This is a genomic window from Citrobacter sp. CK181, assembly GCF_030333595.1.
Classification (GTDB): domain Bacteria; phylum Pseudomonadota; class Gammaproteobacteria; order Enterobacterales; family Enterobacteriaceae; genus Citrobacter_B; species Citrobacter_B koseri.
Genome location: NZ_JAOWFN010000013.1, coordinates 286578 through 343418 on the forward strand (window position 1 = coordinate 286578; position 56841 = coordinate 343418).

Genomic DNA, 56841 nt, shown 5'->3' on the forward strand with positions numbered 1-56841 from the left:
AGAGCTGGGCGAGCGCGGCATTAGCGTGAACATTATTGCGCCGGGAGCCATTGAAACTGATTTTGGCGGCGGCAATGTGCGGGACAATGAACAACTGAATGCGTATATCGCGTCACAAACCGCCCTGGGACGGGTCGGTTTGCCGGACGATATTGGTGATGCCATCGCCGCGTTGCTCAGCGATGAACTGGGCTGGATGACCGCGCAGCGTATCGAAGTGTCGGGCGGCATGTTCTTATAATCAGGATGATAATATTAAGCGGGTGGTTTACACCCGCAACATTAATTTAGATTAAGGATAAACTTATTTCAGGAACGCTGTTTTATTCCTGACGTTAATTTTAATATTCCGCGATGACTGTTCATCGACTTCTCTTTATTTCCCTCGCCGCCCAAAATAAATTTCTCAACCTTTGCGTTGTAGTCACTGTAATGCCAAAAAAATCTGTTATATCTATCAAAACAGATAATTAAAATAATATTAAAAGCCTTCTTTATGGAGGGGCTTTTTTAGGGAAGATCATGACGAATAACGCTTCGCAGGCGATGCATTCGCCTTTTGAACACTGTCTGGGCATCATCCGTCAGGCGTCAGTGGAGATCCTGCTGCTGCTAGGCGTACATGTTGCGGAAGGAAAAGAACCGCGCTGGTTTATGGAACAACTGGATCAAGCCCGCCTTAATTTAGGCGGCTGGAGCGTGGTGGCAAAAAAATTACATATAAACGATGCGCAACTGAGCCAGTTTATGCTGCATTTGCGACATCTCCAGCAGTATGTTCCGCAATATGACAGCGGGAAGGATGTCAGTGAAAACCAACTGCTTGCCGCCCTGCGTTTTGTGGCGTCGCTGGAACAACTGCGCCAGCGGCAGCCGCTTCTCACTTATCAGACTGATATTGATGCAGGCAATCAGGACGCGCAAATACAGGCCCGGCGTCAGCTGCGGGCGATTGAACTCACGCTGAAAGCGCTTATTTCGCAGGTGTGGCCGGATCGTCATCAGTTGAATAGCTACCTGAAGCTGCATTTTGGCGCCGATCGTCTGCGACGCTGGTTAAAACTCAGCGAAGGACAGGATGCGCTCAGCGCGATGCTGTTCAGCGAGCTGGCATTGATGGTGGTCGATAAAAAGTCGTTCGCCCGTCACTATTCCGCATTTTTCAAAGACGCGTCTGCGCTGACGCTGTTTGTTGAGCCGCGTACGACCCTGCGTATGTTCCTTGAGGATTGCCGTCAGGCGCGTAACGGCATCATCGCCGGGCAGCCGCTCAGTTCCGTACAGTTGTCGCTACTGGATTGTCAGTTCCGCCAGATCACCCGCTCGGTACAGCGGGCGTTTAATGAAAAACGCACCCGCATAAATCCGGCTTCGTTTATGGCGTCCGATGAGGGCGTGGTGGAGAAATTCTGGGAGGAGGCGCGAGAAAAAGACGCGCTGGCGGGGGGAGATAACCAGGAAATTGGCGAGAGTATTGAACCGCCTCACAAGCGACAGCAGCGGACGGCTGAAGAGCGTGAGCAGCTGATTTCCGGGGCGTTGTGGGGCGGGGTTGGCGCAATGGTGTTGGCGATTCTGGTGGGGGCGTTTTGGTTGTTCAGCTCGCCGCCTCCTTCTGCCGCGCCCGTACAACGCGACGAGGTCATGCAGGATGACGCCCGGCTTGAGGCGCCCTCCGCGCGGGAAACCATGAGCCGCATGGGGATCACCTGGGATCCGTTTAATATGCGCTCGGCGATCGACCGTAATGATACACGCGTTACGGCGTTGTTCTTACAGGGCGGGATGAACTGGCAGCTGGCCTGGACCGAACAGGCGTTTTCGGCGGGCAATGCCGATGTGCTGCAACTGCTGCTGCGCTACCCTTCGCTGATGGATGAGGTAAAACCCTGCCGACGCTTCCTGACGTCGCTGAGCCACGCCATGCTGAACGGAGCGTCGCTGACGTCGCTGCATAAAAAGTATCTGCAAAGTTTTTGTACCGTTCCGGCGGTGGTGATGCGCCAGCAGCATGATATGGAGCAGGCCCGGCTGCGTGTTCAGGCCGAGCCCAGCGTGGAAAACAAAAAATGGTTAAAGATTCAGACCGCCATTTATAACGTGATTCGGTAACGCCGCTATGGTTCGCCGTATAAACCAATCAAACGGCGAACCACGCCATTGGTCCAGCCAAACCCATCCTGCAACGGATATTCCCCGCCGCCCCCTTCACGCGGCGTGCCGCAGGCAATATGGTACTTTTCGATCAGTTTATGGTGCTGCTGGTAAAAAATATTGACGGTTTTTAACCAGTTGCGGGCAATTTCATCCCCCAGCATATCGTCGCCGTACAGCTTGAAGCCCTGGATTGCCATCCACTGTAGCGGCGCCCAGCCGTTAGGCTTATCCCATTGCTCGCCGGTTTCATACTCTGTCGCCATGATCCCGCCAGGTGTCAGCAGACGGCTGCGAACGGCGTTAGCGAGGCGGTCTGCCTGCTCGTGAGTCGCCATGCCGACATACAGCGGCACGATACTGGCGGCGGAAAAGAGCGCCATTTGCTCGCGCCGCCAGTCGTAATCCCGATAGCAGCCATTCTCGTCATCCCACAGATAGCGGTTTACGGCGGCGCGGCGATCGCTGGCTTTCTGGCGAAATGCCGCTTCGGTTTCACGGTCGCCTTTCAGGGCGGAAATGTTGGCAATCGCGCTCTCCAGTTTGTAGAGGAAAGCGTTCAGGTCGATGGGGATGAACTGGGTTGTGCGGATGCTGGCCAGTCGGCTTGCATCGCGCAGCCAGCGTGATGAGTAATCCCAACCGGAGGCCGCGCCGGCACGGAGATCCCGGTATACCTCATTGGCCGGGCGACCCGAATGTTTGGCGGTTTCCACATCCTCCAGCCACGATTCGTCGCGGGGGGTGTCGCGATCGTCCCAGTAGCGGTTGAGCAGGGAACCGTCCGGCATTCTGATGACATGGCGATAGGCCTGGTTGAGCACCAGAGATTCCGCGCCGTCCATCCAGAAGGCGTACTCCATTTTCAGATGATCCAGATAACGCCGCGCCCCGCGCACGCCATCCTCTTCGAACAGTTCGACCATCAGTGCAAAGACCGGCGGCTGCGAGCGGCTCAAATAATATGTGCGGTTTCCGTTGGGGATGTGGCCGTAATTCTCAATCATCCACGCGAAGTTGTCCGCCATACATTTCAGCAGGTCTTCCCGGCCGCTTTCCGCCAGGCCCAGCATGGTGAAATAGGAGTCCCAGTAGTAGGTTTCGCTAAAACGTCCGCCCGGCACGATATAGGATTGCGGCAGCGCCAGCAGCGAGGACCAGGGAATGTGATCCTGCGGCTCACGCGTCAGCACCGGCCAGAGCTGATCGATATGCTCTTTCAGTGAGTTTTCCGGGTTGGAGACATATTCACTGGACCGGGTTTCCGGTAGCCAGAAGTGATTTTCAACAAAGCGCAGCAGGTCAAAGTCGCGGTGTCGTCTGACCTTACGGTATCGGATCAGAATATCCAGCGGGTCCATTTTTGGCGCGCAGTCGGGGAAAGTTTTACTGTCGGCAAAAAGCCGGGATGATTGCACATGCTCGAACAGCTCAAGATAGCGATCGGCTGGGGTAAGGGCGTCGGAGGCGGGTAGCCCCTCAATCATCTCAGGTTCCGGTTCTGCCTCGATCATTTCATCCAGCTTTAACTCGCACGGGTCCGTTTCATAAAGCAGATCGATTTCGATCGTTAATTCGTCGGATGGGGCGGGGTGTAATTTCTGGTTGAGCATAATGAGAAGGACCTCCGGATTGCGTCGTAAATGATACGGGTGTTGCCCGGCTGTCTATTAAGCGTAGACATTCGCTTCGGTATATGAGGTGCAAACTGTGCGATAGATCACGCTTTGTTAATGCGTGAAAAAGAGTCTTTAAATATAGATTACTGATAATAATATAAAAAATATGGAATAGCCGTAACAGGAAGATTTTCACTTTCAGAACATTCGATTGCAACGAGTTATGAATACCGACGCCGAAAGACCCTGCTTATAATAGGGGAAAGCTATCTTATCGATAGTTTATCCCCATGTAATTGCTTGATACTTATCAAAAACCCTTCGCCTGTATTTCCTATGATGGCTATGTCTAATAAAGACATACGCCTGATTTATGTTCATCTTCTGGGCCATAATATCTCACTATAGTGAGGGTAAAATAATGAAAATCATTACCCGTCTTACCGCGATAGCCATAGCAGGCATTGCGATTTGTTATTTAGGATTATCTGGTTACGTCTGGTATCACGATAATCAACGTAGTAAAGAAGCTGATGTGCAAGCCTCAACGCTGGAAGACAATAATAAAATCCTGGGTTTTTTGCGGGAAAAGGGATGCGATTATTGTCATACCCCCTCTGCTGAACTGCCTTTTTATTCCTCTTTTCCCGTTGCTAAGCAGTTGATGAATTATGACATTCAACTGGGCTATAAATCTTTCAACCTTGAAGCAGTACGCGCCGCGTTGGTCGCGGATAAACCCGTCACGCAAAGCGATCTGAATAAGATTGAATGGGTGATGCAGTACGAAACAATGCCGCCAACGCGCTATACCGCGCTGCACTGGGCCGGTAAGGTCAGTGATACGGAGCGGGAGGAGATTCTCGGCTGGATCGCTAAACAGCGCGAACGTTACTACGCCAGCGCGGATACGGCGGCGGCGCACCGTAATGAGCCGGTTCAGCCTGTCCCCGAAAAACTGCCGGTTGACGATCAAAAAGTCGCACTGGGTTTTACCCTCTACCACGATGCCCGTTTATCGGGTGACAGCACCATCTCCTGCGCGCATTGCCATGCGCTGAACGCGGGCGGCGTGGACGGCAGGAAAACCTCCATCGGCGTGGGCGGCGCGGTAGGGCCAATCAACGCGCCAACGGTGTTCAACTCGATCTTTAACGTTGAGCAATTCTGGGATGGTCGCGCGCCGACGTTGCAGGCGCAGGCTGGTGGGCCGCCGTTAAACCCGATTGAAATGGCCTCTAAATCCTGGGATGAAATCATTGGGAAACTCGATAAAGATCCGGTGCTAAAACAGCAGTTCACGGCGATATATCCGCAGGGCTTCAGCGGAGAAACGATTACGGATGCCATTGCCGAGTTTGAGAAGACGCTGATTACGCCAAATTCGCCTTTCGATAAGTGGTTACGAGGGGATGAAAATGCGCTGACGGCGCAGCAGAAACATGGCTATGAGCTGTTCAAAGAGAATAAATGCGCGACCTGTCACGGCGGTATTATTCTCGGTGGGCGTTCCTTCGAGCCGTTGGGTCTGAAGAAAGACTTTAATTTCGGCGAAATTACCGCTGCGGACATTGGACGTATGAACGTCACCAATGAAGTTCGCGATAAATTGCGTCAGAAAGTGCCCGGATTACGTAACGTTGCGCTGACCGCGCCGTATTTCCACCGTGGAGATGTGCCAACCCTCGACGGAGCGGTGAAACTGATGTTGCGTTATCAGGTGGGGAAAGAGATTCCGCAGAAAGACATTGATGATATCGTCGCGTTCCTGGAAAGCCTGAACGGGGTGTATACGCCGTATATGCAAGGAAAATAAAAGAATGCCGGATGACGGCTGAGGTTTTATCGGGCCTACGAAAACCGCACGCGTAGGCCCGATAAGCATAGCGCCATCGGGCATGGCGACGTAAACGCCTTAATCGGCCGACAGGATCATCACACCATCCGGCGCTTATCGACGATTAACGCATTGTCACGAACTCTTCCGCCGCCGTTGGGTGAATCGCCACGGTGTTGTCGAAGTCTTTCTTGGTGGCGCCCATTTTCAGTGCGACCGCGAAGCCCTGCAACATTTCATCCATCCCGAAGCCGATGCCGTGAATACCGACAATCTTCTCGTCTTCGCCGACGCATACCAGCTTCATGCGGCAGGGCTGACGGTGAGACGTCACCGCAGTGTACATGGCTGTGAACGATGATTTGTACACTTTCACCTGGTCGTCGCCGTACTGTTCGCGCGCCTGTGGTTCGGTCAGGCCCACGGTGCCAATCGGCGGGTGGCTAAAGACCACGGTCGGAATATTGCTGTAGTCCAGATGCTCGTTCGGCTTGTTGTTGAACAAACGTTCGGAGAGACGACGACCCGCCGCCACGGCGACTGGCGTCAGCTCAACCGCTCCGGTGTTATCGCCCACCGCATAAATACCTTCCACGCTGGTATTCTGGAATTTATCGACGACGATGTACCCTTTTTCGTTGGTTTTCACGCCGGTGGCGGCAAGGTTAACGTTGTCGGTTGCCGGTTCGCGGCCAATCGCCCAAATCAGGCAATCCACCGTTTCGCTGCGACCGTCTTCCAGTTGCAGGGTCAGGCTGCCGTCGGCGTTTTTCACCACCGCTTTCGGGATCGCGTGGGTGTGAAGCGTCGGGCCTTCCGTGTTCATCACTTCAACCAGCGTTTCGGTGATCATCGGGTCAAAGCTGCGCAGCGGCGCGTGTTTACGCACGAACAGGTGCGTTTGGGCGCCCAGGCCGTTAATCACGCCAGCCAGTTCTACGGCGATGTAACCCGCGCCGACCACCGCAACGCGCTCCGGCAGCGCAGGCAGCGCAAAGAAACCGTCGGAGTCGATACCGTATTCCGTACCCGGAATGGACGGATGGCTCGGGCGACCGCCGGTGGCGATCAGAATGTGATCGGCGGTGATCGTTTCCCCATTCACTTCAAGGGTTCTGGCATCCACGAAGCGGGCGAAGCCTTTGATCACATCCACGTTATTTTTACCCAGCACGTTGTCGTACGAGGTGTGAATACGGTCGATATAGGCCGTGCGGCTGGCAATCAGCGTGTCCCAGTTGAACGCGTTGATGGTGGTGTCAAAGCCGTAGTCCGGGCCGTACATATGGATCGCTTCGCGAATCTGCGCGGCATGCCACATCACTTTTTTAGGGACGCAACCGACGTTGACGCAGGTGCCGCCCAGCTCTTTGGCTTCAATCAATGCACATTTCTGACCGTACATAGCGGCACGGTTAATCGAGGCAATACCGCCGCTTCCGCCGCCGATCGCGATGTAATCATAGTGTTTGGTCATGACCGCTCCTTCATGTTCATTGTAGGGCGAATGAGCGCAATGCCATTCGCCAAAATATTCGCGATTGTATACCTGGAATTAAAAGGTTCCACCGATGGCTGTGATTACTCCGGCACGATCCAGCTGACGGAAGCGTGCCCGGTGCCCGCTGGAACCAGCTTGCTGTGCAGCCACGGCAGCACGTTGTTCATCTGCTTTTCCAGCTTCCACGGCGGGTTAATGACGATCATGCCAGAGGCGGTCATGCCGCGCTGGTCGCTGTCCGGGCGTACTGCCAGCTCAATTTGCAGGATTTTGCGGATTCCGGTGTCTTCCAGGTCGTGAATCATGCGTTTAATTTGCTGGCGTAACACCACCGGATACCACAGCGCATAGGTGCCGGTGGCAAAGCGCTTATACCCTTCGCTGATGCCGCTGACGACCGCCTGATAATCGGTTTTCATTTCGTAAGGCGGGTCGATGAGGATCAGGCCGCGACGCGAAACCGGCGGCAGTTTGGACTTCAACTGCATATAGCCGTCGGCACGCTCCACGCGGGCACGGCTGTCTTTTTGAAACTCAGAACGCAGCAGCGGAAAATCGCTTGAATGCAGCTCCGTCAGTTGCAGGCTGTCCTGCTCACGCAGCAGCTGGCGGGCGATGAGCGGGGAACCCGGGTAGTAACGCAGTTGCCCGTTACGGTTAAAGTGTTCTACCACGCCGATATAAGGCTCCAGCTCGGCCGGTAAATCGTCCTGCTGCCAGATGCGGGCGATCCCTTCCATATATTCACCGGTGCGTTCGGCGTGTTCGCCGCTCAGCTGATAACGGCCAGCGCCAGCGTGCGTGTCCAGATAAAGAAACGGTTTCTCTTTCTCTTTGAGCGACTCGATAATCAGGCTCTGAACAGTGTGTTTGAGGACGTCGGCGTGGTTGCCAGCGTGAAAGCTGTGGCGATAACTGAGCATGGGTAATTAAATTCCGCTGAAATAGACGATTTGTCACAGTTTACAGCAGAAAAGGGCAGATTACCCGTAGGCCGGTAAGCGCAGCGCTACCGGGTATTTTTCCGCTACGCTCGCCATTGAAATTCACTACACTTACCCCCATCTGAAACAAATATGCACAGCGCCGGATGCGCGCTTCATTCACCTCATTCAACAGGACAGCGCTTATGACCAATCCATTACTGACGCCTTTCTCGCTACCGCCGTTTTCCCAAATCCAGCCTGAGCATGTGGTGCCTGCCGTGACAAAGGCGCTGAATGACTGCCGTGAAAACGTGGAGCGGGTAGTGGCGCAGGGCGCGCCGTACACCTGGGAAAATCTCTGCCAGCCGCTGGCGGAAGTGGACGACGTGCTGGGGCGCATTTTCTCTCCGGTCAGCCACCTGAATTCCGTTAAAAACAGCCCGGAACTGCGCGAAGCCTATGAGCAGACGCTGCCGCTGCTGTCTGAATACAGCACCTGGGTTGGTCAGCACGAGGGTCTGTACAATGCGTACCGCGACCTGCGCGATGGCGACCATTACGCGACCCTGAACCTCGCGCAGAAAAAAGCGGTTGATAACGCGCTGCGCGATTTTGAGCTTTCCGGTATTGGTCTGCCGAAGGAAAAACAGCAGCGCTATGGTGAAATCGCCACTCGCCTGTCCGAGCTGGGTAACCAGTACAGCAACAACGTGCTCGACGCTACGATGGGCTGGACGAAGTTAGTGACTGACGACGCGGAACTGGCGGGTATGCCGGAAAGCGCTCTGGCCGCCGCGAAAGCGCAGGCGGAAGCGAAAGAACAGGAAGGCTGGCTGCTGACGCTGGATATTCCAAGCTATCTGCCGGTGATGACCTACTGCGACAACCCGGCATTGCGTGAAGAGATGTACCGCGCCTATGTGACGCGCGCCTCCGATCAGGGGCCGAATGCGGGTAAATGGGACAACAGCCCGGTGATGGAAGAGATCCTCGCGCTGCGTCATGAACTGGCGCAACTGCTGGGTTTCGACAGCTATGCCTTTAAATCGCTCGCCACCAAAATGGCGGAAAACCCGCAGCAGGTGCTGGATTTCTTAACCGATCTGGCGAAACGCGCGCGTCCGCAGGGCGAAAAAGAGCTGGCGCAACTGCGCGCCTTCGCGAAAGCGACGTTCGGCGTCGATGAACTGCAACCGTGGGATATCGCGTACTACAGCGAGAAACAGAAGCAGCACCTTTACAGCATCAGCGATGAGCAACTGCGCCCGTACTTCCCGGAAAACAAAGCCGTGAACGGCCTGTTTGAAGTGGTACAACGCATTTACGGCATTACGGCCAGAGAGCGTAACGATGTGGATGTCTGGCATCCCGACGTGCGCTTCTTCGAGCTGTATGACGAAAATAACGAACTGCGCGGCAGCTTCTACCTCGATCTGTATGCGCGTGAGCACAAGCGTGGCGGGGCGTGGATGGATGACTGCGTCGGCCAGATGCGCAAAGCCGATGGCTCGCTGCAAAAACCGGTCGCCTACCTGACCTGTAACTTTAACCGTCCGGTTAACGGTAAGCCGGCGCTGTTCACGCATGATGAAGTGATCACCCTGTTCCACGAGTTCGGCCACGGTCTGCACCACATGCTGACCCGCATCGAAACGGCGGGCGTTTCCGGCATCAGCGGCGTGCCGTGGGATGCGGTCGAACTGCCGAGCCAGTTTATGGAAAACTGGTGCTGGGAGCCGGACGCGCTGGCGTTTATCTCCGGTCACTACGAGACCGGCGAACCACTGCCGAAGGAACTGCTGGATAAAATGCTGGCGGCGAAGAACTACCAGGCGGCGCTGTTTATTCTGCGTCAGCTGGAGTTTGGCCTGTTCGACTTCCGTCTGCATGCGGAATTTAACCCGGAACAAGGGGCGAAAATTCTGGAAACGCTTTCTGAAATCAAAAAACAGGTCGCCGTGGTGCCGGGGCCGTCATGGGGTCGCTTCCCGCACGCCTTCAGCCATATTTTCGCCGGGGGATATGCGGCAGGTTACTACAGCTATCTGTGGGCCGATGTACTGGCGGCGGATGCCTTCTCGCGCTTTGAGGAAGAAGGCATTTTCAACCGCGATACCGGGCAGTCGTTCCTCGACAACATCCTGACTCGCGGCGGTTCGGAAGAGCCGATGGAGCTGTTCAAGCGCTTCCGTGGTCGTGAACCGCAGCTGGACGCGATGCTGACGCACTACGGCATTAAAGGCTGATAGCGTACGTGAAGATCTGCTTAGTTGATGAAACAGGCGCCAGAGACGGCGCCTTATCTGTTATTGCCGCCCGCTGGGGGTTAGAGCATGACGAAAACAACCCGATGGCGCTGGTGCTGACGACTGCGCATCTGGAGCTGCGTAAGCGCGATGAGCCGAAGCTTGGCGGCATCTTTGTCGATTTTGTCGGCGGGGCGATGGCCCATCGCCGCAAGTTCGGCGGCGGTCGTGGCGAAGCGGTCGCGAAAGCGGTCGGCATTAAAGGCGATTACCTGCCGGATGTGGTCGATGCGACGGCGGGACTGGGGCGCGATGCTTTTGTGCTGGCTTCCGTGGGGTGTCGAGTGCGCATGCTGGAGCGCAACCCGGTGGTCGCGGCGTTGCTGGATGACGGTCTGGCGCGCGGGTATGCTGACCCGGAAATCGGCCCGTGGTTGCAGGAGCGCTTGCAGTTGATCCATGCCTCCAGCCTGACGGCGCTGACGGATATCACGCCGCGCCCGCAGGTGGTTTATCTCGATCCGATGTTCCCGCATAAGCAGAAAAGCGCATTGGTGAAAAAAGAGATGCGGGTGTTTCAGTCGCTGGTCGGGCCGGATCTTGATGCCGATGGTTTGCTGGCGCCAGCGCGCCAGCTGGCGACCAAACGGGTCGTGGTGAAGCGCCCGGATTACGCGCCACCGTTAGCGGATGTCGCCACGCCGAACGCGGTTGTCACCAAAGGCCACCGGTTTGATATTTATGCCGGTACGGCGTTGGTGGAGTAACGAATTGCCCGATGGCGCTTCGCTTATCGGGCCTACGGTTCAGTGCAGGGTACGCCGCCATCCGGCAAGGCTGACTAAACAAACGGCGCCAGCGGATCGGCAATCTCAAACGCCACGGCTCTGTCGGCCTTCGGTGGATAGATCAGCTCGCTGACAATCGACAGCTTGAGTTTTTTCGCTTCCGCACGCGTCAGTTTTACCTGCTGATCCCAGCCTTCGGTGTAGACCGCGCCCCATGCGCCAAGATCCAGACAGGTGACATAGTTTTCCTGACGATACGGCAGAGGAGCGACCTCCAGCAGGTCAGCGGCCGCGTTATTCCCGGCAAACTTGCCCAGCAGAATCGCGTGCTGGCAGGTCATTAACGCATGATTGCCTTTGTCATCGGTTGCGGCGTACGCCACATCGCCAGTGGCATAAATGTCATCGTGACCCACCACCTGAAGCTGAGCGTTCACATGTAAACGCCCCTGACGGTCGCGCGGAGCGTCAATCTGCCCGGTCAGATCGTTCGCCTGAACGCCGACGGTCCAAATGACGGTTTGCGACGCGATGGTTTGCCCGTCTTTCAGCGTGATGCCCGTTGCGTCCACGCTTTCCACTTCCGTATTCACCAGCCACTCCACGCCCAGCTCTGCCGACGCTTCGATAATCACGTTGCGCAGTTCTTCGCTGTAGCGAGCGCCAGGCTGGGGGCCGCGTTCAACTACGACTACTCTGGTCTTAGCATCAGCGCCGAGAATATCACGCAAACGGCCAGGCAACTCCAGCGCCATCTCGATCCCGGTAAAGCCGCCGCCGCAAACAACAACGGTATTGCGCGCGGCGCTTTCTTCTTTGTTCGCCAGATCCTTCAGGTGCTGCTCCAGTACGGCGGCGCTTTCCAGTTGATCCAGATCGAACGCATGCGCATCTGCGCCCGTTACGAGTGAACGGTTAACGTGGCTGCCGCTTGCCAGAATCAAACGGTCGTAGCGATGCAAGTGCGTTTTGCCGGAGGCATCCGCCCAGCTCACCTCTTTTGAGTCGGGAAGGATCTGCGCAACCGTCCCGCGCAGGAAGTTGACGCCGGTTTCGTCGAACAGCGGTTGCAGGGGAGCGACCAGCGTCTGGACGGCATTTTCATAAAAGCGAGGGCGTACGCGAAGTTCGGGTTGTGGGGCGATAACGGTGATATCAATTGTGTCATTCTGGTGTTTATCTGCCAGACGGGCGGCGCTCAGCGCGGCCCACATCCCGGAAAAACCTGCACCAACGATCAGAATTTGTTTACGCATTTAGGTTGCACTCAATGTTAACGATGAAGTTATTTACTAGGATTTTATTAGTCGTAGTTAATGAATGCAATGTCATTTGTGCGATCCGGTGGAAAATGATCCAGATATGGTAGTTATCATTATGATAAATAATGAATTAAATTTTAATTTCTAATGTGCTGTGGTTCTCTGTCTGGCAAGCGCCTGTCGAAAAAGCTACAATAACTCAGAATTATTTTGGCTGAGATAAGAGCATGGCATTCTACAGTTCCGGGGTTGAGTACGGCATCCATAGCCTGATGTGTATGGTGGACAGCAAAGGCGACGCCCGCGATATGAGCGTTCGCGAAATTGCTGACCTGCAAAGCGTGCCCTACGACTATCTGGCCAAGATTTTTACCCGTCTGTCGAAAGCGGGCCTGGTGCGCAGCATCGAAGGCAAAGGCGGTGGTTTTCAGCTCGCCAGGCCTGCTGAACACATCACGGTGCTGGATGTGGTCAACGCCATTGACGGTGACAAGCGCATCTTTGAATGCCGTGAAATTCGCCAGCGTCTGGCTGTTTTTGATGAGCAACCTCCGGCGTGGGCCTGCGAAGGTATCTGCGGCGTGCGCTCGGTAATGGACATGGCGCAGCAGCGTATGGAAGAAGCGTTAGGGCAGCATACCATTCTCGATCTGGCGCGTAAGATGTACCGCAAAGCGCCAGAGACCTTTGTGGTTGAAGTGCAGGAATGGATTGACGCGCGTAAAGGGTAAATGCCCGAACGCAGGCCGGATGCGGCTATGTCCGATAGCGCTGTGCTTATCGGACTATGTTGCGATTAGACTGTTTTGAAAAGATTAACCATCTCTGGATTACGCTCTATCACCCGAAGAACCTTAAGATAAGTTCCGGTAGGGATACGCCTCTTCTGCTCCCAGGCCTGAATCAGGGAAGATGAGACGCCTATTGCCTGTGCAAACTCATTCTGCTTCATATTGGCTTTCTTCCTGATAGCTTTGACATCTGGAAGTTCATATCGGGTGATTCGGGCAGCAGGTTTGCGACCCTGGCTGATTTCAACGGCCTCGCTTGCAGATTCCATCAGATCTTTAAAGAAATCGTTCATAACGAGCCCTCTTTTAGTTGGTGAATGATGGATTTGAGGGCGTTTTTTTCTTCGCCGCTCAGACTATCCTTTTTGTTCTTAGGGTAAGCCATGAAAAGCCAGATACGCCCTTCGCTATTTTGAAAATAGTAAATACTACGAATCCCGCCGCTTTTTCCCTTACAGTGGCTTGCTGGAGCAAAACGAACTTTCCTGCAACCACCTGTACCCTGAATTAAATCACCTTCCAGCGGGTTTATAATGAGCATTTCCTGAAATGCGCGATATTCATCCTCGGTGAGCAGAGCTTCCCGCTGGCGGGCAAAGACAGAAGTCTCAATAAATTCAATGTAGTTCATGGTCATGTCCGTCCATGATGACCTGTTTGTTTAAATTATACTCTTACATAGTAAGAGTTAACAGATAAAAAAAACCGCGATGTTACTCGCGGTCAGAACTAAAAGTTGACGCTTATTTACTGCTATCCGGCGTATTAATCATCCGGTTCAACCACGGCACCATAATCGCCATCACAACGGTGACCGCCAGTGTGACGAGGCCTATTTTGCTGAACACGCCGGTGTAGATAGGCAGCGTCTGGAGCGGGTCGGTGATATTTTCCGGTACGGCGGTGAAGGTTGCGACATAGCCGCCCAGCAGGAAAGCCGCCGCCTGCGTCAGGAACCACATCCCGAGAATAAAGCCCATCAGGTGCTGAGGCACCAGCGCGGCAACCATCGCCAGCCCCAGGGCGCTAATCAGCAACTCACCCAGACTCTGGAACAGGTACACCAGCACGATAAACCACGGTGAAGTCAGCCCCTGCGCATCGGCGAACCACATGCCTGCGGCGGCGGCGGTCAGAAAGCCCAGCGAACAGAGGAACATGCCCAGCGTAAACTTCATCGGCATGGTCAGATCTTTGCCTTTGCTCCCCAGACGCGTGTAAATCGCCGCCAGTACCGGACTGGCAACCACCACCCAGAATGGGTTCAGCGCCTGGAAGCTGACCGGGTTAATGGTAAAACCGAGAATATCGTGATGTACGTTATTGATTGCGAAGAAATTCAGCGATGTAGGCATCTGTGCGTACAGAATATAAAACAGCACCGCTTCAAGCATCAGGATAAAAGCGACGAACATTTTGTTGCGTCCGGTTTTATCCAGACGAAACGCTTCACGGAAGAAGAAAATGATGACCACAATCGACAGGACGATCAGCACCAGGTTGGCGATTTTTACGTTATGCATCAGCCAGGCGCAGAGGAAAATCATGGCGACGGTGCCGATCAGTACGGCGAGCAGATTACGGAAGCTCAGCGGCTTATGGTCTGGCTCTGAACCGATATCTTTCACCATGCCGCGACAGGCGAAGTAGACCAGCAGCGCGACAATCAGCCCTGCGCCGCACAGGTTATAGGTAACGGCATAGCCGAATTTGTCGGCGATGACCGGGGCGAGGGAGAGCGACAGCAGCGACCCGATGTTAATCGACATATAAAACAGGGTGAACGCGCCGTCCAGACGGGGGTCTTTGGGCAGGTAACACTTGGACAGCAGGCTCGCAGGGTTGGCTTTAAATAGCCCGTTACCGACGGCAATCGTCCCCAGCGCGATAAAAATCAGGTTCGGTTTCAGTAACGATAACCCGGTCATGAAGTAGCCGATCGCCAGGACAATCGCCCCCAGTACCAGGGTACGCTTAGTTCCCAGCAGGTGATCGCCAACGTAGCCGCCAATGGATATCAGGCCGTACACCAGTGCGGCAAATGCGCCAAAGGTGATAAATGCCTGTTCCTGAGAGAAGCCAAGCTGTTTAACAAAGAAAACCGCCAGGATGCCCTGGACGCCGTAATAGCCGAATCGCTCCCATAATTCTACAAAAAAGATCATGAAGAACGGACGGGGTTGCTGTAGCAAGCCCGTAGGTGCAGTTGTATTCATATTCCTTCGCCTTTCAATGCCATCCCGAAAAGTATGAACGCGTATGCCAAAACGCGCCGAAAAAGTCTGACTCTGTTATAGACTGCGGTCATTAACCGAATGAATAGATTATTATAGAGATGGTTTTCGATCTAATTAGTTGATCACACTAATTATGATTTGTGGTCTGGAATGTTGTACTGGAATGTGTTCGAGGGAAGGCATAAACAAAAACGCCCGCATTGGCGGGCGCTGTGTATATCGGGCTGATGAATGCCAGGCCGGATAAGGCGTCAGCCGCCATCCGGCACAACAGGAACTTACTCTTCTTCGTCGCGCAGCGGAACAATCAGCATGTCGACATGCACGGTATTAATCAGCTGGCGTGCTGAAGACATCAGTTTGCTCCAGAAGTCCTGATGATGACCACAAACGACCAGATCCATATCGTATTTTTTGATCGCGTCAACCAGTACCTGACCCAGATCGCCGCTGCCGCTCAGGGTTTCGGTGATAGGGTAACCGGCATTGGTGGAAAGTTCGGTCAGCGCATGGTGTGTTTCTTCAGAGATGCGTTTTTGCATATCGCCCAGATTCACGTCGATCAGGCCGGTGTACAGGTCAGAGTAATTGACATCAACGTGGATAAGAGAGACTTTCGCGTTGTAAGGACGCGCCATTGAAACCGCTTTTTCTACCAGAACTTTACTTTCCGGGGAAAGGTCAACCGCGATGAGAATGTGTTTGTAAGCCATAGTGTTACTCCTTCCATAAGTTGTCGATGACTAGCCAGCTAGCGTTTCTTGTGCCGCCGCGTCACCCGCGTCCTGCGAACTACAGCGCGGGGCTAGCCCAGCCGAGAAGTGAATGTAAAGACTATCCTTACATTATAGCGACCTGGATAATCCGTCAATCCGCCTTGCTTGCCAATCAGTTAAACAAAATTTTCAGTTAATTGCATTGATAGCGGTTAACCTTCTGGCAAAAAAATTAACTGATCTCCTACACTATTTAATAGAGCCGTTCGGATGCAGGGCACTGGCGTGAACGGTTTAGCAGGACTCTTTCACTGAACTGTCTGGCTGAGTATCGGGGGAGCGGTAGTCCCGGAGAGGAGCTCCGTGGGCGGGTCGCCGGGGAGGAGGTATGATAAGCACCGTCGCATTATTCTGGGCTTTATGTGTCGTTTGCATTGTTAATATGGCGCGCTATTTCTCATCGTTACGCGCGCTGTTAGTGGTACTGCGTGGTTGCGATCCATTGCTCTACCAATATGTGGATGGAGGTGGCTTCTTTACCTCGCATGGTCAACCCAACAAACAGATGCGTCTGGTGTGGTATATCTACGCGCAACGTTATCGCGATCACCACGATGATGAATTCATCCGCCGTTGTGAACGCGTTCGCGGCCAGTTCATCCTCACCAGCGCATTATGCGGTCTGGTGCTGATCAGTATGGTTGCGCTGTTGATTTGGCACTGAGCAAAAATAAAAAAGGCGAGGATATCCTCGCCTTTTTATCATCCGGCTCAGGGCGCAACTGTGAACCGGAGGTCTGAGATATTGTCCTGAATCGAGATAACTTTACCGCTATAAGAAATGCTCACCGCCCCGTTTTTATCTGGGCTGGCATTCGTAATAGTGCCAGTACCCTCAATGACGGGAGATTTCGTAGAGAGTTGCTGGATAATGTCTGTGTCTTTGCCCTCTAGCTTATTCGACAGATAATATCGGTAAATGGTAGGTACGGTTGCGCCACCCTGATGATTCACAGTCATGTACAGCCAGACGCAATCTGAAACTTGATAAACGCGCTGCAACTCGTCGTCACTGCGAGGGGCGGGCTGATGATTTAACCAGGCAAAACCTGTAACCACGATGAGAAGTACAAGCGTGACAAGCCGATGGAGCCATCTAATAGCCGTTCTGAATGGCATAGTCTATTCCTTCTCTGATATTGCGCTGATCCGTTGGGTCATCACCGTAAGGTGGTTTATCGTACCATTTACCCCATTCAGGTTTTGAAGTACCTGCGCGGTTCTGAGCCCAACCCCCGCCAATAAGGAGGATCTTTGCAGGAATGCCTGCAGCAGTCCCTGCGGCATCGAAGTTGAAATTGCCAAATGCTGCGAAATACGGATCGAATTTTTTATAATCCCATGGGCCGCCATTTCTGACTTTTTGATAGAACCAGTAGTAAGTAGAAGCCGTGGCCATATTACGAGACATTCCATTTTGGCGTGCTTCACGCATGTTGTTAGCTATAACAATTGAACCAGGGCCAGGGGTTGGAACGGAAGCCATACATCCTCCAGTGTTCGGTTTTAATCCTGCCCGGCATGATAGTTTCTCGTGTATCGATAATCTGAACAAAAAGTGTTCAGATTTTCCTAATGAAAGTAGAGAGTTAATAGAAAAACGGCGCATATAAAAAAAGCGGGTCAGTTTCCTGACCCGCTCAATACGGTTGATTCTGCATTCCTTTGCCTGATGGCGCGTCGCTTTAAGGCCTACGTGCTGCGTTTTTGTAGGCCGGATAAGGCATCGCCGCCATCCGGCACGGTCGCGCTTAGATAATCTTCAGCGAGATCCAGTACAGCACGCCGGACAGAATAATCGCCGCTGGCAGGGTAAACACCCAGGCCATCAGAATGCTGGTGACCGTTTTGCGCTGTAGACCGCCACCGTCCACAACCATTGTCCCCGCGACGGAGGAAGAAAGGACGTGCGTGGTGGATACCGGCATACCGGTGTAGCTGGCGAGACCGATAGAGACTGCGGCCGTCATCTGCGCCGACATCCCTTGCGCATAGGTCATGCCTTTCTTACCAATCTTCTCACCGATGGTGGTCGCCACGCGGCGCCAGCCGATCATGGTGCCAATACCCAGCGCCAGCGCGACGGCCATGATGATCCAGATCGGCGCGTACTCAATGGTGCTCAGCATATCGGTTTTCAGTTTTTTCAGCAGACGCTGGTCGTCATTGCTTACGCCAGGCAGCTTCACGACTTTATCGGTCGTGTCGGAGATGCACAGCATAATGCGACGCAGCTGGCTACGCTGGTCAACGCTTAACGTGTCGTAGCTTTCCAGATTCGCCAGCATACCTTTCGCGCGATCAAGCGCATTGATGGTATTCGCCGGGTGGCAATGGAACTCTGCGGGTTCTGTCGCGCCCGGTTCCGGTGCGGGAATCAGCTGATCCACGCCGGTGACTTTTTTCAGCAGATCAGGGTGCTGCTGGAAGTACGTTTCGACGTTGTTGATGGCGTCGCGGGTACGGGTAATTTCATAGCCGGATGCGTTCATATTGACGACGAAGCCCGCAGGCGCCACGCCAATCAGAACCAGCATGACCAGACCAATGCCTTTCTGACCATCGTTAGCGCCATGAGAGAACGCCACGCCGATAGCCGAGAGGATAAGTGCGATACGCGTCCAGAATGGCGGCTTTTTCTTACCGTCTTTCTTTTCACGTTCAGCAGGGGTCAGGTGGATACGTGCGCGCTTTTTAGTGCCGCTCCAGTAGCGACGCAGCAAAAAGATCAGACCGCCAGCAAACACCAGGCCTACGATAGGGGAGACAATCAATGACCCAAAGATATTGATAACTTTAGGTATATTTAGCGCATCCACCACTGAAGTGCCGGTCATCATTGCATTGGTTAAACCGATACCAATGATGGCGCCAATCAGCGTATGGGAACTGGAGGCAGGCAGACCAAAGTACCATGTACCGAGGTTCCAGATAATGGCCGCCAGCAACATAGAGAACACCATAGCGAGGCCATGTGCGGAACCCATGTTAAGCAGCAAATCCGTAGGCAACATATGCACGATGGCATAGGCTACACTCAGACCGCCCAGTAGAACGCCAAAGAAGTTAAAGACCGCAGCCATAACAACCGCCAGTTGCGAACGCATCGCACGGGTATAAATCACGGTTGCCACTGCGTTGGCTGTATCATGGAAGCCGTTAATCGCTTCGTAGAACAGCACAAAAGCCAGAGCAAGCAATAATAAAAGCCCGGTATGTAAATCCAGGCCAGCAAACAAATGTAGCATAGGACGTTACGCCATTTTGAGGACATGAACGCGGCGCATTATCAGTGACTTTCGCGGCGCGGGCAAAGTGAAATATAGACTTTTTTTGATATAACGCCTGCTTAATGTCATGCCACTAAAGAATTATCTTATAGAATTCAATTAAATACTCATATCCATCGATTTTGGCGCTGGTGCGACCACTGAGGAATCTTTACAATTCACGCCCTGTTTTCAGAGAGGATCGCAAAGTGGAAAGGTTTGATGCCGTTATTATAGGCGCTGGCGCGGCGGGTATGTTCTGTGCGGCGCAGGCCGGTCAGGCGGGGCGCCGCGTGCTGCTCATCGATAATGGTAAAAAACCGGGGCGTAAGATCCTGATGTCCGGCGGCGGGCGCTGCAACTTCACGAATCTGTATGTCGAACCTGCTGCCTATCTGAGCCAGAACCCCCATTTCTGCAAATCGGCGCTGGCGCGTTACACCCAGTGGGACTTTATCGATCTGGTGGGCAAACACGGCATCGCCTGGCATGAAAAGACGCTCGGCCAGCTGTTCTGCGACGACTCTGCGCAGCAAATTGTCGATATGCTGGTGGCGGAATGCGCAAAGGGCAACGTGACGATGCGTCTGCGCAGCGAAGTGCTCAGCATTGCGCGTGATGACGAAGGGTTTACCCTGGAACTGAACGGCATGACGGTCGCGGCGAAAAAAGTGGTGATCGCCACGGGCGGTCTCTCCATGCCGGGTCTGGGCGCGTCGCCGTTGGGTTATAAAATTGCTGAACAGTTTGGTCTGGATGTCCTGCCGACCCGCGCCGGGCTGGTGCCCTTCACGTTGCATAAACCGCTGCTGGAGCAGCTTCAGGTGTTATCCGGCGTTTCGGTGCCTGCGGTGATCGCGGCGCAGGACGGTACGGTATTCCGTGAAAATCTGCTCTTTACCCACCGTGGGCTGTCAGGCCCGGCGGTTTTACAGATTTCGAGTTTCTGGCAGCCCGGCGAATTTGTCAGCATCAATTTGCTGCCGGAGGTCGATCCTGATGATTTCCTCAATGAACAACGTTGCGCGCACCCGAATCAAAGCCTGAAAAATACGCTGGCGATGCAGTTGCCGAAGCGCCTGGTGGAATGTTTACAGCAGCTTGGGCAGATCCCGGATGTTTCCCTGAAACAGTTGAACGCACGCGAGCAGCAAGCGCTGATTGAAACGCTGACCGAATGGCGCGTACAGCCTAACGGTACGGAAGGCTATCGCACGGCGGAAGTGACGCTTGGCGGCGTGAACACCGATGAACTTTCTTCGCGCACGATGGAGGCCCGAAAAGTGCCGGGACTTTATTTTATCGGCGAGGTGATGGATGTCACCGGTTGGCTGGGGGGCTATAACTTCCAGTGGGCCTGGTCGAGCGCGTGGGCATGCGCGCAGGCGCTGAGCGAAGGATAACGGGTTTGCCCGACCAGAGAGCGGTCGGGCGCAGTTGTCAGTTCAGGCCAAGAAAATACTGGGCGATTTTAAAGTAGATAATCAGTCCGGTGCCGTCGATCAGCGTGGCGATAAACGGCGCAGAGACCACCGCAGGGTCGATGCCGATGCGCTTGAGCACCATCGGGATCACCGATGACACCACCGCGCTCCACAGCGTAATGCATACCAGCGTCAGGCTGACGATCAGCGTGATTTCCACGCCGATACCCATCATCCAGGCGCGCAGACAACCCGCCAGGCCTAGCGTTATGGCGATCAGCAGCGAGGTCGATGCCTCTTTGCGAATGACCCGCCCCATGTCGCGCAGCCGCACTTCGCCCAGCGCCATTGCGCGCACCAGCGTAGAGGTTATTTGCGTGCCGCTGTTGCCGCCGGTGCCAATCAGCAGGGGGATGAAGAAGGCCAGCGCAATCGCTGACTCCAGCGCCTCTTCGAAATGTTGCAGTACGCTACTGGTATAGGCTTCCGCCACAAACAGCAACAGCAGCCACACAGAACGTTTCTTCCACAGCGTCCACGGGCTGATGTCCAGATACGGTTTCTCCAGCGGCAGCGTCGCCCCCTGGCGCTGCACGTCTTCAGTGACGTCATCTTCCAGAAGATGGGCAATCTCTTTTTCCATCAGGCAGCCGACCAGCTCGCCTTTATCGACGACCGGCACCAGATCGAGCTGGCGTTCGGTCAGCTCGGCAATGATGTGTGGACGTTCGTCGTCGGGTTTGACGCGAAACAGGCAACTGTCCATTAAGGCGCGGATAGATTGCGCCGTGTCGCTTGCCTGCAAAAGTTTCTTGATGGATAAAACCCCGCGCAGCTGTTTTTCCGCAACCACAAACACCTGGCCGGGAATATCATCTGAGATGAGTTGCGACACAAAGAATTCACGCGCCTCATGAACGCTGAGATGATCCGGCAGCGTAATAAAATCGGTACGCATATATTGCGCGATAGCATCGCCGTCAAAAGCCGGAGCCGGGTGATGTGCGTTGCAAACGTGGATGGATGACATTGATGTAATTCCCTATAAAAAGCTCTCATAGGGGCGAACAAGACAGGATGAGCACAGGCAGATCCCTACGTCCTGGTTTTAGCACTGCACAACGTATCTGCCCGATAGTGATATCGTCAGAAGTTACCTTGGCAACACCTTGATTCGATGGATGCCTGTATTTCCCTGAGTGGTCTCTCTCGATACCAGCAGGGCGGTAACTTATATTTGTGCAGGAGCCTCGCCATAACGAGATCGATAAAATGAGCCGCCAGTATAGAGAATGTTAACCATTCACAATGTTTATAATTTAGATGGTTTATCAACGGTTGATATACCACATTGTCTCTCTGCCAATAAAAGCCAGCGAAACCCATTAAAGAATGAAGTGAATAGACATCACGGGTATTGGTGTTAGTATTTCATTGATAGTACATATGAGTATGCGTGTTTCATTTACGGCCAGGAACGCTGATGATGACAACATTAGTACCCGTTTTTCGAGCATTTCCGTCATTCACTTTCCTTTACGGCGAGCGCCGCGCTGACGCCTGCATGCCGTCTGGCCATTTTCTTTTTTTCCTTCTTATCCCGGATGGAATATCCCGCTGAACATGTGTTCGGGGGTGTTGTGACACGCATTGTTGGCTAACAGGGATCACGGCGGGTCGGATATGGACAAAATAAAGCGTCATCTGGTGTGGTGGAGTGTTGGCATCCTGGTGGCAATAGCAGCCGTAGCGTGGTGGATGCTACGTCCTGCTGGCGTACCGGATGGCTTTGCCGCCAGCAACGGCAGAATTGAGGCAACAGAAGTCGATATTGCCACCAAAATCGCCGGTCGAATTGACACCATTCTGGTGTCGGAAGGGCAGTTTGTGCGCCAGGGCGAGGTGCTGGCGAAGATGGACACCCGCGTGTTGCAGGAACAGCGGCTGGAAGCCATCGCGCAAATCAAAGAGGCTGAAAGCGCGGTTGCCGCCGCGCGCGCCCTGCTGGAGCAACGCCAGAGCGAAACGCGCGCCGCCCAGTCGGTGGTGAAGCAGCGTGAAGCCGAGCTGGATTCGGTCTCCAAACGTCATGTGCGTTCCCGCTCGCTGTCGCAGCGCGGTGCGGTTTCCGCTCAACAGCTGGATGACGATCGCGCCGCTGCCGAAAGCGCTCGCGCCGCGCTGGAATCCGCCAAAGCCCAGGTCTCTGCGACGAAAGCGGCGATTGAAGCGGCCCGCACCAGCATTATTCAGGCGCAGACCCGCGTAGACGCGGCGCAGGCTACCGAACGACGCATTGTGGCGGACATCGATGACAGTGAATTAAAAGCGCCGCGAGATGGCCGCGTCCAGTACCGCGTTGCCGAACCGGGAGAGGTGCTGTCTGCGGGCGGCCGGGTGCTGAATATGGTCGATCTCAGCGATGTCTACATGACCTTCTTCCTGCCGACCGAGCAGGCCGGCCTGCTGAAAATTGGCGGAGAAGCGCGCCTGGTGCTGGATGCCGCGCCCAGCCTGCGCATTCCGGCCACCATCAGTTTTGTCGCCAGCGTCGCGCAGTTCACGCCGAAAACCGTCGAAACCAGCGATGAACGGCTGAAGCTGATGTTCCGCGTGAAGGCGCGTATCCCGCCAGCGCTGTTACAGCAGCATCTGGAATACGTGAAAACCGGTTTGCCGGGTATGGCATGGGTGCGGCTGGATGAACAGCGCCCCTGGCCTGACGATCTGGCGGTGAGGCTACCGCAATGACGAACCTGGCGCGTCTTCCCATTCCTCCCGTGGCGCACCTTGACGGCGTGAGTCAGCATTACGGGGCAACGGTGGCGCTGAACAACATCACGCTGGATATCCCCGCTCGCTGTATGGTGGGGCTGATTGGCCCGGATGGCGTCGGTAAGTCGAGCCTGCTGTCGCTTATCTCCGGCGCGCGCGTTATCGAGCAGGGCAATGTGCGGGTGCTGGGCGGCGACATGCGCGACGCGACGCACCGCCGCGATGTCTGCCCACGGATAGCCTGGATGCCGCAGGGGCTGGGAAAGAACCTCTACCATACGCTGTCGGTGTATGAGAACGTCGATTTCTTCGCGCGTCTCTTCGGGCATGATAAAGCGGAGCGTGAAGCGCGAATTACCGATCTGCTGAACAGCACCGGGCTGGCGCCGTTTCGCGATCGCCCGGCGGGGAAGCTTTCGGGCGGCATGAAACAAAAACTGGGGCTGTGCTGCGCGCTGATCCATGACCCGGAACTGCTGATTCTTGATGAGCCTACCACCGGGGTCGACCCGCTTTCCCGCGCCCAGTTCTGGGCGTTGATCGACAGCATTCGTCAGCGACAGACTAACATGAGCGTGCTGGTCGCCACGGCCTATATGGAAGAAGCCGAGCGTTTCGACTGGCTGGTGGCAATGAACGCAGGTGAAGTGATGGCGACGGGCAGTGCGCAAGAACTGCGGGACAAAACCGGCAGCGCCACGCTGGAGCAGGCGTTTATCGCCCTGTTGCCAGAGGCGCAGCGCCAGGCGCACAAACCCGTTGTTATCCCGCCTTATGATGCGACGCAGGAAGAGATCGCCATTGAGGCGAAAGATCTGACCATGCGGTTTGGCAATTTCGTCGCCGTCGATCACGTCAATTTCCGCATCCCGCGCGGAGAGATTTTTGGTTTTCTGGGATCGAACGGCTGCGGCAAGTCCACCACCATGAAAATGCTCACCGGGCTGCTGCCTGCCAGTGAAGGGGAAGCCTGGCTGTTCGGACAATCTGTTGACCCGAAGGATATCGAAACCCGCCGCCGGGTGGGTTACATGTCGCAGGCGTTTTCACTCTACAGCGAGCTGACCGTGCGGCAAAACCTGGAGCTACATGCCCGCCTGTTCCACATCCCGGACGCAGAGATTCCGCAGCGCGTAGCGCAGATGAGCGAGCGTTTTATGCTCTCTGACGTCGAAGATATGCTGCCGGAGGCGCTGCCGCTCGGTATTCGACAGCGCTTGTCGCTGGCGGTGGCGGTGATCCATCGCCCGGAAATGCTGATTCTGGATGAGCCGACCTCCGGCGTGGACCCGGTTGCCAGGGATATGTTCTGGCAGTTGATGGTGGATCTGTCGCGCCAGGATAAGGTGACCATTTTTATCTCCACCCACTTTATGAACGAAGCGGAACGCTGTGACCGCATGTCGCTGATGCACGCCGGAAAGGTGCTTGCCAGCGGCACGCCGCAGGAACTGGTAGAGCGGCGGGGCGCTGCCAGTCTTGAAGAGGCGTTTATCTCCTGGTTACAGGAAGCCGCAGGGCCAGCGCCAGTATCACCGCTGCCGCCAGCGGACGCGCCAGACGTGCATAAAACGAGTAAACCGCCGCGCCAGGGCTTTAGTCTGCGACGCCTGTTTAGCTACAGCCGTCGTGAAGCGCTGGAGCTGCGCCGCGATCCGGTGCGGTCAACGCTGGCCTTGCTGGGGACGGTCATTTTGATGCTGATCATGGGCTACGGTATTAGCATGGATGTGGAAAACCTGCGCTTTGCCGTGCTCGATCGCGATCGGACCGTCAGCAGCCAGGCCTGGTCGTTGAACCTGGCGGGGTCTCGCTATTTTATCGAGCAGCCGCCGCTCACCAGCTATGACGATCTTGACCGGCGTATGCGCTCGGGCGAGGTGGCGGTCGCGATAGAACTTCCGCCCAATTTTGGACGGGATATCGCCCGCGGCACGCCGGTGCAGATTGGCGTGTGGGTGGATGGCGCAATGCCCAGTCGCGCGGAAACGGTAAGGGGATACGTACAGGCGATGCACCAGAGCTGGCTACAGGATGTGGCGAGCCGTCAGCCGAATGCCAGCAGCCAGGGCGGGCTGATGACTATTGAAACACGCTATCGCTACAACCCGGATGTGAAAAGCCTGCCAGCGATTGTGCCGGCGGTGATTCCGCTGCTGTTGATGATGATCCCGTCGATGCTCAGCGCCCTGAGCGTGGTGCGTGAAAAAGAGCTGGGATCGATTATCAACTTGTATGTGACGCCGACCACCCGCAGCGAATTTTTACTCGGTAAACAGTTGCCGTACATCGCGCTGGGGATGCTGAACTTCCTGTTGCTCTGTGCGCTGTCGGTGTTTGTTTTTGGCGTGCCGCATAAGGGCAGCTTCCTGACGCTCACCCTGGCGGCGCTGCTTTACGTCACCATCGCCACCGGGATGGGGCTGCTGATTTCGACGTTTATGAAAAGCCAGATCGCCGCGATTTTCGGCACCTCGATCATTACGCTGATCCCGGCGACGCAGTTCTCCGGGATGATCGACCCGGTGGCGTCGCTGGAAGGGCCGGGGAGATGGATCGGCGAGATCTACCCGACCAGCCATTTTCTGACGATCGCGCGCGGTACGTTCTCGAAAGCACTGGATCTGATGGATCTCTGGCCGCTGTTCGTGCCGTTGGCGATCGCCATTCCGCTGGTGATTGGCCTGAGCGTATTGCTGCTGAAAAAACAGGAGGGGTGATGCGCCGATTACGCAATATTTATAACCTCGGCATCAAAGAGTTACGCAGCCTGCTGGGGGATAAGGCAATGCTGACGCTGATTGTCTTTGCCTTCACGATTTCGGTGTACTCCTCTGCCACCGTTCTGCCGGGTTCGCTGCACCTTGCGCCAATCGCGATTGCCGATATGGACCAGTCTCAGCTGTCGAATCGCATTGTGAACAGCTTCTATCGCCCGTGGTTCCTGCCGCCGGAGATGATCACCGCCGATGAGATGGACGCCGGACTGGATGCCGGACGTTACACCTTTGCTGTCAATATTCCGCCCAATTTCCAACGGGATGTGCTGGCGGGGCGGCAGCCGGATATTCAGGTGAACGTCGATGCGACGCGCATGAGTCAGGCGTTTACCGGCAACAGCTATATCCAGAACATCATCAGCGGCGAGGTGAACAGCTTTGTGGCGCGTTACCGCGACAATAGCGAGCCGCTGGTCTCGCTGGAAACCCGGATGCGCTTCAACCCGAATCTGGACCCGGCATGGTTCGGCGGCGTAATGGCGATTATTAATAACATCACCATGCTGGCGATTGTGCTGACCGGCTCGGCGCTGATCCGCGAGCGGGAGCACGGGACGATTGAACACCTGCTGGTGATGCCGATCACCCCGTTTGAGATCATGATGGCGAAGGTCTGGTCGATGGGGCTGGTGGTGCTGGTGGTTTCCGGGCTGTCGCTGATGCTGATGGTGAAGGGGGTACTCGGCGTGCCGATTGAGGGCTCCATTCCGCTGTTTATGCTGGGGGTCGCGTTAAGCCTGTTCGCCACCACGTCTATCGGGATTTTTATGGGCACTCTGGCGCGTTCGATGCCGCAACTGGGGCTGCTGATGATTCTGGTGCTGCTGCCGTTGCAGATGCTCTCCGGCGGTTCCACGCCGCGTGAAAGTATGCCGCAGATGGTGCAGGACATCATGCTGACGATGCCGACCACTCACTTTGTCAGCCTCGCGCAGGCGATACTTTATCGCGGCGCCGGGTTTGGCATCGTCTGGCCGCAGTTTCTGACGCTGCTGGCGATCGGCAGCGCTTTCTTCCTGATAGCACTGCTGCGTTTCAGAAAGACGATTGGCACGATGGCGTAAACATTATTGCCGGATGGCGGCTGCGCCTTATCCGGCCTGTGAACTACCAACGGAAACGGACGTAGGCCGGGCAAGCGAAGCGCCCCCGGCAACGAAACGGGCAATCACTCTTCCTTCGGCAAACACTGCAAATGACCGTGGCGCACGCCGCGCTGGGCGATGACGTCATCGGCAAAATGCTGAACGTCGCCCATATCGCCTTTCAGTACGGCGATCTCCAGACAGTCGTCGTGATTAATGTGTACATGCAGCGTCGCCACCGACAAATCATGGTGATGATGCTGAGTGGAAACGATGCGGCTGGCTAAATCGCGTTTCTCATGCTCATAAACATACGAGAGCACCGCGAAGCCCTGGGTGCCGTGCTCCTGCGTGGCCTCCTGCGCCAGCGCGCCGCGCAGAATGTCACGAATCGCTTCGGAGCGGTTGTTGTAGCCCCGGCGCTGGCTCAGGCTATCCAGCGTTTCGAGTAAATCGTCATCGAGAGTAATAGTGACACGTTGCATCTGAATTAAACCTTTTCTGTCGCGCGACGGCGCACGGGAAATGCGGGAAGTACCGCATTTTGTAACACACGCCCGGCGTCAGAGGAAAAGGTTAATGTGTCACCTACGGTTCGCGTCTCAACAATCTGCCCTTCATCCATCACCATTACCCGGTGGCAAAAACGTTCCACCAGACGTAAATCGTGGGTGATAAACAGACAGGCGGTGCCGAACTGCTGTTGCAGCTTTTTGAGCAGACGAATGACGCCCGCCTGCAATACCAGATCGAGGTTGGAGACCGCTTCATCCAGAATCAGTAATTTGGGTTCGACCGCCAGCGCCCGCGCCAGGCAGACGCGCTGTAATTGCCCGCCGCTCAGCTGTGGCGGACGTTTATCCAGAAGCGTGTCGTCCAGATCCACCGCCCGCAGCATCTCGCTGGCGCGCGCGATTTGCTCGGCTCTGGAAAGCGACAGCAAATGGCGCATCGGTTCACGCAGGATCTCGCGTACGGTTTTACGCGGGTTTACCGCGCTGATTGAGTCCTGAAACACCATCTGGATATCACGGCGAAACGCTTTTTGTCTGGCCCGGTTAAGCGTGGAGAGCGGCTCGTCCTGCCAGCAGACGCGGCCCTGCGTCGGCGATTCCAGCCCGACCAGCAGGCGGGCAAGCGTGCTTTTCCCGCATCCGCTACGCCCCAATAACGCCACGGTTTCGCCGCTTTTCAGGCTTAATGACACCTCTTTCAGCACCGTGTGATGCTGATGTTTGCCGCTGAGGTTAGCGTGCGCGTATTGATGGGAAATACCGCTTACCGTCAGTAACGTCATGAGGCTAACTCCATACCGTACAGCGCGAGATGCGCCGAAACCAGATTACGCGTCACGCTATGCTGCGGGGTGCGGAATAACGTTTCAACGTCACCCAGTTCTACGATCTTGCCGTTGTCCATTACTGCCACATCGTCCGCCAGTCGCGCGACGACGCCCATATCATGAGTGACCAGCAGCATACCGGGCGCGCGGCTGCGCATAATGCTTTCCAGGAGATCGAGGATTCGTGCCTGGGCGACCACATCCAGGTCGGTTGTTGGTTCGTCCGCGATGATGAACGGCGCGTCACACAGCAGCGCCATCGCAATCATCATGCGTTGCAGCATGCCGCCGCTCATCTCGAACGGGTAAAGCTTCAGTACCCGCGCGGCATTTTCCAGACCTACCGCCTCCAGTGCCGCGATAAGCGTGGCGTCATCCGCCGGTTTACCTGCCGCCAGGCAGGTTTCTTTTGCGTGGGCCGCCATCGTGTGCAGCGGATTAAAGGCGCTGCGCGGGTTCTGCATGATGGTCGCGACCTTAATTCCACGCAGCTTGCAGGGGGAAATCGGCTGACCATCGGCCAGAATGGCGCCCGCTGTCTGACGCACGCCTGCGGGCAGGATGCCCAGCGTCGCTGCGCAGGTCAGCGATTTACCGCTGCCGCTGCCGCCTACCAGCGCCAGTACGCGCCCACGCCTGAGCGCTAACGACACGCCGTGCACCAACGGTCTGTCTGCTTGCAACACAATGTTTTGTAATTCAATTTGTTGTGGCATCAGTGGGCATGCTCCGTCACCAGATGAGGGTCGAGGTGATCGCGCAGGGCGTCACCCACCATGTTAAAGGCCATCACGCTGATAAACAGCGCCAGTCCCGGCCAGAACATCTGTAGCGGCTGAGTCCAGATATACTGGCGCGCATCGTTAATCATTACGCCCCATTCCGGCGTTGGCGCAGTGACGCCGAGGCCGAGGAATGACATCCCGGCGACGTGCAGCATCATATGGCCGATATCCAGCGTCGCCAGCACGAGCAGGGAGGGGATCACCGCCCCGGCCAGGTGGTCGATAAACACGCGCACATGCCCGGCGCCGGAAAGGCGCGAGGCGAGCACAAATTCACGCTGGCGCAGGGAGATCACCAGGCTGCGCACCATCCGCGCATACCAGGCCCAGTGCGACAGGGCGATTGCGATGATGACGTTGGTCAACCCCGTCCCCAACACGCCCACGAGGAAAAAAGAGAGGATGGAGGTCGGGAACGTCATAAAGATATCCGCGACGCGCATGGTGAACTGATCGACGCGACCGCCCATCAGCCCGGCGCTGCCGCCGACGATCAGCCCCAGCGCTAACACCAGCAACAAACAGGCGATTACGGAACCGAGCGAGACGCGGGTTGCCGCCAGCAGGCGGGAGAAAATATCGCGCCCCAGATGGTCGGTGCCCAGCCAGTGCTGGCTGTCCGGCGACAGTAAACGTGACGGTAAATCAATCGCCTGCGGATCGTACGGCAACCACCACTGGCTGGTGAGCGCGATGATCGCCAGCAAAGCGATAATGAGGAGCGCCAGGCGCACCGGCCAGCGTGCAGAGAGAAAAAAATTCACGAATGCGCTCCTTCATGGCGACGAATGCGCGGGTCCAGCGCGGCGTTCAGCAGGTCAACAATCAGGTTACAGACCACGAAAACCACCACCATAATGAGCGTAAAGCACTGAATGACCGGGTAGTCGCGGTTAAAAATGGCTGACACCGCATAGCGCCCGACGCCCGGCCAGGCGAAGATGTTTTCGATAATCATCGTGCCGCCAATCAGTTCGCCAATGTGCATCCCGACGGCGGTAATCATGGGTAGCGACGCGTTACGCAGAATATGGCGGCGCTCGGTTTGTTTCGCGTTCAGGCCGCGCAGACGCGCCCATGTGACGTGGCGCTGACCGGCGACTTCCAGCATGCTGGCGCGCAGCAGGCGGGCGTTAATCGCCAGCGACATAAACGCAATCGACACCGCAGGCAGAATGATGTGCTGCCAGCCGCCGTAGCCCATTGCCGGTAGCCACTTTAAATACACCGAGAAGAACATCACCAGCAGGAAGGCGAGCCAGAAGTTGGGCATTGATACGCCGAGAAACGCGATCAGCCGCACGATGAAGTCCGGCAGACGGTCACGATGGCGCGCCGCCCAGATCCCCAGCGGTACAGACGTGAGCAGGATCAGCACCAGCGCCGCGCCCGCCAGCTGTAGCGTGGCGGGCAGAAAGTTCAGTACGTCCTCCAGCACCGGGCGCTGAGTGGCGAAAGAGATGCCAAAATCCAGATGCAGCGCTTTCCACAGCCAGGAGCCGTACTGTACGACCAGCGGTTGATCCAGCCCCAGCATAACCCGTGTGGAGGCGACCATCTCTGGCGTTGGCGGTAAGTTAGAGAGCCGCAGATAGTCGAGCGCCGGGTCGCCGGTGCCCATGCGCAGCATCAAAAAGATAATCACCGACGCGGCGAAAATCATCGGGATCAGCAGCAAAATGCGCCGCACAATATAACGCAGCATCAGGGTTTCACCGGGTTGATCTGTTCAAATGGGATCTCGGAGGTGATGGGCGCATAAGGAATTTTCCCCAGCTCGGGTTTCGCCACCACCATCATCGACATATAGCTGATGGGCAGATACACCGCATCGTTATGCAGACGCGTCAGGATGTCGCGATACAGAGACTTACGCTGCGCCTCATCGGTGGTGGTGAGCACCTCGCCAATTTCTTTATCAATTTGCGCTTTGTCCGGCAGCCCAAGCTGCGCCTGATAATCGGCGTGGGACGGTACGCGCATTGAGCTCATAAACGCATGCGGATCGTATGGCGCGCCCCAGGTGCGGGAGAAAATCATCCCGAAACGGCCATCGCGCATACGGGCATAAATACTGCTCTCTTCCTCGCCTACCAGCGACACATCGACGCCCACTTTGCGCATATCGGCCTGGATGATTTCCGCCATTGATTTGCTCAGCGCGTCGGTGCCGATATAGGCCAGCTCAACGTGCAGCGGCTGACTGGCTTTTTCACGAATGGTTTTCCCGGCAGGCAATGTCCAGCCCGCTTTTTCCAGCAGCGCATTAGCCTGTTGGGGATCGTACTGGCGTGGTTTCAGGCCAATGTCGGCGTAAGGCACGGAGGGGGCAAACAGCGTATCGGCGATCTGCTGGGTGCCGTACAGGGCATTATCGATCAGCGATTTTTTATTTACCGCATAGTTCAGCGCTTCACGCACCGCCAGCTCGTTGGTTGGCGCTTTGGCGGAGTTCAGCGCCAGCATGACGGTCTCAACCGGCGCGGAAAGCTGGGTACGGTATTCCGGCGTCTGGCTGAAACGGGCGAAGGTATCGAGCGGCAGTAGTCCTTCATTGCCATACAGCAGGTCAATATCGCCGGTCTCAAAGGCTACCGCGCGGGTCGTCGGGTCCGGGATCACTTTAATCGTTATCTGGCGGATCGCAGGTTTTTCGCCCCAGTAGTGGTCATTGCGTACCAGCACGTCGTACTGGTTGAGCTTCGACGCTTTCAGAACCCACGGCCCGGTTCCGACAGGCGCTTTAATGCCGTTCATCGTTTCGTTGTTTTTAAACTGGGACGGGGCGATAAAGCGGAAAGGACGCGGCAGGGCGAGTTCTTGCAGGAAAGGATAATAGGCGCTTTTCAGGGTGATTTGCAGTTCGGTTTTACTCAGCGCTTTGACGTCGGTGATTTGGTTCGTCAGCTCCAGCCAGGCATGGCGCTGGCGGTTATCAAGCACCGCGCGGAAGTTCTCTGCTGCGGCCTGGGCGTCAAACGCTTCGCCGTTAGAGAAGGTTACGTCATCGCGCAGCGTAAACACCCAGGTTTTGCCATCTGCCGAGTGGGTCCAGCTTTTTGCCAGCCAGGGTTTTACTGAACCATCCGCCTGATACTTCACCAGCGGTTCATACACCATGCTCTGGGCGAACATCTGGTTAGGCGTATAAAGGTGCGGGTTTAGCGGCCCTACGTTTACCGGCCATGCGGTGGTGATCTCGTCAGGTGCGGCGGCATGCGCGAGGAATGACGCACAGGCCAGCAGCGCAAAAAGTGTGCGGCGTAGTCTGGACAAAATGGTGGCCCCGATTAAAAAGAGGTACGACTAAATGAGTATGACGATTCTAAAGATTCATCATACTTTTGACGTGTTCTGGATCAATAGTTGGGCGGTCAAAGGGGGAAGGTATACGAAAATCATATGGTAGCGGATGTTTTCTATGAGGAGATTATTTCACTCTGAAATATTGTTCCGTTCACTTTAGGTTCAGCATTTATCTGGAGCCTCGTCACCTGTGAACGTGCAAGGGAGGCTCGCCGCCGCCTCCCTTGCAACCCTGGCTCTCCGGCAAGGAAAATCGCCGCTGCGCGGTTTATTCGCCTTATTCCGTCTGCCTTTCGGGTCGGGGCCGAGCCTGCATTCCGGCAGGCCGTCCCCTCCGCCCGCGTCCCTGCGGGCGGACCCGGTCAGCCGTCAACGTCTCATCGATTTTCAGCCGGAACAGGGGCATTGCTGCAATGCTCTGATTTTCAGTTGCACCGGTTTTGCTGTTAAAAAAACAAACCGTGGAAATGGTCAGGTGTGGGCGGGTCCGGCTGAAAATTGCCGACGTGTTTCCGTAAGGCCGGAGGAACCCGCATGGATGCGGGTTCAGGGCGCGTTTTGCAGGGACGCTACCTCGCGCCCGCCCCGGTAGCCTGAAGGAATAAGCGGAGGGTATTGCGAAGCAACAATTTTCCTGCCGGGAGCGGGGATTGTTAAGGGGGCAGCGATAGCCCCCTTAACGCGTTCACGGGTGATGAAATTCCAGAGAAATGCTGAACCTAAAGTGAACGGAATCACGCGTCAGAATGAAATGTTCTCCGTAAAGATTTAACGGCAGGCATGACATACAAATTTACGCGATGGATTCCAGGCGCTGCACGCAATCGGCGGTCAGCGTGAACGGTGTCGGCGTGCAGACCGCCAGACTCAGGGTATCGAGCTGGCACTGGCTGACCGACAACGCCGAGTTGAGCGTGCTGTCCACGCTGACGATTTGCCAGGCGCTGCCGCCGCGCTGTTTTACGATAGCCTCTTTGCGCGTCCAGATGCGCCAGAACGCCGTCAGCTGTTGTTCGGGATGTTCGGCTTCTACTTCCGCATGTTCGCCAAGGCTGAACACCGCGTTGGCCAGCGACCGCCAGTTATCTCGCGGGCGGATCACTTCAATGTCGCAGCCGACTTCGCCCTCGTCGCTCAGCAGCAGGGCGATATCGTCCCCGCTATGACTCAGGTTAAACCAGAGCCGGGTGTCAGGAGAAAAAGCAGGTTTTCCCTGTTCGCCATACACAATCTCCGGCAATGGCGAAAGGGCATGGGAAAGCAGTACGCGACCGGCCAGCCAGCGCGCGCGGCGAGCGCCCTGCGGCGCCTGTGCGTACAGTGGCGACGGCAGCGCGCCTGTGCTCAGTGTCGAAACTTTTCCCAGAACAATCCGGTACATATCAGGGCCAACGTTTAATAATGATAGAAGTATTGATGCCGCCAAACGCAAAGTTGTTGCTTTGCAAAAACTCACAATCAATCTTGCGGGCTTCACCCATGATGTAATCCAGCGCGCCGCATTGGGTATCCGGCTGACTCAAGTTTAGCGTAGGTGCAAACCAACCTTCACGCATCATTTGCAGACTCATCCAGGCTTCCAGTGCCCCGCAGGCGCCAAGGGTATGCCCAAAGTAGCTTTTTAGCGAGGAGATCGGCACATTATCGCTATAAATTGCGGCCGTTGCCTGACTTTCTGCGATATCGCCCCGATCGGTCGCCGTGCCGTGGGCAGAAATGTACCCTATATCCCGTGCGCTTAAGCCTGCTATTTTCAGCGATTGTTCCATGCAAATCTGCATGGTTTCACGCTGTGGCTGGGTGATATGCGCGGCGTCGCAGTTAGTGGCAAAGCCGATGATTTCGCCGTAAATGGTCGCCCCTCGGGCTTTGGCATGTTCCAGCTCTTCGAGAATCAGCGTTCCTGCGCCTTCGCCAATCACCAGACCATCGCGCTTTTCATCGAACGGCGAAGGCGTCGTTTTCGGTTCGTCATTGCGCTGGCTGGTGGCGAACAGCGTGTCAAAAACCGCCGCTTCAGACGGGCATAACTCTTCTGCGCCGCCGGCGACCATCACCGTCTGGTAGCCGTGACGAATCGCTTCCCAGGCATAACCAATCGCCTGACTGCCGGAGGTGCAGGCGCTGGACGTCGGGATCACGCGACCCCGCAGGCCAAAGAACAGCCCGGTATTGACGGCGGTGGTGTGCGGCATCATCTGCACGTAAGTGGTGCCGGTGATGTTGTTGGTGTGTTTTTCCGTCAGCATGGTGGCGAATTCGCTCACCGGGCCGGTACTGCCGGTAGAAGAACCATAGGCAATTCCGGTTTCGCCGTTGGTCAACACCGCATCGTCGATAAGCCCTGCCTGCTCCAGCGCCAGTTCGGTGGCGCGGGTGGACATGAGCGACACGCGGCCCATCGCCCGAATACGCTTGCGGGTATAGTGTGCCGGTAGGGTGAAATCATCGACTGGCGCGCCAAGCAGCGTATGCAGTCCGTCATAAACCTGCCATTCCGGCATCTGGCGCACGGCGTTTTCGTAAGCTTTCAGTCTGGTGGAAACGTCCTGCCAGTTCTCGCCAAACGCGGTGACGCCGCCCATGCCTGTAATCACAACGCGACGCGTCATAACATCCCTCCATTGATGGATATGACCTGGCGGGTAACGTAACCCGCAATATCCGACATTAAATAACTGGCCAGCCCTGCCACTTCATCTGCCTGGCCCATACGTTTCATTGGGATGATGGACATCGCCTCTTTCAGCGCGGCCTCTTCCATTGCGATCATGCCGGTGTCAATCAGCCCCGGCGCGATGCAGTTGACGGTGATTTTACGTTTTGCCAGCTCAATCGCCAGCGCTTTTGTCGCACCGATAATGCCCGCTTTTGCGGCGCTGTAGTTAACCTGACCACGGTTGCCCATCACGCCGGAAACGGATGACAGGGTAATGATCCGTCCACCCTGACGTGCGCTAATCATCGGCATGATGCACGGCTGAATTACATTGTAAAAGCTGTCGAGATTGGTGTGGATCACGGCATCCCAGTCGTCGTCGCTCAGCGCCGGAAAGGCGGCGTCGCGGGTGATCCCGGCGTTGCTGACTACGCCATACCACGGGCCATGCGCGTCGATATCCTGCTCCAGTACCTCGCGGCACTGCTCGCGACTGGCGACGTCAAAACTGAGCAGACGGCCTGCGCCGCCGACGGCGAGAATGGCATCCAGCGTTTCTTGCGCACCCTGTGCGTCACGGTGATAGTGAACCCCGACAACAAAGCCGTCAGCCGCCAGTTGACGGGCGATGGCGCGACCGATGCCTTTGCTGGCCCCGGTAACCAGAACGGAACGACTCATGTTGCAGCTCCCTGTTGAAATAGCGTGGTGAGTTCTTCCTGCGTGGGCTGGAACGTATTTACACGGCCTGTCGCCAGCGTGTCATCCCCCACGTCGATTGTGCATTCAAAGCTGCCGAAACGCTCATCCTGCATGAGTAATGTGGCCCTGATGGTCAGCGTTTCCCCGGCGGGGAGGGCGCCTGCGGCGCAGATGAGTTCACGCGCGCCGAGCACCATGCCCAAAGAGATGGCGCTCTGATCCTGTTGATGACGATGCCAGCCTGACCAGACGCCGACGGTTTGCGCCATCAGTTCCAGCGCGAACCAGCCGGGCAGATTGCCCTGCGGGTCAAGAAACGGGGCCAGCACGCCGCCTGGCGCCACGGTGACGCGGCAGGCGGCGGACTCGTCCGTGACGCACTCGACGTCTTCGAGCAGCAACATGGGGGCGTCATGCGGCAGATACTCGCCGGGTGATAAATAGCGACTCATGAAACCCTCCCGAGCAGAATGCTGGCGTTGTTGCCGCCAAAGGCGAACGAGTTAGATAAGATCACCGGGCGTTCAAGCGCGCGCGGTTGTTCGATGATGCCGCAGCGCGGCAACGCCGGGTCACGCGGCGAATCACTGAAATCCTGCGGCGGCAGCGGCAAGCCGCGTTGCAGAATCAACATGCTGAGGGCGGCTTCGGTGATTCCCGCAGCGCCCAGTGTGTGCCCGGTCAGATGTTTGGTGGAGCTACAGGGCACATTCTCGCCAAACAGTTCACTCACGACTTTCGATTCGATCTGGTCGTTGAGCGGCGTGGCGGTGCCGTGCAGGTTGATATAACCCACCTGCGTCGGTGTGATGCCTGCGTCATCGAGCGCCTGGGTAATCGCGCGAATCGCGCCTTCACCTTGCGGATGCGGCGCGGAAATATGGTACGCGTCGCTGGACTCGCCGACGCCCAGCAGCGCGACAGGCTGCGGTTCGCGGGTCAGCAGCATCAGCGCGGCCCCTTCGCCGATGGTAATGCCGCTGCGATCCCGGCCGAACGGCAGGCATCGCGTTGGAGAGAGCGACTCCAGGCTGTGGAAGCCGTTAATCGGCATCCGGCTTAAGGTGTCCGCGCCGCCGACAATCGCCACGTCCGCCAGACCGGCTTCGATCAGTCGGCGTCCGCTGATGATCGCTCTGGCGCTGGAGGAACAGGCGGTGGAAAGGGTAAACGCCGGGCCATCAAGCGCCAGCCAGTGGCTGAGAAAGCGCGACGGATCGCCCAGCTCCTGCTGCGGGTACTGCCAGGAGAGGCTTTCCTGGCCGTTTAGCGTCAGGTTGACATGGGCATCACCCTCGTCGAGGCCGGAGGTGCTGGTGCCGAGCACCACGGCGACGCGATCGCGGCCATACTGCGCGATGGCTTCATCCACCCGGGGCTGGATCTGCGCGAGCGCGGCCAGCAGCAGCTGATTGTTGCGCGAACGATGAGCGGCAAAGTCATCGGGGATGGCGGGCAGTTCGCCGTCAACACCGGCGAGCACCGCCTGCGGATGCCCCTGTAGCCAGCCGGGGCGAGGGCGCATACCAGGCGCCACGCCGCGTGTCAGGTTCGTGGCGATCTCATCCGTATCGTTGCCCAGCGCGTTGATCATACCGACCGCAGAAATATAGATCATATCAGTCACCCAGATATTGAATGGTGATGTGGTATTTGAACACATGCTGCTCAATGCTGATCGGCTCGCGTTTGCCTTTGCGGTTCAGATAGATAATTTCCGTCACCAGCTTACCGCTGGCATTGCGCAGCTCGCGTTTGTCGCCGTTGTCGGTGAGCGTCCATCCCGTCGGCAACTGCGGCTGCCAGGCGCTAATCGGCCAGTGGCTGAGCATTACGTCGGCCAGAACCTGGCTGGCGGGCGGCAGCTGCGGCACCACGATGGACTGCTCGGTGTGCAGCCCTTTCTCATCATAGGTGACAAGGAACAGGCGGATGCCAACCGACGACAGTCCGGCAAGGGTGATTTTTTGCTCGTCGGCATTGAGCATCACCAGCAGCGACTGGGTTTTGCCGTTAAAGCTGCCGGTGAGCAGTTGTTGCGAACTGACCGCCGGAGAGATGCCCGGCGCAGGCAGCGTGACGCGCGCGCCGGGTTCCAGCCACGCCTGCGGGCGGCCTTCCGGCGCTTTCTGCGAGTGGCTGCATCCGGTCAGAATGAGCGCTGCGGTCATCAGCAGAAACTGCCGGATGGCACTACGCTTATCCGGCCTGCGGTTTGTGCGCTGGCGTAGGCCGGATAAGGCAAAGCCGCCATCCGGCAAAAGGTGTCTCAACCAGCGCGCTGTTTGTTTGATCATCTTCTTTTTTTCTCTTTTTTACCGGGCATTGCCAGAGGCGATAACAGAAATGCGGTGAAAATCCCGCTGACCAGTACGATACCGAAACTGCTGATGGCCTGGGTGGCGCTAAAGACCAGCATGCCGAGGGTCAGCAGCGTGGTCATCATCGCCAGCGTAATCGCCAGCAGCGAGGTCAGCGGCGTTCCGCGTGGGTTGCTGAAAAACAGCGTATAGTTGATGCCAATCCCCAGCACCAGCACCAGCGCTAATAGCGAGAACAGATTGACCGCATGGCCGCTCAATGTCAGCGCCGCCAGACCGCAGCCCAGCGACAGCACTGACGGCACCAGGCTTACCAGCCCTTTGCGCCAGCCAAGCCTGATCATCGCGCCGCAGGCAATGACCGCCAGCGCCACAAACAGCAGTCCCGTCAGCACATTGCGATAGAGGGCGAACAGCGTGTCAAAGGTGCTTTTTCGGTCAACCCACGCCACGCCGGAATATTGCGTGGCGAGGGCGTTCAGCGCGGCGCTCCGCTTCACGCCGTCTACCGGCACCAGCACGCCGCTTTCGCCACTCTCCCGCGTCAGCCACAGCAGCCGCCAGCCTTCGCTGGCCGGGCTGGCAAGCCAGGCGTCCACCGTTACCGGCATGGCGTTCAGATCCGGGTTAACCGTGGAAAGCCCGGCATTCTGTAGCGCGCGGCTCACCGCCGGAGCGGCGTTTTTCAGTAGCTTCAGATCCTGCTGCTGACGGGCGAGCGAGTTGATCGGAAGCGTGCGATAGCCGCTGAGCAGCCCGTCACGCTTTGCCTGTTCCAGCGCTGGGGTAAAGGCTTCCAGCCGCTCCAGCGTTTGCTGTGCGGACTGACCGTAAACCACAAACCATTTCTGATCGACGCTCTGCCCGGTCAGGGCGGTGATCGCTTTTTCCTGCGCCAGTATTTGCTGCGGCAGCGCCTGTAGCTGTGAAATATCGTCATCCACATGCAGCGTTGCGATGCCCGCCAGCGAGAAGATCGCCAGCGCCACAGGCAGGCCGATGGACAGTTTTTTATTGCGCCGCCACGCCGCCAGCCAGCGCAACATCAGCACCATTGCCGGAACGGGGCGCACAGGCAGCCCGCGACACAGCCACGGATGCCAGAAAATGACCGTCAGGCAGGAGGCGCTTAATCCCACGGCGGCAAATACCGCCATCTGGCGAATGCCGGGGAAAGGGGCGAGCATCATGATCAGATACGCCGCGACGGTGGTCAGCAGCGCCAGCAGCAGGGCGTTACGCACTTTGGCGAGGCTCTGCCACGGCGACGCGTCGTTGCCGTGCACCATGCGCTCGGTCAGGTAATAAAGCGTATAGTCGGCCGAAATGCCGATGATGCTCATGCTCATCACCAGCGTCATCAGGTGCAGCTCGCCAAAAATCAGCAGGGTGACGACGGTTCCGGCCAGCGCGCCGACGCCAATTGATATCAGGCACAGCAGCAGCGGGCGCAGCGAGCGAAAGACCGCCACGATCAGCAGAATCACGCCCAGAACCGTCGCCACGCCAAGGGTGGAAACATCCTGTTTCGCCTGCTGGCTGGCGTAATCACTGTAAAAAACCGTACCGCGCGACAGCAGCTGCGCCTGCGGATAACGCGTTTTTAGTTCACCTTCCAGCGCGCTGAGCGTGGTGACGAGCTGGTGCGTTTGCTGCATATCAAACGACGAACCGGCCAGCTCGCCGTGCAGCAGATACCAGTAGTGCCCCTGCTCATCCTGAGTGACCAGCCAGCCGTCCATCAGCCGCAGACGCTGGCCGTTTTTCGCCATCGCCAGCTGCGAACCGCGCATCAGCATCAGCGGATCGTTTTGCAGCTCTTTACCGCTCACCCCGGAGAAGGCGGAATACAGCTGAGACAGAATCCACTGCGCCTGCGCGTCGCCGCCGTTTTGCAGACGAGCGCGGGTGGCCTCATCGATCAGGCCGTTGCGATGCTGCCAGAAAAAGGCGCCCCATGCCTGCTGGCTGTCGGCGTCCATCGGGCCTTTGACGTCCGCCAGCGCGTGGGATTTTTGCAACAGCGCGAGCCAGTCGCGCGCCACCTGCGGATCGGCCTGTTTACCCGGGCTTACCAGCCAGACCAGCTGTTGGTCGAGGCGCTGCATGAAACCGTCGTTCAGGCCAGGCGGAATGTTCCCTAAAGCCTGTTTTGGCAGCATTGCCAGCACGCTGCTGTTCAGCCGTGACTGGGGCAGCAGCGTCAGCAATGCGCCCAACATAATCAGGCAGGCGACACCCCATAGCAGCGCGAGGCTTTTACGGTTATTGCGCGGTAAAACGTTGGCGTTCGTCATCGGTCAGTTGAGCGGGCGTCAGTTGGTGTTGAGTGAGTGCGATATCCGTGCGATCACCTTGTTTATCATTCAGTTGGATTGACTCCAGATACGTTTGTCCGGCCAGGTTAATCGTGGCGAAAATCTTGTCCAGCGGCGTGGTGATCGGCGTCAGCCGCAGCGCCCAGCGCCCCTCGCCTTTATCGGCGAAATCGACGCGGAAGTTCTGCTCCAGCACGCTGCGGTCAGCCTGGAACAGCGCGCGCAGCAGGTGGTTAAACTGGAACATCTGCGGGTTGTTTTCGGCGGTGATGACCTGCGGCGGCTGGCCGTTGATCACCTGTACCATCCGTTTGTCGTCCAGCAGCAGCTGCATCGGGAACGGGGCGGTTTGATCCCACAGCAGCCCCTGGTCGCGAGCGATCAGCATCCTGCCCTGGGATCGCAGCGGTTGCGGCAGATCCTTAATCGTCCGGGTTTGATCGAAGTGGGCGCGGACAACCGGCTGTTCGGTAAAGCGCTGTTGCAGATCGTCGAGCGTCAGAGCGCTCACGAACGGGCTGATGATCAGCGCCAGCAGCGGCAGGAATCTCATGGCGTTACTCCCATACGTTCAAACAAAATATCCGGGCTGACGAAGCACATCTCGCGGCTTTTCTCTTCTACCGCTACCTGGATGGTGTAACCCGTCGTGGCGCGTTTTCCCGTCTGCGCATCAAAAATTTCGTAGCCGATGCGCAGGCGGTTTTCGTACTCTTCAAGACGGGCGCGCACCCGAATGCGTTGTTCGAATGTCAGCGCGTTGCGGTACTTCACGCGGGTATCGACCACGGGCCACAGGTAGCCGGACGCTTTCATCTGGCGGTAGCCATAGTCGAACTGGTTGAGCAGCGCCTCACGGGCAATCTCGAAGTAGCGGAAATAGTTGCCGTGCCACGCGACGCCCATCATATCGACGTCGTGGAACGGAATGGTCAGCTCTACTTCAGCAGTAAAACGGGGATCGTTAAGCACCCTTTACTCCTTGTTTTTGGCATCCGGCAGTTGCCAGAAATCGAAAAAATTAAACCAGTCGAGCGGCGACTGTAGCGCGTAGTGCTCAAGGCGTTCGGCGTAGCGGTCGATGGCCTGCTGTAATGCCTGCTGGCGTTCGGCGCGCGGCAACAGCAGCGGGTCGGCGAACGGTTCACAGTGGATATGCCGTTTCCCGTTCTGGCGCAGAGCGAAAATAAGCTGAACCGGGCAGCGCAGGATGGAGGCCAGAATAAATGGCCCCTGCGGAAACGGCGCGGGCTGACCCATAAAACGACTCCAGCAGACGCGCCACTCGCCGCCACGCTGTGGGTTAACCGCAATACGGTCGCCAACAATGGCGATCCACTCGCCGCGTTCCAGCTTCTCTTTCAGCAGGATGGCGGTGTCCGGGCCGATGTCGGTGACGGGCATCAGGTTCAGCCCGGCCTGCGGCGCCATCTCGTCCATGATCTGCTTAAAACGTTGGGCATTGTCGCTGAACACCAGAGCGTTGATGGTTTTGCTGCCCTGCAATTGCGCCAGCGCGCGGCAGGCTTCGACATCGCCCAGATGCGAGGCCAGCAGCAGTTTGCCCGTTGGCGCCGTGATGTTGAGCGTCGCTTCTGCGCCCGGCGCAAAGACCACATCGCGGCCAAACTGTAGCTCCCCGCGCCAGCTGGCGATTTTATCCAGCATCGCCTCGCCAAAACGCAGAAAGTGGTGGAAGCTGGTCAGCCGGGACGGAACGGGGCGCTGGTGTGACGTCAGTTGCGTTCGCACGCGGGTCAGCCAGTGTTGCGACGCGTTGCGGGCGTGCGCTGCCGTCAGCCAGTAGACGCCGACCACCGGATAAAGCAGCAGCGAGAACGCCTTACGCCCAAGCAGACGCCAGACCAGCAGCATCAGACGCATTCCCCACAGCCCTTTAACTTCCTGCTGGCGCGCCCAGTGCGGCGACGAGCGGCGAAACAGCAAAGACGGGATGCGCGGCAGCATGCCGAAGAACAAGCGGGTGTGCATCAGTGAAATTCGGCAGTTGTCTTTTAGCGCGTCAAAATGGGACAGTCCATCCAGCGGATAGGTAACGCGGGTCGGGACAAAATAGCTGGTGTTGCCCTGCCAGTAGAGGCGCACCATGACTTCGGTGTCGAAGTCCATCCGTTTGCCGAGCGTGACGCGTTGCGCCAGTTGTAGCACAGGGGCGACCGGATACACGCGAAACCCGCACATGCTGTCTTTCAACTGGAACGAAAGCGTTTCAATCCATACCCAGACGTGGGTTATCCAGCGACCGTACAGGCGCGAACGGGGAATGGAATCGTCATAGATCGGCTGCCCGGAGATCAGCGCGGCTGGGTTTTCCTGCGCCAGTTCGAGCAGCTTCGGAATATCTTCAATGGCATGTTGGCCGTCGGCGTCCACCTGCACCGCGTGGGTAAATCCCGCGTCTGAGGCCGCCTGTAGCCCACGAATCACCGCAGCGCCTTTGCCCGCGTTTTCCGGCAGGCGGATCAGCGTCAGGTTCGGTTCCTGAGCCGCCAGCTGTGCTAATTGCCGACGTGTTGTTTCGTCACTGCCGTCATCCACCACAATGCAGGGCAGATTAAACGGCTGTAGCCGCGCCAGCACCCGCGCCATCATCGCGCCGTGGTTGTAGCAGGGGATGAGCACGCAGGGAGTGAAGGTCAACGGCATAACCGGATCTTCCCGCTGCTGGCGGTATGCCGCGCGTCGCCATCGTGGCGCTGATAGCTAAACGTCAGGAGCTGGCGGGTTTCCTGCCAGCTCAGGGTCAGCGTCACCGTGGTTTCAGGCAGCAGCGGTGCCTGGAATTTGACGTTCTGGATGCTGTGAAAACGCCAGCCGGGCGTGAGCAGCGTGGTGGCATAATGCATCACCCAGTCCAGCTGCGCGACGCCGGGCAACAGCGGTTGCACGGTAAAGTGGCCGCTGAACCAGAACAGGGAAGGGTCGAGATGCAGGACGATCTCAAGCTGTTGGGGTTGTGCCTGATGGCGCTCAATTTCATGGGGTATCATGAAATAACTCCTGTAATTGCGCATAGACACGCTTGTTCATACTGTTGACCGGGATCTCGTCGATCACGCGCCAGTAGCGAGGTACGGCAACCGGCTCCAGCCACGGCAGCAGCGAACGACGCCAGGTCAGCTCCTGGGCTTTGCCGCCGCAGCGCTGCCATTGTTGGCGGGTTTCGTCATCCAGCACCAGCAGAACGCCAATGCCCTGACGACCGCCGCGTGAAACAGGCAGCGCGACCGCCTCGCGGATGCCCTTCAATTCCAGCAGCCGCTGTTCAACTTCGCTGAGCGAGATCCGTTTCTCTTCAATTTTGACGACGCGCCCCCGGCGTCCCATCAGGCGGAACTGGCCGTTCTCATCAAACTGGAGGATATCGTCGAGCAACAGGCCGTCCTGCTGCACGATCAGCGGCGAAAAGGCGCGAAATGCTTCGCCCTCCTGCTGGAAATGTACGCCGGGGAAGGGGAGCCAGGCGATCTCCTCCTGCTGGCGGTAGCGCCAGGCGAGAATGCCGGTTTCGGTGCTGCCGTAGATTTCATCCGGCCAGATATTGAGCCAGGCGGCGGTTTGCGTGACATCGCCCCAGGGCAGCATACCGCCTGCGGAAAGGATCATGTTGACCGGCGGCGGCGTGAGCCGGTGGTCGAGGCGTTTCAGGAACGCCGGACTGCTGATAAACGCATAGCGGTGGTCGTGGCTTAGCGCGGCAAGCTGCTCTGCGTAGTAGAGCATTGCGGCATGAAGCGGCAGGCCGAGCGCCATCGGCAGGAAAATACGGAAAGTCAGACCGTACAGATGCTGAGGAACGACTGACGCCACGACGCGACAGCCTGCCAGGCGGTCGGCAAAACGCATCGCCAGCAGTTCGGCCTCGCAATCCAGCCGCGCGATGGGTTTGATGATGCGCTTGGGCTGACCGGTGGAGCCAGAGGTAAACAATTCAACGAAGGCATCGGCGGCAATATCGTCGAATGTGAAGGCTTCTGCGCTGAACTGTCGTGATGTATTGACCACCAGCAGCGGGCCGTGCCAGCCAGACGTCTTATCGCTGAGCACGCCGTTGAACAGCGCGCGCTGCTCATCCAGCAGAGAGACGCGGTTATGCCCCGGAATAACGGGCGTTTTTCCGCTATGCAGCGTTGCCAGCAGCGCAACAATAAACAGATAGCTGTTCTCAAAACACAGCGCCCAGCGCTCGCCCTCCTGCTGTTGCAGGTGTTTCACCAACTGCGCGACGTCATGGCGCAGGTGGCCCAGCGTCCAGGTGTCCTCACCCAGCCAGGCAACAGGCGTTTCATCCGGGCGTGGCGCGGTGAGCCAGCGGGAGAGCGGAAGGGTCTGCTTCATTGTGTTTCTCGTTTAATCACCTGGCGGCGCACCAGCCACTCGCCCGCCATCAACGCGCCCATCAGCAGATAGGCAATCATGCCGTTCCAGGCGGTCCATAGCGCCATGTCGCCGTGTAGCGCGGTAAAGAGCGCAATACCGCCGTTGCCGATGAAAAAGGCGCACCAGGTTTGTGTTACGCGACGGGTGTAGCGCACTGCGGCTTCCGGCAGCGCAGGTTCACGCAGTCGCGCCAGGCGTTCGACAATCGGCATGGATGTCCACAGCGAGCCGCCAAAAACGGCAAGCATGACGCCGTTAACAACGACCGGGTAAAACAGCAGCAGTTGATGTGTTTTAAGCAGATAGCTGGCGACGCAAAGCGCTATGCCCGCCACCGCCGCCACCTGAGTGACGACGCGCAGCGGCCCCGCCTGTCGCCGGGTCTGACGAAAGCGTAAAAAGAACAGCAACGCCATCAGCGGCAGCAGCCAGTGGAGGCTGTTATGCGTCAGCCCAAACCAGATCAAAAATGGCCAGGCCAGCAGCATCAGGCCGGTCAGCAACTGAATACCCATACGCGCGTGAGCGCCTGACATGGCGTATTACGCTTCTTTCAGCAGGCGTTCTACGGCGTCGACGACATCCTGCACGGTACGCACCGCTTTGAACTCTTCCGGCTTGATTTTCTTACCGGTTTTCTTTTGCAGATGCACGATCATGTCAACGGCGTCGATGCTGTCCAGCTCCAGATCTTCATACAGGCGCGCCTCAGGTTTGATGTCCTGAGGGTCGATTTCAAACAATTTGACCAGAAGCGCGGAGACTTCTTCATAAATGGCATGTTGTTCTGTCATAACGGACTCGCCTCAGGCACGTTGAGCGTGAATGAAAGATGCCAGCGTGGCGACGGAAAAGAAGTGCTGACGCATCTCTTCGCTCTCTGCGGAGAGCACCACGCCATACTGGTTTTTCACCGCCAGCCCCAGCTCAAGGGCATCGATCGAATCCAGTCCTAAACCATCACCAAAGAGCGCCGCCTCGGTATCGATATCGTCAGCGGACAGCTCGTCCAGATTCAGCGTATTTATTATGAGATTTTTAATTTCAAGGTAGAGCGCTTGCATCATTAATTCCTGAAAGAGGTGTAGCACCTGGTTGTAATTGAAGCAAAAGATGCCGGTTCAACTGCCTTGCCGCCAGCGCCGGTTCTTGTAAATTTGCATCGTTAAACGGGTCGATCGCGATCCGCTCGCGCACCTCTACGGTAAACAGAGGTTTCGCGGGAGGCACGTCATACCATTTGCTCTGCTTATCCAGCAGATGCTCGCTACAGTGGATAGTCACTACGCGTAAATCGCTGCCGCAGCGTACGGCGATATTGGCCGCGCCGCGTTGCAGCGTCATTTTTTCACCGGGTCGCGTTCGCGTCCCTTCGGGGAAAATCAATATTGTGTCGCCCTGATCCAGACGCTGCTGGCAGGCCGGTAACAGCGCGTCGGCCTGGCTGTTGATCAGGTAATCCGCCGCGCGAATAACGCCGCTGACGAACGGGTTTTTCAGCAGTGCGCTCTTCACCAGGCAGTCGGTTTCGGGCATGACGGAAGCCAGCAGCACGTAATCGATAAGCGTGGGATGGTTCGCCACCACCAGACACCCTTTCTCCTGTCGCAGCACGTCGCTCCCCTCGATGCGGTAGTCCAGAACGCCAAGCGTTTTCGCTACCGTTAAAAAGGCGCGAAAACTGGCCGCAATGCTGCGACGGGCCAGGCGGCGGCGTCTGACGGGGTTCCATACCAATAGTAACAATAAGTTGAACCACACGACAGAAAGCAACAGCCCGCCGATGCCGAACAGGGCAAAACAAAAACCGGTCATCACCAGTCGCCATGCCCAATCCAGGCGCGCCAGAAGCGTGTTCACGCGCGGCTCCACTGCCACTCTACCCGCTCGCCCGGCAGCGTAAAGGCGTCGGCGTTTTGTAAGTAACGCTGTAAAAACAGCAGGCTTTGCGGAAGCGGCATTTCATCCTGAGGCGCGCCGGGCCGCGTGGCGCAGGACAGCGCATTCCCCGCTTCAATGACAAAGGCGACGGCGTAAGGCCAGGTCGGCATCTGTGGCGGTAATCGCGGATGGTAAAACTCGGGTAGGAAGCCGTCGAAATCGACCATCAGTACCCGCTGATAACCCGCCTGAAGCAGGCACATCACTTCGCACAACCCTTGCTGGAAGGTGTCTCTCCCGGCGGAAAGCGAGGATGAGACAACCGGCTGTTTTGCGGCAATGGTCAGATTACCGACCGCGGAATTGTGTACTGACAGGGCGAAATCGGTGGGAGAGAGCGCCTGTTCCATCGCCAGCGCGTGCAGGATGCGGTAGTTACGCTCCAGTTCGCCGTGGCGGCTGGTATAGAGCACCGCGTCGATATCGTGGCGACGCAGCATGGCCAACCCGCACTCCACCGCCAGTTTGCTGCCGGAACTGAGCCGCCGGGCGGTCATCATCGGGAGTTCGTGCAGTTTTGCCTGCGGCGCGGCGGGATCGATGGCGTACGGCTCCCGCGACCACTGCTGCCAGTGGGTCGCTTCGCTAAGTCCTGGGGCTCTGGCCTGCCAGTCTGTTATGTTTAGTGCAAATTTCATCAACGCGCGTCCGCGGTAATCCGGTGATACCAGTAACGTTTTTTTAACGTCACTTTGTTATTTTTTCTTTTGGCATATCAATAAAGTATGCCCAACGCCCAGGTTGTCATGGCGTTCATCCACCTGGAACCCTGCCATGTCCAGATAGTGATAAAACTTCTCTACGCTGTAGAAACGGCTGTTGCCATTTGCCATACAGGTAAAATAAAGCGAAGACGCATTCAGGCTAAAAGAGGCCGCTTCAAATTTCTGCGCATCCCAGAACAGCTCCATAATGCACAGCCTTGCGCCGGGTTTCATCACGCGGGCAACGTTACTGAGCATGGTGATAATCTGTTCCGGTGAAAAGCAGTCCAGAAATTGGCTCATCCACCAGATATCGGCCTCTCCGGGTAAAGGCGTATCACCCAGCATATCCACTGCATGGAAATCTATGCGATGAGATAATCCTGCATTTTCGATATTTTTACGGGCAAGTGCAATTTGTTGTGGCAAATCTAATAAAGTGACCGCGATATTTTTATCGTACTGGCAGCAGCGTAATGCCCATTTCCCGGTATTTCCGCCCACATCGTACAGGGTTGCCGGGCGACTGGCGAATACATAAGGCAGCGCGGCGTCAAATGCGCCGTCGGAATAGTAATGATCGAAGGCGAACCAGCTGTCACGCGCCGCCTGCGGTAATTGCGACAGCGCGGGATAAATCGTTGGCCAGTCGCCGAATATTTTCAGTCCTGACGGTTTGCCTTCCTTTAGCGCATTTTCCAGATAAAACAGCCCCTGATAGCAAACATCCTGGGTGAAATCCATATTTATGCGGGTCATGGCGTCATGCAGAAGAAAATGCCCCACCTTCGCGAGATAATAATGCCCCTCTTTGTGAGTAATAATACGTCCGCTTAATCCCATATCCAGCAGTACGCTGGCGGCATATTCATTGATGCTGCTGTTTTCAGTGATATCGTCGAGCGTTGCGCCGCGTTTACCCTGCCGATCCAGATATGTCAGCACGCCCGCGTTACGCAGACACAATGCGGCCTGGAAAAGCATGGGGGCGAAGGCGATACGTTGTGCTTCCGTGATGGCATCCAGTGCGCTGAGCGAGTCCTGTTCGTACATAATGGGGACAACCTGTTAAGAGGGGGTAAAAGCGAGTTATCGGGCCGTCTTCGACCCGACTTTAATAATCCGCGTCATCTTTCAGGCCGCCGCTTTTGACACGTGAACGTTCAGCTCAATGCCACCTGAATGAAAGTGCGTACCGCCTGAATTACAGACCCGCGCCTGCGGACAAGTTAACCTGGATGTCTTTGTCCAGGTTATGTACCCAGCGGTTGTAGTTTTTGTGAATTTTGCCGCCGGAAGCCTGCAAATTGAGGCTGCTGTCGTATTTGATGTCGTAGCCGGTGGCGGAGTAGGTAATGCGCACTTCAGCGACGTGGTTGCGCGTCTGCTGACGTCCTTTGATAACGCCAGGCCCGACTTCAGACATGATCCATTGACGTTGAACGCCGGCCTTCAGAATGGCGTTTTTGACTTGCTCCTGAGTATGGCCCGCGCTCACACTGGAGTGAACCTGATCGATAGGCGCAGTACGCGCGCAACCCGCCAGAGCACCCACAACCGCAATAGCGGCAAACCATTTAATGAATTGTTTCATGAAAACTCCCTATCAATTAACTAGTTGACTAATAATGTGCTTATTAATTTATTAATAACGAACGCCAGCCATAATGGCGTCGGTTTTTATTTTATGCATTTTTCATTTCACGCGAAAACCGGCTGAATGCGATATTGTTATATCTGTTTGAGTTAAGTCGTTTTATTCCGGCGAATGCTGTTTCTTATTTATTAAATAACGGGCGGCAGGACATATTTCATTTAAGGTAAACTGCCACATATATTTAAAACGCATGACAGTTTACCGGGCAGGTGCGTAGATAAAAACTACCCTGGTTGGTAGGTAAATTAATTATCCGGGCAACCGACTTTTCGGGCGACCCGGCCCCAGTAAAATCGCCAGCTTGCTGCCGCCTTTGGTGGTCTCCATCCAGATCTTACAGACGCTGGTAAGCGGAACGGAAAGCAGCATCCCTACCGGGCCTAATAACCATCCCCACACCAGTAAAGAGAGGAACACCACCAGCGTGGACATTCCCAGGCGGTGGCCCATCATGCGCGGTTCCAGGATATTACCGATGATCATATGCACCACCAGAAAGAGCGCGCCGACCAGAACGCATTCGTAGAAACCGTTGAACAGCAGCGCCTGAATCATCGGCGGCACCGCTGAAATGACCGAACCAATATTAGGGACATAGTTGAGTAAAAACGCCAGCACGCCCCACATCAGCGCAAACTGGATGTCCATCAGCGCCAGCCCCAGCCAGACAATCACGCCGGTCCACAGGCTCAGCAGCGTTTTCAGCGCCAGATAGTGCGACACGCCTTTGAGCGCCCGGTGTAAACCCGCAATGTGAATTTGCGGGTTGTTCAGCGCGAAACGCAGTTTGTAGGGAACGTGGCGAACTTCGAACAGCATAAACACCACCGTCATCACCAGCAGGACTACGCTTGCCATCGCCCCGGAAAGGCCGGTCATCAGTGTGGTGGTGAAGGTCATCAGTTTATCGGAGTCGATGCGTTGCAGCAGGCGTTCCGGCGACATGTGCAGGTTGAGGAAGGGCAGCATCTCCTGCAAATGCAGAACCTTACGCGTCAGCTCCTTGTTGTATTTCGGCAGCATGGCGACGAATTCATTGATTGACGCAGCCAGCACGCCGATCAGCGCCGTCAGTACGATAAGCATCACGACCACCACGAGGGTAATCGCCACCGGGCGGTTAACGCCGCGACGAATAAACCAGGTTACCAGCGGGTTGAGGACAATGGCGAAAAAGAGCGCCAGTAAGAGCTGCACAATAATATCTGCTGCGGCATGGAGCCCTGCCAGTATGACGACCAACGACGCCAGTTTGAGCAGAATATGCATCCCCGTTTTGTCGGGGTGAGGGGTTGTCATGTCATCTTCCTTTTTGCATTTTTTCTAAGTGTAGCGCCTGGCCTGAGACCAATATTCTTAATCTTGCTACTGATTTTCGCGACTCAGCATGATAAAAATGAAACACTGTTGTAAAAACGTGGTGACCTCCCATGCCCGAACCCGTCGCTGAACCGGCGCTTAGCGGATTGCGCCTCAATCTGCGTATCGTTTCTGTTGTGATTTTTAACTTCGCCAGTTATCTGACGATCGGTTTGCCGCTCGCAGTCCTGCCGGGCTATGTCCATGATGTGATGGGGTTTAGCGCCTTCTGGGCGGGGCTGGTCATAAGCTTACAATATTTTGCGACGCTCGTGAGCCGCCCTCATGCGGGGCGCTACGCTGACCTGCTGGGGCCGAAAAAGGTTGTCGTCTTTGGTTTGTGCGGCTGCTTTCTGAGCGGCCTGAGCTATCTCCTGGCGGGATTCGCCAGCGGCTGGCCGATTGCAAGCCTGCTGCTGTTATGCCTGGGGCGTGTCATTCTGGGCATTGGACAAAGCTTCGCCGGAACCGGATCAACGCTCTGGGGCGTAGGCGTGGTGGGGTCGCTGCATATTGGCCGGGTGATTTCGTGGAACGGTATTGTCACGTATGGCGCGATGGCGATGGGCGCCCCGCTTGGCGTGTTGTTTTACGCCTGGGGCGGGTTACAGGGGCTGGCGTTGACGATCATGGGCGTGGCGCTGCTGGCCGTGCTGTTTGCGCTCCCGCGCCCGGCGGTGAAAGCCAGTAAGGGCAAACCGCTGCCGTTTCGCGCCGTGCTTGGGCGCGTCTGGCTGTATGGAATGGCGCTGGCGCTGGCATCCGCGGGATTCGGCGTTATCGCCACCTTCATCACGCTGTTTTATGACGCGAAAGGGTGGGATGGCGCCGCCTTCGCGCTCACGCTGTTTAGCTGTGCGTTTGTGGGCGCCCGTTTATTGTTCCCCAATGGCATCAATCGGTTAGGCGGCTTAAACGTGGCGATGATCTGCTTTAGCGTGGAGATTATTGGGTTGCTGCTGGTGGGCGTTGCGCTGATGCCGTGGATGGCGAAAATTGGCGTGCTACTGGCGGGGGCGGGGTTCTCGCTGGTCTTTCCGGCGCTGGGCGTGGTGGCGGTAAAGGCGGTGCCGCAGCAGAATCAAGGGGCGGCGCTGGCGACCTATACGGTGTTTATGGATTTATCGTTGGGCGTGACCGGGCCGCTGGCGGGGCTGCTGATGACCTGGGCGGGTGTGCCGGTTATCTATCTGGCGGCGGCGGGTCTGGTGGCGATTGCGCTGTTGCTGACCTGGCGGTTAAAAAAACGGCCTCCGGCGGTATCGCAGGAGGCCGTGTCATCGTCTTAACCGTTACTGGATAACCAGTGTGTTAATGATGTTTTCAGCGGCGGTTTGCGCCTTCTGCTGATCGTCTGCTGGCAGCGTGATTTGCAGGGTCAGCAGTTGGTTATCCACTTTGCCCAGCAGTACGGAAGAGTACGCGGTCTGGCCTTTCGCAGAGATAATGCTGTCCAGCTGTTGCAGCGTGTGACCTTTCAGCTCGATGGCTTTATTGGTCACGACCTGCAACTGCGGGTCGCGGCTGCGCTGTTGATCTTCCAGACGTTTCGCCAGCACGGCGAGGTCTTCATTGGTGTTATCGCCAACAATCACGATCACCGCTTTCTGGCCTGTCGCGTCAGAGTAGACGTGCATATTATTGGCCTGAGTGCCCAGCTTGCCGCTCTGGTCGGTCATATCCGCTGGCAGTGAGAACGTCAGCTTACCGTCCAGCAGGCTGACAGGTTGTCCGGTTGCGTTGCTTTCCGTAGAGGTTCCCTCTGCCGGAGCATTGGTATCGTTGTTATCACAGGCCGCAAGCCCCATAACCAGCAGGCCAATACCGACATATTTAACCAGATTGCGCATTGACTTCTTCCTTTCGATAAACGGCCATAACGGCTCATTCATCCATCTTATCACAACTCGGAAAATGAACCTTTAACTCGTCTGCAATGCCGAGATTTCAGATTTATCTGCCAGCCTTTTCAGCAACATATTCAGCAATACGCCATACATCGGCAGGAAGAAAATAATGCTGATGAGCACCTTGAAGCAGTAATCGACTAGGGCGATTTCCATCCAGTGCTCGGCCATAAAGGCATCGGGGCTGCGCCAGAAAGCGATGAAGAAGAAGGCGAGGGTATCGCTGACGTTGCCAAACAGCGTGGAGGCCGTAGGAGCCATCCACCAGCGGCGGTTCTGGCGCAGACGGTTAAAGACGTGTACATCCAGAATCTGGCCCAGCGCATACGCCATAAAGCTGGCGGTGGCGATACGCGCGACAAACAGGTTGAAGTGCAGCAGCGCGCCAAATCCCTGCCAGGAACCCATATAAAACAGCGATGAGATGACATAGGAGATGAGCAGCGCCGGGATCATCACCGCAAAGATTATCCGTCGTGCCAGCGGCGCGCCAAAAATGCGCACGGTCAGGTCGGTCGCGAGAAAAATAAAGGGAAAGCTAAAGGCGCCCCACGTCGTGTGGAACCCGAAAACAGAGATCGGAAGCTGTACCAGATAGTTACTGGAGGTGATCACCAGTAAGTGGAATAGCGATAGCCAGAACAACGCTTTTACGCGCTGTATTTGAGTAAAGGAGTTCATATTGTACCTTTTTGATCGATATTTGGGGTGAGGGAACCCAATAAAACCGCCGCATCATACTGCTTTGAAAACGTATTGCAATGGTTGTTTTTCACGCAATCGTTAACTTGATTTGCTTACGGGCAAACAGGGCGTAAACTACAGCCGTTTTTTTAGTGAATGAGACGAAGATGACCGATCTGTTTTCCTCCCCCGACCATACGCTTGATGCCCAGGGGCTACGCTGCCCGGAACCGGTAATGATGGTGCGTAAAACCGTGCGTAACATGCAAACGGGCGAAACGCTGCTGATTATTGCTGACGATCCGGCGACAACCCGCGATATTCCTGGCTTTTGTACGTTTATGGAACATGAGCTGATGGCTAAAGAGACGGATTCGCTGCCGTATCGTTATTTGCTGCGTAAAAAGCATTGAGTCTCAGCCGGATAAAACCGGCGTGACCGCTGCGACATTTTTAAACCATCGTTTCAATTTTTCCTGCTTTTTTGTGAAGCACTTCACCTTCATCTTTCAGGGCATCGGCTACGGTTTAAGCGTAAAAACTAAAACAATGTTTTAACGCTACCCTCTCAACCTCTGGAGCTGACCCGATGAAAGTGACTCTCAAGCCGCTCGCGGCTTCCCTGTGCCTGGCTACCGCGTCAATACTGTTTTCCCATTCCGTTTTCGCGCAGGTCATTAAAGCGGCGGATGTCCATCCGCAGGGCTACCCGAATGTCGTCGCCGTGCAGAAAATGGGCGAAAAACTCAAACAACAGACCGACGGCAAACTGGAAATTAAAGTGTTCCCGGGCGGCGTGCTGGGCGATGAGAAACAGATGATTGAACAGGCGCAAATCGGCGCGATTGATATGATTCGCGTATCGATGGCGCCGGTGGCGGCTATTCTGCCGGATATCGAAGTCTTTACGCTGCCCTATGTGTTCCGCGACGAAGACCACATGCACAAAATTATTGATGGCGATATCGGGAAAAGCATTGGCGATAAGCTGACGAACAACCCGAAATCACGTCTGGTGTTTCTTGGCTGGATGGACTCCGGGACGCGCAACCTGATTACTAAAAACCCGGTGGAAAAGCCGGAAGATCTCCACGGTATGAAGATTCGCGTGCAGGGAAGCCCGGTGGCGCTGGATACGCTGAAAGACATGGGGGCGAACTCGGTGGCGATGGGGGTGAGCGAGGTGTTTAGCGGTATGCAGACCGGCGTGATTGACGGTGCGGAAAACAACCCGCCGACTTTTGTCGCGCATAACTACATGCCGGTTGCGAAGAATTACACCCTCAGCGGGCACTTTATCACCCCGGAAATGCTGCTCTATTCCAAAGTGAAGTGGGACAAGCTGACTGCGGATGAGCAGCAGAAGATCCTGACGCTGGCGCGCGAAGCGCAGTTTGAGCAGCGTAAATTGTGGGATGCCTACAACCAGGAGGCATTAGCGAAGATGAAGGCTGGCGGCGTGCAGTTCCACGAAATTGATAAAGCGTATTTCGTGAAGGCCACCGAACCGGTCCGCGCGCAGTATGGCGAAAAACACCAGGCGTTGATGAAGGCGATTGCCGACGTGCAGTAAGCGCCTTCGCTTCGCCGGATGAGCAGGCCTGCGTGGGTTCGTGCCATGATCCCCGTAGGCCTGATAAGCCTGGCGCCATCAGGCGACAATCTACCCTTTACGCAACAGCCGCAGCGCGTTGGCGGTCACCAGCACCGTCGCCCCGGTATCCGCCAGCACGGCCAGCCACAGACCGGTTATGCCGAGCAGCGTGGTGATGAGGAAGATCCCTTTCAGCCCCAGGGCAATTGCGATGTTCTGACGAATATTGGCGTGGGTGGCGCGCGCCAGCTGGATCATCTGTACCAGCCCGCTCAGGCGGTTATGCGTCAGGGCGGCGTCTGCCGTTTCCAGCGCGACATCCGTTCCGCTTCCCATCGCAATACCTATCGCGGCGGCCTTCATTGCGGGGGCGTCGTTAATGCCGTCACCCACCATCGCCAGCGGGGCGTGCTGATTGAGCGCCGTCACCGCCCGGACTTTATCTTCTGGTAGCAGGCCCGCTTTAAACGTCAGGCCCAGCTCTCCGGCAATGGCCGCTGCCGCGCGTGGGTTATCGCCGGTCAGGATCACGCCTTTCACTCCTAACTGATTAAGCTCGCCGATCGCGGTGCGGGCGTCATCGCGCAGCGTATCCTGTAGGGCGAGCACGCCGAGTACGTCGTCGTTGCGCAGCACCAGCACGACCGTCTGTCCGGCGCTTTCCAGTTCGCTGATTTGCCCGGCAAAGGCTTCCGCCGGGCGTTTGCCTGCGGCGCAAATCAGGATGCGCTCGCCATTAACCTGAGCTTCGATACCCGAACCGACCAGCGCGCGCTGCTCCAGCGCTGGCGGAATGGTCAGTTCACGCGTCTGCGCTTCACGCACAATGGCCTGCGCCAGTGGGTGCGTCGCGCCTTGTTCCACCGCCGCCGCCAGCGCCAGCAGCTCCGCTTCGCCGATCCCGCTTGCCGGATGGATGGCGGTGACGCGCGGTTTCCCTACGGTCAGGGTGCCGGTTTTATCGAACGCCACCTGAGTGACTCTGCCTAGCTGCTCCAGCGCTGCGCCGCCTTTAATCAGCGCCCCGCGACGTGCCGCCGCCGCCAGCCCGGAGGTGATGGCCGCCGGAGTGGAAATGACCAGCGCACACGGGCAGCCAATCAGCAACAGCGTGAGTCCCTTATAAATCCACTCTTGCCAGGACGCGGCAAACAGCAGCGGCGGCACCAGCGTGACCAGCAGCGCGACGGCCATAATCACCGGGGTGTAAATCCGGCTGAAGCGGTCAATAAAACGCTCAATGGGCGCGCGGCGTTCTTCGGCTTCTTCAATCAGCTTCAGGATACGGTCAATCGCGCTGGCGCCCGGTTCTGACAGCACCTCCAGCGTAACGAGCCGATCCACGCTGGTGGCGCCGGCGGGGACTTTCTCGCCCGTTGAGCGCTCGACCGGAATCGACTCGCCGGTGAGCGCGCTCTCATCAAAACTGGCGAAACCGGAGACCAGCCTGCCGTCGGCGGGTAAGCGCCCGCCTGCCGCCACTTCGATAATGTCGCCGGGTTGCAGGGTGTTGATCGCCACCTCTTCGCGCACGCCATCGCGCAGGCGCGTGGCGGTTTCCGGTTTGAGGGCCATCAGCGCGCTGACCCCTTTGCGGGCGCGGCTGGCAGCCCACCCTTCGAGGCGTTCGCCGATCAGAAATAACAGCAGCACCATCGCCGCTTCCGCCGTCGCGCCAATAAACAGCGCGC

The 56841-nt window shown here is 56.7% G+C and carries 55 protein-coding genes and 1 riboswitch (2 of these 56 running past the window's edge); of the genes, 14 read left to right on the forward strand and 41 right to left on the reverse strand.

Going from position 1 to position 56841, the window contains the following annotated elements:
• Positions 1 to 241, forward strand: the 3' portion of a protein-coding gene (locus OGW17_RS12685; RefSeq protein WP_024131041.1) for an SDR family NAD(P)-dependent oxidoreductase. The gene continues 518 nt to the left of window position 1, outside the view; only the last 241 of its 759 coding nucleotides appear in the window; its start codon lies beyond the left edge, outside the window; its stop codon occupies positions 239 to 241.
• A gap of 281 nt (positions 242 to 522) precedes the next feature.
• Entirely contained in the window at positions 523 to 2112 is a 1590-nt protein-coding gene (locus tag OGW17_RS12690; protein WP_071259276.1) for an STY4199 family HEPN domain-containing protein, read from the forward strand.
• 5 nt (positions 2113 to 2117) lie between these two features.
• Here the strand turns inward: OGW17_RS12690 and OGW17_RS12695 are convergent, their stop codons facing one another.
• Positions 2118 to 3767 (reverse strand): alpha,alpha-trehalase, encoded by a 1650-nt coding sequence (locus OGW17_RS12695; protein WP_060816131.1) that lies wholly within the window; start codon positions 3765 to 3767, stop codon positions 2118 to 2120.
• Positions 3768 to 4194: 427 nt separating this feature from the next.
• Here OGW17_RS12695 and OGW17_RS12700 point away from each other — a divergent pair, with 427 nt between their 5' ends.
• Positions 4195 to 5589 (forward strand): cytochrome-c peroxidase, encoded by a 1395-nt coding sequence (locus tag OGW17_RS12700; protein WP_071259278.1) that lies wholly within the window; start codon positions 4195 to 4197, stop codon positions 5587 to 5589.
• A 145-nt stretch (positions 5590 to 5734) separates the two neighbouring features.
• Here OGW17_RS12700 and gorA read toward each other — a convergent pair whose 3' ends face one another.
• Positions 5735 to 7087 (reverse strand): glutathione-disulfide reductase, encoded by a 1353-nt coding sequence (gene gorA / locus OGW17_RS12705; RefSeq protein ID WP_047460436.1) that lies wholly within the window; start codon positions 7085 to 7087, stop codon positions 5735 to 5737.
• Between the two features lie 104 nt (positions 7088 to 7191).
• Positions 7192 to 8034, reverse strand: a complete 843-nt coding sequence (locus tag OGW17_RS12710) for a 23S rRNA (adenine(2030)-N(6))-methyltransferase RlmJ (RefSeq protein WP_071259280.1) — start codon at positions 8032 to 8034, stop codon at positions 7192 to 7194.
• Between the two features lie 206 nt (positions 8035 to 8240).
• Between OGW17_RS12710 and prlC the strand changes: the two genes are divergently transcribed.
• Positions 8241 to 10283: an oligopeptidase A gene (gene prlC, locus OGW17_RS12715; RefSeq protein ID WP_081353211.1), complete on the forward strand. Its 2043-nt coding sequence runs from the start codon at positions 8241 to 8243 to the stop codon at positions 10281 to 10283.
• An 8-nt stretch (positions 10284 to 10291) separates the two neighbouring features.
• Complete coding sequence (gene rsmJ, locus OGW17_RS12720) at positions 10292 to 11050, forward strand: 16S rRNA (guanine(1516)-N(2))-methyltransferase RsmJ (protein ID WP_286452219.1); 759 nt, start codon at positions 10292 to 10294, stop codon at positions 11048 to 11050.
• 74 nt (positions 11051 to 11124) lie between these two features.
• On the opposite strand, the gene OGW17_RS12725 is transcribed toward rsmJ, so the two are convergent.
• Positions 11125 to 12327, reverse strand: a complete 1203-nt coding sequence (locus OGW17_RS12725) for an NAD(P)/FAD-dependent oxidoreductase (protein ID WP_071259286.1) — start codon at positions 12325 to 12327, stop codon at positions 11125 to 11127.
• Positions 12328 to 12560: 233 nt separating this feature from the next.
• Here OGW17_RS12725 and OGW17_RS12730 point away from each other — a divergent pair, with 233 nt between their 5' ends.
• Positions 12561 to 13064, forward strand: coding sequence for an RrF2 family transcriptional regulator (locus OGW17_RS12730; RefSeq protein WP_012135633.1), 504 nt, complete (start codon positions 12561 to 12563; stop codon positions 13062 to 13064).
• A gap of 65 nt (positions 13065 to 13129) precedes the next feature.
• Here OGW17_RS12730 and nadS read toward each other — a convergent pair whose 3' ends face one another.
• The 4 genes from nadS to uspA form a co-directional block, all read right to left on the reverse strand.
• Positions 13130 to 13417, reverse strand: coding sequence for a NadS family protein (nadS, locus tag OGW17_RS12735; RefSeq protein ID WP_058668245.1), 288 nt, complete (start codon positions 13415 to 13417; stop codon positions 13130 to 13132).
• Entirely contained in the window at positions 13414 to 13755 is a 342-nt protein-coding gene (locus OGW17_RS12740; protein ID WP_048902455.1) for a type II toxin-antitoxin system RelE/ParE family toxin, read from the reverse strand. The genes nadS and OGW17_RS12740 overlap by 4 nt, the downstream gene beginning before the upstream one ends.
• Before the next feature lie 112 nt (positions 13756 to 13867).
• The gene (gene dtpB, locus OGW17_RS12745) at positions 13868 to 15340 is read right to left on the reverse strand and encodes a dipeptide/tripeptide permease DtpB (protein ID WP_047460450.1); all 1473 of its coding nucleotides are present in this window, start codon (positions 15338 to 15340) and stop codon (positions 13868 to 13870) included.
• A gap of 299 nt (positions 15341 to 15639) precedes the next feature.
• Positions 15640 to 16074: a universal stress protein UspA gene (gene uspA, locus OGW17_RS12750; RefSeq protein ID WP_000323571.1), complete on the reverse strand. Its 435-nt coding sequence runs from the start codon at positions 16072 to 16074 to the stop codon at positions 15640 to 15642.
• A gap of 391 nt (positions 16075 to 16465) precedes the next feature.
• Here uspA and uspB point away from each other — a divergent pair, with 391 nt between their 5' ends.
• Entirely contained in the window at positions 16466 to 16801 is a 336-nt protein-coding gene (gene uspB / locus OGW17_RS12755) for a universal stress protein UspB (RefSeq protein ID WP_012135627.1), read from the forward strand.
• 47 nt (positions 16802 to 16848) lie between these two features.
• Here the strand turns inward: uspB and OGW17_RS12760 are convergent, their stop codons facing one another.
• The 3 genes from OGW17_RS12760 to pitA all read right to left on the reverse strand — a co-directional run bounded on the left by OGW17_RS12760 (position 16849) and on the right by pitA (position 19385).
• Positions 16849 to 17256 carry a hypothetical protein gene (locus OGW17_RS12760; protein ID WP_071259288.1) on the reverse strand — a complete coding sequence of 136 codons (408 nt, stop codon included), beginning with the start codon at positions 17254 to 17256 and terminating at the stop codon, positions 16849 to 16851.
• Positions 17234 to 17623, reverse strand: coding sequence for a polymorphic toxin type 44 domain-containing protein (locus tag OGW17_RS12765; RefSeq protein WP_286452223.1), 390 nt, complete (start codon positions 17621 to 17623; stop codon positions 17234 to 17236). The genes OGW17_RS12760 and OGW17_RS12765 overlap by 23 nt, the downstream gene beginning before the upstream one ends.
• 265 nt (positions 17624 to 17888) lie before the next feature.
• Complete coding sequence (gene pitA, locus OGW17_RS12770; RefSeq protein WP_012135626.1) at positions 17889 to 19385, reverse strand: inorganic phosphate transporter PitA; 1497 nt, start codon at positions 19383 to 19385, stop codon at positions 17889 to 17891.
• A 230-nt stretch (positions 19386 to 19615) separates the two neighbouring features.
• Here pitA and OGW17_RS12775 point away from each other — a divergent pair, with 230 nt between their 5' ends.
• Positions 19616 to 20809 (forward strand): BaiN/RdsA family NAD(P)/FAD-dependent oxidoreductase, encoded by a 1194-nt coding sequence (locus tag OGW17_RS12775; RefSeq protein WP_047460455.1) that lies wholly within the window; start codon positions 19616 to 19618, stop codon positions 20807 to 20809.
• A gap of 37 nt (positions 20810 to 20846) precedes the next feature.
• Here OGW17_RS12775 and OGW17_RS12780 read toward each other — a convergent pair whose 3' ends face one another.
• Positions 20847 to 21860, reverse strand: coding sequence for a magnesium transporter (locus OGW17_RS12780; protein ID WP_071259292.1), 1014 nt, complete (start codon positions 21858 to 21860; stop codon positions 20847 to 20849).
• Positions 21861 to 21916: 56 nt separating this feature from the next.
• A riboswitch (M-box (ykoK) riboswitch) is annotated at positions 21917 to 22100 on the reverse strand.
• A 413-nt stretch (positions 22101 to 22513) separates the two neighbouring features.
• Here OGW17_RS12780 and OGW17_RS12785 point away from each other — a divergent pair.
• The 3 genes from OGW17_RS12785 to OGW17_RS12795 are packed head-to-tail and all read left to right on the forward strand — an operon-like array spanning position 22514 to position 27449.
• Positions 22514 to 23581 carry an HlyD family secretion protein gene (locus OGW17_RS12785; protein WP_012135621.1) on the forward strand — a complete coding sequence of 356 codons (1068 nt, stop codon included), beginning with the start codon at positions 22514 to 22516 and terminating at the stop codon, positions 23579 to 23581.
• A complete protein-coding gene (gene rbbA, locus OGW17_RS12790; RefSeq protein ID WP_071259295.1) occupies positions 23578 to 26325 on the forward strand; it encodes a ribosome-associated ATPase/putative transporter RbbA in 2748 nt (915 codons plus the stop codon). The genes OGW17_RS12785 and rbbA overlap by 4 nt, the downstream gene beginning before the upstream one ends.
• Positions 26325 to 27449, forward strand: a complete 1125-nt coding sequence (locus tag OGW17_RS12795; protein ID WP_012135619.1) for an ABC transporter permease — start codon at positions 26325 to 26327, stop codon at positions 27447 to 27449. Before rbbA ends, OGW17_RS12795 begins: the two co-directional genes overlap by 1 nt.
• 104 nt (positions 27450 to 27553) lie before the next feature.
• On the opposite strand, the gene nikR is transcribed toward OGW17_RS12795, so the two are convergent.
• From nikR to OGW17_RS12925, 26 genes are all read right to left on the reverse strand, one after another.
• The gene (nikR, locus tag OGW17_RS12800; RefSeq protein WP_012135616.1) at positions 27554 to 27955 is read right to left on the reverse strand and encodes a nickel-responsive transcriptional regulator NikR; all 402 of its coding nucleotides are present in this window, start codon (positions 27953 to 27955) and stop codon (positions 27554 to 27556) included.
• A gap of 5 nt (positions 27956 to 27960) precedes the next feature.
• Positions 27961 to 28767 carry a nickel import ATP-binding protein NikE gene (gene nikE, locus OGW17_RS12805; RefSeq protein WP_012135615.1) on the reverse strand — a complete coding sequence of 269 codons (807 nt, stop codon included), beginning with the start codon at positions 28765 to 28767 and terminating at the stop codon, positions 27961 to 27963.
• Entirely contained in the window at positions 28764 to 29528 is a 765-nt protein-coding gene (nikD, locus tag OGW17_RS12810) for a nickel import ATP-binding protein NikD (protein WP_047460472.1), read from the reverse strand. The genes nikE and nikD overlap by 4 nt, the downstream gene beginning before the upstream one ends.
• Positions 29528 to 30361, reverse strand: coding sequence for a nickel ABC transporter permease subunit NikC (gene nikC / locus OGW17_RS12815; RefSeq protein ID WP_012135613.1), 834 nt, complete (start codon positions 30359 to 30361; stop codon positions 29528 to 29530). Before nikC ends, nikD begins: the two co-directional genes overlap by 1 nt.
• A complete protein-coding gene (nikB, locus tag OGW17_RS12820) occupies positions 30358 to 31302 on the reverse strand; it encodes a nickel ABC transporter permease subunit NikB (RefSeq protein ID WP_012135612.1) in 945 nt (314 codons plus the stop codon). Before nikB ends, nikC begins: the two co-directional genes overlap by 4 nt.
• Positions 31302 to 32876, reverse strand: coding sequence for a nickel ABC transporter substrate-binding protein (gene nikA, locus OGW17_RS12825; protein ID WP_071259298.1), 1575 nt, complete (start codon positions 32874 to 32876; stop codon positions 31302 to 31304). Before nikA ends, nikB begins: the two co-directional genes overlap by 1 nt.
• A gap of 820 nt (positions 32877 to 33696) precedes the next feature.
• Complete coding sequence (gene acpT, locus OGW17_RS12830; protein ID WP_012135610.1) at positions 33697 to 34284, reverse strand: 4'-phosphopantetheinyl transferase AcpT; 588 nt, start codon at positions 34282 to 34284, stop codon at positions 33697 to 33699.
• A gap of 1 nt (position 34285) precedes the next feature.
• On the reverse strand, positions 34286 to 35515 hold the full coding sequence (locus OGW17_RS12835) for a beta-ketoacyl-ACP synthase (protein ID WP_058668238.1): 1230 nt from the start codon (positions 35513 to 35515) through the stop codon (positions 34286 to 34288).
• Positions 35512 to 36243 (reverse strand): 3-ketoacyl-ACP reductase FabG2, encoded by a 732-nt coding sequence (locus OGW17_RS12840; RefSeq protein ID WP_012135608.1) that lies wholly within the window; start codon positions 36241 to 36243, stop codon positions 35512 to 35514. The genes OGW17_RS12835 and OGW17_RS12840 overlap by 4 nt, the downstream gene beginning before the upstream one ends.
• Complete coding sequence (locus OGW17_RS12845) at positions 36240 to 36716, reverse strand: hotdog family protein (RefSeq protein ID WP_071259303.1); 477 nt, start codon at positions 36714 to 36716, stop codon at positions 36240 to 36242. Before OGW17_RS12845 ends, OGW17_RS12840 begins: the two co-directional genes overlap by 4 nt.
• Entirely contained in the window at positions 36713 to 37882 is a 1170-nt protein-coding gene (locus OGW17_RS12850) for a beta-ketoacyl-[acyl-carrier-protein] synthase family protein (protein ID WP_071259305.1), read from the reverse strand. Before OGW17_RS12850 ends, OGW17_RS12845 begins: the two co-directional genes overlap by 4 nt.
• Before the next feature lies 1 nt (position 37883).
• Entirely contained in the window at positions 37884 to 38435 is a 552-nt protein-coding gene (locus tag OGW17_RS12855) for a DUF3261 domain-containing protein (protein WP_096753934.1), read from the reverse strand.
• Positions 38436 to 38557: 122 nt separating this feature from the next.
• Positions 38558 to 40882, reverse strand: coding sequence for an MMPL family transporter (locus OGW17_RS12860; RefSeq protein WP_071259310.1), 2325 nt, complete (start codon positions 40880 to 40882; stop codon positions 38558 to 38560).
• Complete coding sequence (locus OGW17_RS12865) at positions 40851 to 41456, reverse strand: LolA family protein (protein ID WP_012135603.1); 606 nt, start codon at positions 41454 to 41456, stop codon at positions 40851 to 40853. The genes OGW17_RS12860 and OGW17_RS12865 overlap by 32 nt, the downstream gene beginning before the upstream one ends.
• Positions 41453 to 41875: an acyl-CoA thioesterase gene (locus tag OGW17_RS12870; RefSeq protein ID WP_012135602.1), complete on the reverse strand. Its 423-nt coding sequence runs from the start codon at positions 41873 to 41875 to the stop codon at positions 41453 to 41455. Before OGW17_RS12870 ends, OGW17_RS12865 begins: the two co-directional genes overlap by 4 nt.
• Positions 41876 to 41878: 3 nt before the next feature.
• A complete protein-coding gene (locus OGW17_RS12875) occupies positions 41879 to 43570 on the reverse strand; it encodes a glycosyltransferase family 2 protein (protein ID WP_071259312.1) in 1692 nt (563 codons plus the stop codon).
• Entirely contained in the window at positions 43561 to 43914 is a 354-nt protein-coding gene (locus OGW17_RS12880; protein ID WP_049011356.1) for an ApeI family dehydratase, read from the reverse strand. The genes OGW17_RS12875 and OGW17_RS12880 overlap by 10 nt, the downstream gene beginning before the upstream one ends.
• The gene (locus OGW17_RS12885) at positions 43901 to 45262 is read right to left on the reverse strand and encodes a class I adenylate-forming enzyme family protein (RefSeq protein ID WP_110123646.1); all 1362 of its coding nucleotides are present in this window, start codon (positions 45260 to 45262) and stop codon (positions 43901 to 43903) included. Before OGW17_RS12885 ends, OGW17_RS12880 begins: the two co-directional genes overlap by 14 nt.
• Positions 45259 to 45840 (reverse strand): COG4648 family protein, encoded by a 582-nt coding sequence (locus tag OGW17_RS12890; RefSeq protein WP_071259316.1) that lies wholly within the window; start codon positions 45838 to 45840, stop codon positions 45259 to 45261. The genes OGW17_RS12885 and OGW17_RS12890 overlap by 4 nt, the downstream gene beginning before the upstream one ends.
• 6 nt (positions 45841 to 45846) lie before the next feature.
• The gene (locus OGW17_RS12895; protein ID WP_012135597.1) at positions 45847 to 46098 is read right to left on the reverse strand and encodes an acyl carrier protein; all 252 of its coding nucleotides are present in this window, start codon (positions 46096 to 46098) and stop codon (positions 45847 to 45849) included.
• 12 nt (positions 46099 to 46110) lie between these two features.
• On the reverse strand, positions 46111 to 46368 hold the full coding sequence (locus OGW17_RS12900; protein ID WP_024131035.1) for a phosphopantetheine-binding protein: 258 nt from the start codon (positions 46366 to 46368) through the stop codon (positions 46111 to 46113).
• Positions 46349 to 47119, reverse strand: coding sequence for a lysophospholipid acyltransferase family protein (locus OGW17_RS12905; RefSeq protein ID WP_228096617.1), 771 nt, complete (start codon positions 47117 to 47119; stop codon positions 46349 to 46351). Before OGW17_RS12905 ends, OGW17_RS12900 begins: the two co-directional genes overlap by 20 nt.
• Positions 47120 to 47160: 41 nt before the next feature.
• Positions 47161 to 47883, reverse strand: coding sequence for a beta-ketoacyl synthase chain length factor (locus tag OGW17_RS12910; protein ID WP_071259317.1), 723 nt, complete (start codon positions 47881 to 47883; stop codon positions 47161 to 47163).
• Between the two features lie 57 nt (positions 47884 to 47940).
• Positions 47941 to 49002, reverse strand: coding sequence for a class I SAM-dependent methyltransferase (locus tag OGW17_RS12915; RefSeq protein WP_071259319.1), 1062 nt, complete (start codon positions 49000 to 49002; stop codon positions 47941 to 47943).
• 151 nt (positions 49003 to 49153) lie between these two features.
• Positions 49154 to 49531 carry a hypothetical protein gene (locus OGW17_RS12920; protein WP_125337100.1) on the reverse strand — a complete coding sequence of 126 codons (378 nt, stop codon included), beginning with the start codon at positions 49529 to 49531 and terminating at the stop codon, positions 49154 to 49156.
• A gap of 324 nt (positions 49532 to 49855) precedes the next feature.
• Positions 49856 to 50905 (reverse strand): AI-2E family transporter, encoded by a 1050-nt coding sequence (locus tag OGW17_RS12925; RefSeq protein ID WP_012135589.1) that lies wholly within the window; start codon positions 50903 to 50905, stop codon positions 49856 to 49858.
• 131 nt (positions 50906 to 51036) lie between these two features.
• On the opposite strand from OGW17_RS12925, the gene OGW17_RS12930 reads away from it, so the two are divergent.
• Complete coding sequence (locus OGW17_RS12930; protein WP_012135588.1) at positions 51037 to 52254, forward strand: MFS transporter; 1218 nt, start codon at positions 51037 to 51039, stop codon at positions 52252 to 52254.
• 3 nt (positions 52255 to 52257) lie between these two features.
• Here OGW17_RS12930 and OGW17_RS12935 read toward each other — a convergent pair whose 3' ends face one another.
• Together OGW17_RS12935 and OGW17_RS12940 are read right to left on the reverse strand one after the other, a co-directional pair.
• On the reverse strand, positions 52258 to 52815 hold the full coding sequence (locus tag OGW17_RS12935; RefSeq protein WP_024131033.1) for a DcrB family lipoprotein: 558 nt from the start codon (positions 52813 to 52815) through the stop codon (positions 52258 to 52260).
• Positions 52816 to 52887: 72 nt separating this feature from the next.
• On the reverse strand, positions 52888 to 53553 hold the full coding sequence (locus OGW17_RS12940; protein WP_012135586.1) for a 7-cyano-7-deazaguanine/7-aminomethyl-7-deazaguanine transporter: 666 nt from the start codon (positions 53551 to 53553) through the stop codon (positions 52888 to 52890).
• 170 nt (positions 53554 to 53723) lie between these two features.
• Between OGW17_RS12940 and tusA the strand changes: the two genes are divergently transcribed.
• Positions 53724 to 53969, forward strand: a complete 246-nt coding sequence (gene tusA / locus OGW17_RS12945; protein WP_012135585.1) for a sulfurtransferase TusA — start codon at positions 53724 to 53726, stop codon at positions 53967 to 53969.
• A 176-nt stretch (positions 53970 to 54145) separates the two neighbouring features.
• Complete coding sequence (locus OGW17_RS12950; protein WP_012135584.1) at positions 54146 to 55129, forward strand: TRAP transporter substrate-binding protein; 984 nt, start codon at positions 54146 to 54148, stop codon at positions 55127 to 55129.
• A gap of 90 nt (positions 55130 to 55219) precedes the next feature.
• Here OGW17_RS12950 and zntA read toward each other — a convergent pair whose 3' ends face one another.
• A protein-coding gene (gene zntA / locus OGW17_RS12955) for a Zn(II)/Cd(II)/Pb(II) translocating P-type ATPase ZntA (protein WP_071259321.1) crosses the window boundary here: on the reverse strand, positions 55220 to 56841 show its 3' portion. 577 nt of this gene lie beyond the right edge of the window; only the last 1622 of its 2199 coding nucleotides appear in the window; its start codon lies off the right edge, out of view; its stop codon occupies positions 55220 to 55222.

Coding starts and splice junctions, on each gene's coding strand:
- OGW17_RS12690 (WP_071259276.1), top strand. CDS start 523: ATGACGAATAACGCTTCGCAGGCGATGCATTCGCCTTTTGAACACTGT.
- OGW17_RS12695 (WP_060816131.1), bottom strand. CDS start 3,767: ATGCTCAACCAGAAATTACACCCCGCCCCATCCGACGAATTAACGATC.
- OGW17_RS12700 (WP_071259278.1), top strand. CDS start 4,195: ATGAAAATCATTACCCGTCTTACCGCGATAGCCATAGCAGGCATTGCG.
- gorA (WP_047460436.1), bottom strand. CDS start 7,087: ATGACCAAACACTATGATTACATCGCGATCGGCGGCGGAAGCGGCGGT.
- OGW17_RS12710 (WP_071259280.1), bottom strand. CDS start 8,034: ATGCTCAGTTATCGCCACAGCTTTCACGCTGGCAACCACGCCGACGTC.
- prlC (WP_081353211.1), top strand. CDS start 8,241: ATGACCAATCCATTACTGACGCCTTTCTCGCTACCGCCGTTTTCCCAA.
- OGW17_RS12725 (WP_071259286.1), bottom strand. CDS start 12,327: ATGCGTAAACAAATTCTGATCGTTGGTGCAGGTTTTTCCGGGATGTGG.
- OGW17_RS12730 (WP_012135633.1), top strand. CDS start 12,561: ATGGCATTCTACAGTTCCGGGGTTGAGTACGGCATCCATAGCCTGATG.
- nadS (WP_058668245.1), bottom strand. CDS start 13,417: ATGAACGATTTCTTTAAAGATCTGATGGAATCTGCAAGCGAGGCCGTT.
- OGW17_RS12740 (WP_048902455.1), bottom strand. CDS start 13,755: ATGAACTACATTGAATTTATTGAGACTTCTGTCTTTGCCCGCCAGCGG.
- dtpB (WP_047460450.1), bottom strand. CDS start 15,340: ATGAATACAACTGCACCTACGGGCTTGCTACAGCAACCCCGTCCGTTC.
- uspA (WP_000323571.1), bottom strand. CDS start 16,074: ATGGCTTACAAACACATTCTCATCGCGGTTGACCTTTCCCCGGAAAGT.
- uspB (WP_012135627.1), top strand. CDS start 16,466: ATGATAAGCACCGTCGCATTATTCTGGGCTTTATGTGTCGTTTGCATT.
- OGW17_RS12760 (WP_071259288.1), bottom strand. CDS start 17,256: ATGCCATTCAGAACGGCTATTAGATGGCTCCATCGGCTTGTCACGCTT.
- OGW17_RS12765 (WP_286452223.1), bottom strand. CDS start 17,623: ATGGCTTCCGTTCCAACCCCTGGCCCTGGTTCAATTGTTATAGCTAAC.
- pitA (WP_012135626.1), bottom strand. CDS start 19,385: ATGCTACATTTGTTTGCTGGCCTGGATTTACATACCGGGCTTTTATTA.
- OGW17_RS12780 (WP_071259292.1), bottom strand. CDS start 21,860: ATGTCATCCATCCACGTTTGCAACGCACATCACCCGGCTCCGGCTTTT.
- OGW17_RS12785 (WP_012135621.1), top strand. CDS start 22,514: ATGGACAAAATAAAGCGTCATCTGGTGTGGTGGAGTGTTGGCATCCTG.
- rbbA (WP_071259295.1), top strand. CDS start 23,578: ATGACGAACCTGGCGCGTCTTCCCATTCCTCCCGTGGCGCACCTTGAC.
- OGW17_RS12795 (WP_012135619.1), top strand. CDS start 26,325: ATGCGCCGATTACGCAATATTTATAACCTCGGCATCAAAGAGTTACGC.
- nikR (WP_012135616.1), bottom strand. CDS start 27,955: ATGCAACGTGTCACTATTACTCTCGATGACGATTTACTCGAAACGCTG.
- nikE (WP_012135615.1), bottom strand. CDS start 28,767: ATGACGTTACTGACGGTAAGCGGTATTTCCCATCAATACGCGCACGCT.
- nikD (WP_047460472.1), bottom strand. CDS start 29,528: ATGCCACAACAAATTGAATTACAAAACATTGTGTTGCAAGCAGACAGA.
- nikB (WP_012135612.1), bottom strand. CDS start 31,302: ATGCTGCGTTATATTGTGCGGCGCATTTTGCTGCTGATCCCGATGATT.
- acpT (WP_012135610.1), bottom strand. CDS start 34,284: ATGTACCGGATTGTTCTGGGAAAAGTTTCGACACTGAGCACAGGCGCG.
- OGW17_RS12835 (WP_058668238.1), bottom strand. CDS start 35,515: ATGACGCGTCGCGTTGTGATTACAGGCATGGGCGGCGTCACCGCGTTT.
- OGW17_RS12840 (WP_012135608.1), bottom strand. CDS start 36,243: ATGAGTCGTTCCGTTCTGGTTACCGGGGCCAGCAAAGGCATCGGTCGC.
- OGW17_RS12845 (WP_071259303.1), bottom strand. CDS start 36,716: ATGAGTCGCTATTTATCACCCGGCGAGTATCTGCCGCATGACGCCCCC.
- OGW17_RS12850 (WP_071259305.1), bottom strand. CDS start 37,882: ATGATCTATATTTCTGCGGTCGGTATGATCAACGCGCTGGGCAACGAT.
- OGW17_RS12855 (WP_096753934.1), bottom strand. CDS start 38,435: ATGACCGCAGCGCTCATTCTGACCGGATGCAGCCACTCGCAGAAAGCG.
- OGW17_RS12860 (WP_071259310.1), bottom strand. CDS start 40,882: ATGACGAACGCCAACGTTTTACCGCGCAATAACCGTAAAAGCCTCGCG.
- OGW17_RS12865 (WP_012135603.1), bottom strand. CDS start 41,456: ATGAGATTCCTGCCGCTGCTGGCGCTGATCATCAGCCCGTTCGTGAGC.
- OGW17_RS12875 (WP_071259312.1), bottom strand. CDS start 43,570: ATGCCGTTGACCTTCACTCCCTGCGTGCTCATCCCCTGCTACAACCAC.
- OGW17_RS12880 (WP_049011356.1), bottom strand. CDS start 43,914: ATGATACCCCATGAAATTGAGCGCCATCAGGCACAACCCCAACAGCTT.
- OGW17_RS12885 (WP_110123646.1), bottom strand. CDS start 45,262: ATGAAGCAGACCCTTCCGCTCTCCCGCTGGCTCACCGCGCCACGCCCG.
- OGW17_RS12890 (WP_071259316.1), bottom strand. CDS start 45,840: ATGTCAGGCGCTCACGCGCGTATGGGTATTCAGTTGCTGACCGGCCTG.
- OGW17_RS12895 (WP_012135597.1), bottom strand. CDS start 46,098: ATGACAGAACAACATGCCATTTATGAAGAAGTCTCCGCGCTTCTGGTC.
- OGW17_RS12900 (WP_024131035.1), bottom strand. CDS start 46,368: ATGCAAGCGCTCTACCTTGAAATTAAAAATCTCATAATAAATACGCTG.
- OGW17_RS12905 (WP_228096617.1), bottom strand. CDS start 47,119: ATGACCGGTTTTTGTTTTGCCCTGTTCGGCATCGGCGGGCTGTTGCTT.
- OGW17_RS12910 (WP_071259317.1), bottom strand. CDS start 47,883: ATGAAATTTGCACTAAACATAACAGACTGGCAGGCCAGAGCCCCAGGA.
- OGW17_RS12915 (WP_071259319.1), bottom strand. CDS start 49,002: ATGTACGAACAGGACTCGCTCAGCGCACTGGATGCCATCACGGAAGCA.
- OGW17_RS12925 (WP_012135589.1), bottom strand. CDS start 50,905: ATGACAACCCCTCACCCCGACAAAACGGGGATGCATATTCTGCTCAAA.
- OGW17_RS12930 (WP_012135588.1), top strand. CDS start 51,037: ATGCCCGAACCCGTCGCTGAACCGGCGCTTAGCGGATTGCGCCTCAAT.
- OGW17_RS12935 (WP_024131033.1), bottom strand. CDS start 52,815: ATGCGCAATCTGGTTAAATATGTCGGTATTGGCCTGCTGGTTATGGGG.
- OGW17_RS12940 (WP_012135586.1), bottom strand. CDS start 53,553: ATGAACTCCTTTACTCAAATACAGCGCGTAAAAGCGTTGTTCTGGCTA.
- tusA (WP_012135585.1), top strand. CDS start 53,724: ATGACCGATCTGTTTTCCTCCCCCGACCATACGCTTGATGCCCAGGGG.
- OGW17_RS12950 (WP_012135584.1), top strand. CDS start 54,146: ATGAAAGTGACTCTCAAGCCGCTCGCGGCTTCCCTGTGCCTGGCTACC.